Origin of the sequence: Desulfopila inferna (genome assembly GCF_016919005.1) — a bacterium.
Lineage (GTDB): Bacteria > Desulfobacterota > Desulfobulbia > Desulfobulbales > Desulfocapsaceae > Desulfopila_A > Desulfopila_A inferna.
Genome location: NZ_JAFFQE010000007.1, coordinates 115,344 through 173,014, shown reverse-complemented (window position 1 = coordinate 173,014; position 57,671 = coordinate 115,344). Strand labels below are relative to the sequence as shown.

Here is a 57,671-nt window from a genome sequence, read left to right as displayed (position 1 = left end):
AGGAGGATGCTTTTTTGCCACCGCTCTGAAGAGAGATTTCATAACCAGAGCTTTTGTCATTCGCTTGCCAAGAGCATATCCTACGACTTCACCGTGAAAGATATCCTTGTGGGCTGCAAGATACAACCAGCCTTCGCCTGTGCGGATATATGTGATGTCCGTAAGCCAGATCTGGTTGGGAGCTGTCGCTGTAAAATTTTGATCAACAAGATTTGGGGCCACGGGCAATGAGTTATTGGAGTTGGTTGTTGCCTTAAATTTTTTCTTCCGGCGGCATCGAATGCCGAGTTCTTTTCGAAGACGTTTAATACGATGAACGCTGACCTGCACACCTTCGTTTTCAATGATGTCACGCTGTAAGCGTTCAGGACCACATGTCTCTCTCGTTCTTTTATGGGCCGCCTTGACGATAACTTTAAGTTTTGTATCATCTTGTTGATGGCGTGATCGCGGCCTTGAGCGCCAGGCATAATATCCGCTTTCTGACAGGTCCATCTGATTACAGAGAGCCAACTTCCCTGCCTTTTTTGCTTTCCCCCAATTACTGATAGTGGATTTAGGGATATCGAGACGTCGGGATGCCCCTGGAATGCTCAGCTCTTGGTCAATGACAAGTTTTACAGCTTCTTCACGAAATTCTTTCGAGTAACTTCCCTGTGGAATTCTCTTCATTATGACACCTCCGCTTTCTGTTTATAAAAATAGCGTTTTGGTGTTCACTTTTTTCAACCTACATCAGCTGGTTGCTGTGGGGTGTTGATGGATTTTACTTTCAGCTGCATGTTAAAACTCCTAAACGTCCTACACTAATTTTGCAATGGTTAGGTGTCTCGTCTATATTGACACAGAGGGACCGATAATTTTGTGCACTTACATCCCCCTTACGCATCCCACAGAACAGGTTTTTGCACTGACTTTCCCCTTATAGGGCTTCTCGTTTGTGCCTGAACAATCAATGTATTTGTTTTTTGATAATAATTTTGTTAGTATCTTATTCCTGAAAGTCTGTTATAAAATCTGGAAAAAGGGATTTATAGCATCCATGAGCCAGATGTCTACTGCATTGGAAAAGGCAAAGCTCACAAGAAGTATGAATTTGGCGCCAAAGCGTCAATCGCAATATCCATGACAGCAAGACACTTGTCGAGGTAATCAGCCAATCATCAGAGCTGCGTGGCCAGTGTCCCAAAGTCGCTATTTGTGATAGAGGGTATCGTGGGAAAAGTAAGGTAGGAGAGACTGAAATCCTCATTCCAAAACCATCTAAAAAAAGGCTACTCCCTACCAACGCCAAAAGGCTCGGAAAAGGTTTCACAAAAGAGCAGGTATTGAGCCAATTGTTGGACATTTAAAATCAGATTACCGGCTTATTCGCAATTTCCTTAAAGGAACTGTTGGCGATAGTATCAATTTGATGCTTGCAGCAGCAGCTTTCAACTTCAAGAAATGGATGAGAGAAGTCCAGATCTTTTTTGCAACAGTTTTTAATATCATTTTTACGGAAAATAACTGCCTGGCGTAAAAGGTTTAAACTGAAATTAGCCTTTTCTCAGGCCCGACTATTTATTAAGGCGGTGTGTATGGATTATTATTCACCGTTTTATCGTCTAATTTATGTTTCGTTAGAATGCCCAAACGCCTGTAGATACCTATGAATAATAACAGATCCAATTCTGAGCTATTAGAGGAAATAGCCGAGAAAAACCGGCTGTTCCTGGATATTTCCCAGCGGCTCGACAACCTGCACCACCTGCTGAACGATATGAGTGAGGGATTCGGGGTGATCGAAATCATCCCCGGCTCAGACGGCAAGATTCTGGATTTTCGCCTCCTTGAAATCAACGAAACCCTCGGCCGCCTGCTCAAAGTTTCCCCAAAAGACATTCATGGCATACCCCTTCTGCAACTTCTGCCGGATGTAGATTCAAGCTGGCTGGAAGTGTTTGGCGATGTTGTTGCACATCAGAGACCTGCCCAATTCGAGAAGTACAGTTTTTATTTTGAAAAATGGTTCAAGGTGCAGGCTTCCTGCGCCGGTCCGGGCCTGTTGAATTTCCTCCTCGTAGATATCACTGCAAGCAAGCAGGCAGAACAGGAACTTGCTCAAAATCGCCTGCTTCTCGGCCAGGCAGACCTGCTCTCCCTCTCTGGTGCATGGGAATGGAGAATTGTAACTGATCAATTTTCTTTCACTCCAGGGTGGCTGTCTATCCACGGCTGCAAGAAGGCTCCGCGAACACTCGATGAAATTATGGCATCGACTCATCCGGATGATCGCACAGCTCTAATGGATGAGTTGGAGAATGCACGAAAAAGTTTTGATCATTATTCCATAGAGTACCGCATCATTCGCCAGGATAACGGCAAGGTACGTTACGTTCACGGATATGGAAAGCTGGTCAGAGATCCTTCCGGGGAGATAGCCGGGGTTTTGGGGATCACGAGAGACATCACTGAACAAAAGCTGTCAGAAAAAGCAACTCAACGGCAAAATATACTGAAGAGCGGAATCAATAGTATTTTCGCTGCGGTCGTCAAAAGTGCCGATGACAAGGAATTCGCCACAACCTGTCTCTCGGTTGTCGAGAAGGTGACCGAGAGCCCTCTCTCCTTGCTCGCTGAGATCGGCTCGGATGGATTACTACGGGATATAGCCGCTTCTAATCCCACATGGGAAAAATGCTCTTTGGTTAACCCGCAGGATTCCAAAAAGGCAACTCGGCTGCCGCATACCCATGGTCTTTATGCCAGTGTTTACACCCAAGACTCCGGCTTTCTGACCAATGATCCGGTATCACATCCAGACAGCAAGGGAGTGTCCCCCGGACATCCGGAGTTGCAGTGTTTTATGACCGCGCCATTGCAAGTCCATGGAATCACGACCGGAATGATATCGGTAGCCAACCGTTACGGAGGCTATACTGAAGAAGACCTGGCCGTTCTGAAAACACTTGCCCGTGTAATCAGCGATTCCTTATCCCGCTGGCGGGCCGAGAGGGCGCTGGTAGACGGTGAGAACCGCTACCGCAACCTTTTCATGAACTCTCCAGACGCGATCTTCGTGAACCAGGAGGACAAGATTACCTTGGTTAACAACGCCTGCATACGATTGTTCGGAGCACAGCAAGCTGATGACCTGCTCGGCAGGTCCCCTTACGAACTCTACCATCCCGACTATCATGAGAAACTGCGGGAGAGAATATACAAATTACGAAAACTCCATGAATCATTGCCTCCATATGAGACAAAAATAGTTCGGCTTGATGGGGTATCGGTAGACGTGGAAATTACCTCTGACGGTTATCTTTTTGGTAATTCCAGGAATATCCATGTGATTCTTCGCAATATATCGGAAAACAAGCGGGCCGCAGAGGAATTGAAGCGCTCGAACAAAGAACTGGAAGAATTTGCCTACGCGATTTCCCATGACCTTCAGGAACCAATACGCTCGATCATTGGCTTTCTCCAGCTTTTTGATGCAAAATTTCATGACAGGGTTGATGAGCAGGGTCTGATGTATATCGATCGAACGATAGCTGCCAGCCACCGCATGAAAAAACTGATCGAGAATTTGCTGTCCCTCTCTCGAGTTTCGACCAAAGGCGGCGATTTCCTGCCGACTGAACTTAACCATGTAGTCGGTATCGTCATAGAAAATCTCCATTCGACCATCAACGAGAAGAATGCTAAAATAATATATCAGGACCTGCCGGTCCTAACCGTCGATGCAAGTCAGATCCAGCGTCTTTTTCAGAACCTTATAGCGAATGCCGTCAAATATAACACCAACCATACGCCCATGGTTGAAATCGGCTGCCGCCCTGCCGAAAACGGGTATGAGTTTTTTGTAAAAGATAACGGCATAGGCATTCAGCAAAATTATCAGGAGCGTATTTTTCTGGCATTTCAGCGATTGCACACAGATCGTGAGTACGAGGGCATAGGTATGGGACTGACTCTGTGCAAGAAAATTGTAAAACGCCACTATGGGAGGATCTGGGTGGAATCACAACCTGGAGAAGGTTCTACATTTTATTTCACACTAGCTGCGAGCCTGGGGGGGTGACGGCTTATAAAGCACCTGAAATCGAAGTGGGTTTTTTAATGGTGATGATCTCTTACTACCAAGCTCCCCTGGTGGCTGGATCAATGTCCACTTCCAATTTACATGAGAGGAGAAAAATTCAATGAAAACATCGATAGGTCCCGACACATTGGCATATCCCAATCCAATCTGGTGTGTTGGCAGTTACGATAAGGAAGACAAACCTAATGTTATGACTATAGCCTGGGGAGGTATTTGTTGCTCAAAACCGGCGGCAGTAACCATCTCGCTTCGCAAGGCCACTTATACCTATGGCTCAATAATGGAGCGCAAGGCCTATACAATCAGTGTTCCTTCAGAAAAATATGTGGCGGAAGCCGACTATTTCGGAATTGCCTCCGGGAAAAATACCGACAAATTTAAAGACACAGGCCTGACTCCAACGCGCTCGGAAGTGGTTGATGCTCCGTACGTCGATGAATTCCCGCTCATTCTCGAATGTAAAGTCATCCACACCCTTGAAATCGGCTTGCACACGCAGTTCATAGGGGAAATCATGGATATCAAGGTTGATCAGGAAGCCTTGAACTCAAAAAATCAGCCAATGATGGAAAAAGTCGCTCCTTTTGTGTTTGGTTATGGTATCCGAGAATACTGGTCTCTTGATAAAGTTATTGGTCAAAGCTTTAATATCGGCAAGAAATTCAGCAAATAACCCTTTTTTCCGCCTGACAATATCGTAAAACTCATCTAAGTGACTTAGATGGACTCTGCGGTAAGCACTGTATGGGCCTGAATTCCGACTTCCAGAAAGCTCGATATGTTAGTCACAGTATCGAGCTTTTTACCACTCTTATTCATAACGCAGGGCCTCGATAGGATTGAGCGAGGCGGCCTTTTTGGCCGGGAAATAGCCGAAAACCACACCTATTACCGCGGAAATCAGGAATGCCGCAGCTATAATTCCCGGATTGAAGACGAAGGGAACGCCGATCATCAGGCAGATGCCCGCTGCGCCGCCCAACCCAAGTGCGATGCCGATCAATCCGCCAAAGGAGGTCAGCACCGCCGACTCCACCAGGAACTGGAGCAGCACATCCCGCTCCAGAGCGCCTATGGCGAGCCGGGTTCCTATTTCCCTGGTGCGCTCTGTTACCGAGACCATCATGATATTCATAATGCCGATGCCACCAACCAACAGACTGACCCCGGCAACTGCGCTCAAAAGCGCGGTGAGGACAGTGGTTGTTCCGGTGAGAGTGTCTATTATCTCCTTCATGTCACGGACCATGAAATCGTTGGGCTGTCCGTTCTTCAAGCTGCGGCGCTGGCGGAGGAGCTGCTCGATGCTCTCCTGCACCCGCTTCGTGGAGATCTGGTCACGAACGGAAACCATGATCGAATCCACATCGGTGTTACCGGCCAGCCGGCGCTGCAGGGTGCGCAGAGGTATGATAACCACATCGTCCTGATCCCTGCCAAAACTCGACTGCCCCTTTTTTTCTAAGGTTCCTATCACTTTGAAGGAAATCTTGCCGAGCCGCAGGGACTGCCCCACAGGCGATTGATTGCCGAATAATTCCTCTCGTACCGTGGCTCCCAGTATTCCCACAGCCGCACCTGCGTTAATTTCACCATCGCTGAACATTCGCCCTTCTTCGATACCCCAGTTTCTGACCGGGAAGTAGCCGTTGGTAGTGCCGGTGATGGATGTTGACCAGTTGGCGCCACCGGCAATCGCCTGCCGGCTTACCTGTGAGGTGGGAGCCACGGCATTCAGCCCGGCCACATTATTTTCTATGGCTACGGCATCTTCGACGGTAAAAGGATCGGAGCTTGAACGTGCCCCGCCGGGCCCCCGCATTCCCTGTCCTGGACGGATATTGAGCATATTGCTGCCAAGCTGTGATATATCGTTTGTGACCTTTTGGGTGGCGCCGCTGCCTACCGTCACCATACTGATCACCGCAGCTACGCCAATGACGATGCCGAGAATGGTCAGAGAGGAGCGCAGGGCGTTGCGCCGAATAGCCCGCAGGGCCAGAAAGAATGTTTCCCAAAGCATCAGACAATCACCTCGTTGACGGTATCGGCAACAATACGGCCATCCTGAAAATGGATTTGTCTGTCCGCATAGGCTGCCATCTCCGGTTCATGAGTCACCATTACGATGGTTATTCCCTCCCGATTGAATTTTTGGAGCATTCTCATAATTTCCATACTGCGCTGCGAGTCCAGATTGCCGGTAGGCTCATCGGCCAGCAAGATGCGGGGATGACCGACAATGGCTCGGGCGATAGCAACACGCTGCTGCTGGCCGCCGGACAACTCACCTGGAGTATGATGCGACCATTTCTCCAGCCCCACTGCGGCCAACGCTTCCATGGCCATGGCATGCCGCTGTTTGAGGGGAACGCGCCGATAGATCAGGGGCAGTTCGACGTTCTCCAGTGCCGAGGTGCGGTTGAGCAAGTTGAATCCCTGAAAAATAAAGCCGATAAAGGAGCGGCGCAGCATGGCCCGCTGATCCCGTGACAACTCCTCTACCGCCACATCCTCAAAGACATAGCTTCCCATGGTCGGGGTATCGATGCAGCCGAGGATATTGAGACAGGTTGATTTTCCCGAACCACTCGGACCCATCATCGCCACAAACTCACCTTGCTGCACAGTCAATTCAATAGAGTCAAGAGCTGTCATAGCCGTCTGCCCTTGCCCGTAGATTTTTACAACATTACGGAATTCGATCAGTTTTACAGCATTCTTTTGTTTCATTATCTCATTTTCCAGTCATAATTTCATTTGTTATGACTTTAGATCCCTCATCGAGTTTGACAGATTTCACAGCCGTCAGCACACCATCGGTGGTAATTTTCTCCACCTGAACAGCCAACGGTTGCCGCTGCTCATCCAGGGTCCAGACCGTGGCCTTTCCCGGCGAAAGATCAACACCGGCTGAGGTCGGGCCGGACCTCCCCGACCGTCGCCGCGGTCCCGGCATCAATGAGCTTAAGAGCTCTTGCTTTTCCTTTTTCACCTTCTTCCCCTGTGTCGGACGGTAAAGCAGTGCGCTGTTGGGAAGCAGCAGGGTATCTTCTATATTTCTCACCACAATGTCGGCTGTAGCCGTCATCCCCGGCCGCAGCAGAAGATCCGGATTCGCCACCTTGAGTACGGTCTTGTAGGTGACCACGCCATCCGTTGTCTCGGAGCCGTAACGTACCTGGGTAATTTGAGCCTGAAAGATTTTTTCGGGATAGGCATCCACCGAAAAAGTGGCCTGCTGTCCTTCCTTGACCCGGCCGACATCGGCTTCATCGACATCCACCTGCAGTTCCATATTCTTCAGGTCTTCCGCCAGGGTAAAAAGCACCGGTGCCTGCAGAGAGGCCGCCACGGTCTGGCCTTCTTCGACATTGCGGCTCAGCACTATGCCGTTGATGGGAGAATAGATAACAGCCTTTTCCAGATCCGTTTCATTCAGTGTCAGAGAGGCTTCGGCAATTTCTATCGCAGCTGCGGCTGCTTCCTGAGAGGCTGCGGCGCGCTCCACGTTGGCTTCGGCCTGCTCGAGGTCCTCCAGGGAAGGCAGTTTCCCCTTGGTGATTTCTCGGGTTTTCTGAAGGCGCTTCAGTGTCTTCTCGGAGGCCTGCCGGGAAGCACGGGCCTCCCGATATTTGGCCTTGGCCGAGGTCACCTCTGCCCTCGATTTTAAAACCGCAGCCTTAAACTTAGTGTCATCCAAATAGGCCAGAGGCTGGTCCGGCTTTACCTCGGTATTATAGTCGGCGGTCACCATGGTGATAATTCCGGAAAGCTCGCTGCCCACCTCCACCTGATTGGTGGCTTCCAGATTTCCCGTGGCGGTCACGGTGATCTGCAGATTACCCTTTGCCATAGTGTGAGTTTCATAATTGGTATCATTGCCGGTGGAGCGCAGGGTAACGGCCACTGCTGCCCCCGCTGCTATCAGCAACAGGCAGGCGGCAATAATCCAATACTTGAGACGCCGTCGACTCCCCGATGCCTTGACCTTCTCCATTGTCTCCTTAACAGACATGTGTCTCTTTTCTGTCATTACATTCAACCTATTACAAGATTATCAATTCATTGAAACGGCCGGGCGCAGCTTTTGCCAGCCTCCGCCCATACTTTTATAAATCCTGACCAGATCTGCCAGCACAGCTCCTCTGCTCTCGGCCATCTGGTCCTCGAAGGAGAGCAGGGACCGTTGGGCATCAAGCACATTGTTAAAACCAGTCATGCCGCTTAGATACTGATTTTCTGCCAGATCAGCAGCCTGCTCCGCTGCGGCGGCACCATTTCTTAGGTTCTCAAGCCTTTGCTGTTCCTTTACGTAGGAGATCAGAGCATTTTCAACCTCCTCCAGGGCCGTGAGGACCGTATGTTCATAGCGAAGATAGGCCTGTTGCTGCAGCTCTCCCTGAATTTTGATATTGCTGCGTATAGCCCCCGCATCAAAGATCGGCCAGCTGATGGAAGGTCCGAGAGACCATAGCCTGGCCGGTGAGGTCACTAATTTTTCAAGCGAAATGGACTCAAGGCCGATGGAGCCCCTCAAGAAAAAACGTGGGTAGAGGTCTGCTTCGGCAACACCTATTCGTGCAGTCTGGGCCGCCAGTTCCCGTTCGGAGCGGCGGATATCCGGCCGCTGTCTGAGGATCTCGGCGGGTACTCCGACAGCTATCTGCAAAGAGGGTTCCGGAAGTGCACCGGGGACGTTTAAGAGGTAATGGAGATCCCCGGCGGGCTTGCCCGTCAACACCGCCAGCCTATTCATTGAGGCTTCTAAGCCAATTTCCAGGCCGGGCAACCTCGCCTTTGAATTTTCCAGATTGTAGCGAGCCTGCGCCAGAGCGAGGGCGTCCCCGTTGCCGACAGTAAACAATGCATCGAGCAGTTCCCAGGTTTCCTGCTGCAGCGCCACACTGGACTCCGCCAGCACCAGGCGTCGCTGATAGGTGCGCAGATCGATGTAATTGATCGCCACTTCTGCCAGCAGGCTTACCACGACATCGTGAAGATCTTCGACTTGCGCCTCCAATTCCCGTTGGGAGGCTTGAACGGAGCGTCGGACACCTCCGAAAATATCGACTTCCCAACCTGCATCAAATCCAGCGTTGTAGCTTTCCGAATCCGATGATGCACCTTCGCCACCCCGCCGTTCACTCCACCCGGCAGAAGCGTTGCCATCCACTGAAGGATACAGGGACGATTCTCTACCGGCCTTTTGCAGGCGCGCGGTTCTCACTCTTGAGAGAGCTTCCCTCACGTCAAGATTATCGGCAGCGGCCTCTTCGATCAACGAGCTGAGCAGAGGATCGTCGAAGACCTGCCACCATCCCGCCAGCCGCTGTTCATCCTGCGTATTTTTCCTGATGCTGTTGTTCCACTGCCCCGGAAGTTCCAGGGAGGGACGTACATAGTCCGGACCCACCCTGCTGCAGCCGGACAGAAACACAACCATTATCAGGGTAATACCCGCGCCCCCCTGCCTGAGCAGGCTGGCTGCCGATTTTTTGTTGTTGGTATATTTCATCATCTTTTTTTAGTTTTCATGCCTTATGGGGCATCAGATGCCCCTGCTGATTCAGGACCTAGAATTGAAAATCAGATGGAGACCAGGACCCAATTTCCCGATGGATTGCTTTGTGAGATAGTTTAATGCACAATTGTGGAGAAATTATGGAGGAAAGATGTGCTTTGTCGGGAGACTCAAGAAGAATATTGCTTTTTGCCTAAAAGTACTATCTTAGATAGATATGCAGTTACAAATGAAGGTAAAAAGGCCAACCAGCATTTACGAGAGACCTTTTTTCCTCTCCGAAAAAATTAGCTAAGCCTGGTTGCCAACCGATTAAATGAAAACCTGATTATCCCATCCTCAGCTCAAGGCCAGAAGATGCTGAGATTCAGGGGAAATCATAAATTAAACAACGAAACCATGATCAAGCTTAGAATTTCCCACAAACTATTTGCCTCCTTTTTCCTCATCCTGGTCACGGTCGTCGCTGCCCTTTACCTCTCAAGGTATATTTTTTCCCAGAATTTCCAGAGCTATATTCATCAGGTTGAAATTGAAAGAATTGAGAAACTGGTACCCGTTCTACAGGAAGAGTATCAGAAGAATAAAAGCTGGGTGGAAGTAAGAAACAATACACCCTACTGGGCGGAACTGCTCGACGAGCGCTCCGATATCCGCAAGAACCGACCGCCTTCACGGGAGGGTGCAAGACAAGAACGAACACTTTCACGCATATTGCTCGTTGATTCGGAACTGCGGCCGCTTGTCGGAACGGTAGAGGCGGAAGACCAACCTCGGCTGGTCCCCGTACGTGTGGATGGCAGTACCGTGGGTTGGCTGGGTCTGAAAAAACGCTCCAGGTACGGTCCGCCGGCCGCATTCCTCGAACGTCAGGCCAAGCACCTAACGCTGTTGGGAATTGTGGTAATCGCGCTCACGGCGCTGATCGCCTTCCTCTTTTCACACCACCTGCTCCAGCCGATCCAGCGCCTTGCCCAGGGCACGCGGGAACTTGCCAATCGTAATTTTACCGTGCGCATTAAACCATCAAGGAAGGACGAGCTCGGACAATTAGCCGAAAATTTCAATGCAATGGCCCAGACCCTGGAGACATATGAAAAGCTGCGGCAGCAATGGCTTAGCGATATTTCCCATGAACTTAGAACTCCTTTGGCTATACTACGCGGTGAGCTGGAAGCCATTCAGGACGGTATCCGGGAACCGTCCCCAAAAAATCTTGCTTCACTGCATATGGAAATTCTCCGGCTCAGCAAACTGGTTGAGGATCTGCATCTGCTCTCGTTAACCGAATCCGACAGCCTCACCCTCAACTTTCAGCAGATTTCGGCAGCCGCCGTTTTGCGAACCAGTCTGGAAAGCTTCCAAAACAGGTTTGATCAGTGCGGTATTGAAACGGCACTCGACCTGGATGATATTGAAGAGATAAAAATCAAGGGAGATGCCATCCGTCTTGGCCAGGTGTTCATGAATATTTTTGAGAATGGTTGCAGATACGTTGAATCTCCGGCAATCTTGAAAGTCCGCTGCCATCTCGACAATACCATGCTGTATATCTCCTTTGAAGATTCAGGACCAGGAGTTCCCGATGAGGTCCTGCCTCGACTCTTTGATCGGTTGTATCGGGTCGATAATTCCAGAAACCGCGACAGCGGAGGCAGCGGTCTGGGATTATCGATCTGCCGACATATCATCGAATATCATAACGGCACTATCCACTCCGAAAAAAGCGCGCTGGGTGGTCTGAAAATTGTTATTATACTCCCTGTCGCGGAAAAAGGAGATTGACAATGGAGATCGAACTTTCTTGAAGTCGGAGTTTATGTCCGCACGGATGCTTATCTCAACGCCGTCAAAAATGATCAATAGCAGAAAAAATAATAATGGCTAATGAACATATACTGATTGTCGAAGATGAATTGAAAATTGCCGATCTCCTCAGGGATTATCTTGAAAAGGAGGGATTCAGAACAACCTGTCTGCACCGGGGGGATACGGCAGTTGCGGCAATACGAGCGGACCGGCCCGCCCTGATTCTGCTCGATTTGATGCTGCCGGGCATGGATGGCATCACCATCTGCCGTGAAGTGAGAAAATTTTCCGATGTACCTGTTATTATGATCACCGCCAAGATCGAGGAGGTTGATCGCCTGATCGGACTGGAAATAGGCGCCGACGATTATATCTGCAAGCCGTTCAGTCCACGGGAGGTTGTGGCCCGAGTCAGAGCCGTGCTGCGCAGAGCGCGCAGCATCGAGGCGCCGCAGCGATTGGTCGCTGGATACCTTGTACTTGATGAGCAGACACATCAGGTCACCGCCGCGGGGAAAACCCTTAACCTCACCCCCAGTGAATTTGGACTTCTAAATGTATTGATCTCCTCACCTGGACGGGTTTTCTCGCGCAGTGAACTACTGGACAAGGTACAGGGCTACCAGTTCGACGGCTATGACAGAACTATCGACAGCCATGTCAAAAACCTGCGCAGAAAAATTGCCGAAGTTCTACCCGATCAAGACATTATCACCACCATCTACGGAATCGGCTACACCTTGAACACCTGATTCCTGCGGGTAACATGAGTATCTCATTCCTGAAAAACCGCCGCTTAGTTCATTGAGAGTTACAAAAAAACAAGAATACCCTCTTTAGCCAATGCTCTGATCCAGCTCAGTTGGCTGGTTTTGATTACCGGCGCCATACAAGCAAGTGAAAAATTCTTGCTGCCCTCAATGTCAGATGGTCAGATAAAAGGTTCGACATGTGATTTTCGCAGGCCCTTCTGCCTGCAAAAAACCTGGAACGCGGAAGATCAAGCTTTTTTAGACGCCATTATTGAAATTTTTTAGATAAACTGGTACTACAGCGGGCGTTGATTATACGCTTGGGCGGGTACTTCCCATTCCGAAAGAATCTATTATAAATTTTTTAATTTAAATCATGACATTTACACATCGTATCGTCAAACCCGGCTACAGAAAAGGGACCGTATTATCGGAGGACGGAGAAGTCCTTACTCCACCGGCCGACTGGTCTTTCCTTGGCGCTGGCGATGCCGCCGTTACCAGAAAAGTGAAGGCTAAAGGAGAAACCTGGGTTGTTCAGGTGAAGAGGGGAAAGCGTATTATTTCAAAAGGTATCTGGGCAAAGACAACTGATATTCTCTCCAGTGTAAAAGAAGTTGAAGAGACCCGTTCAACACCTGCATATGCCAGAAAAAGAGAACAGGAACAGGCCAGGAAGGAAGTCAATCATAAAAAGTATGTCGACGAATTCCACAATGCCGTACTCTCCTTTCTCGCTTTTGACCACAAATATCGGAAGGAAGCCGAGCTTATTGCAGTATATGTTTGCGCTCATGCAACACCTGTCGGCAGCGGCACGGTGGCCAGAACACAGCGGATAACTATTGCTGAGCGTGCCGCGGCAGCAGTAATTGCCTGGATGCGTCATCACACCACCGCATATGATTCGATGCGCATCGTCCGAATACAGGGGAAGAGACGCGAGATCCGCCGGCTGCTGGCGGCACGATCCGTTGAAGTTCTGGAATCCTACCGCTCGGGCAGGGAAATTTCAGCCGACTGTCCTCTACGGAGTGCTCTGGCCGCATTCATGAAAAATTGACCTCGCTGAGGATAGTGTACCTTGACTTTTTGAATGAAAAATCTGATAGTTGAAACTGACGTTTGATGGCGCCGTAAAGATCCGATTTCCGGCTTTGTATCTCTATTTAATTTATCCAGCCACTGGGAGCTGCTCTCGACTTTTCAGGTGACTATATAACCGGCTGCTCCTTCTTTATCGATAAAGGTCAACTCAAGGAGTACGGGCATGAGGAAAAAAGATAATCTCTATATTCTCTGGACCAGCGACAGCAAGATAACCGCTGAAAAAATGGTGTTTATGTATAGCATCAATGCCATGCGCCAAGGATGGTGGAAAAAGGTCACCATCATTATCTGGGGCGCTCCCGCCCTGCTTGTCAGTGAAGATGTGAAGCTCTTCGAAAAAGTGGCAGAGGCACAGCAGGAAGGCGTACATATTTCCGCGTGCAAGGCCTGCGCTGACCAGCTGGGAGTCACAGAGAAGCTGGAAAAGCTTGGGGTGGAGGTCATTTATTGGGGCGAGCCGCTCACCGAAATACTGCAAAATGATGAGAAACTCATAACAATATAGTTCGCTCCGTAGTTCACTCCGCTAAAGCCATGCGCACCGCGCTGGCCGCATGAATAGGGGTTGTATCGAAAAGTTGGATGTCGACATCCTTCTGATCCACCAGTATCCCTATTTCCGTGCAGCCGAAAAGAATAGCCTCGGCTCTCCTCTCCGTCAGCGCCTTCATGATGCGTATATATTCTCTTCGGGAATCAGCGTTGACTTTGCCGCGGCAGAGTTCCGTAAAAATGACATTATTGACGATCTTCCGGTCTTCGACCTCCGGAATCACGACATCTACATCGTATTCCAGCAATCTTTCTCTGTAGAAATCCTGTTCCATGGTAAAGGCCGTGCCTAATAGCCCGACCCTGGTGATACCATGTGTCTGCAGGACTTCAGCAGTGGCATCGGCAATATGCAAAAGCGGTATATCGACCCTGCTTTCGATGTCGGCGGCAAGCTTGTGCATGGTGTTGGTGCAGATAAGAAAGAAATCCGCCCCCGCCTTCTCCAGTCCTTCGGCAGCATTACCTAAAACTCGTGCAATTGCATCCCATTCACCCCTCTGCATCATGGCCTCGATCGGGTCGAAATCAACACTATGCATCACTATCCGTGCCGAATGGAGACCGCCCAGAGCCTCCTGCACTCCTTTGTTCAAGGCTCTGTAATATTCCAGGGTCGATTCCCAGCTCATCCCGCCAAGCAGGCCGATATTTTTCATGCTATTTCTCTTTTTTGGTTTGTTACTGAAGATGGCGAATCCATCATTCAGGTTTTTTTCAACACAGCCACCCGTGACTCATGGAAAGTTCCACCACCTCCCATATCCGTTAACTTCTGGGAAGTGAGATCATTCACTCCTGATGGGTGATTGTCGTATTGCCAGAATATGCCCTCGGCGACCAGCAGTCCTTTGCGGGTGGTGTCGCTGATTTTCGCCTTTCTTCTGTTCCAGCCTCTATTATTGTAGAGAGTGATCAGCTCCTTATCCTGCACTCCGCATTCTTCGGCGTCCTGCGGATGAATGATTACCTCCCCGGGATGCCCTTCATACCGCTCACCAAATGTGGAATTGAGCAGATCCATATGCGGCGGCGTGATCAGCTTGAACGGAAACCTCGCAGGATAATCGGCGTTGTCGAATTCGTCTCCCTCAAGAAGGCAGGCGGTACGCGGCAGGCTGGGGTCCTGGTCCTGGATAAAGGTGTATCTCCCCTTCTCCGGACTGAAAAGAGGCTCTCCCCCTGACCACCTGGTCGAACGGATAGCCTCGCCGTTTTTCATATCTTTGATATTAATACAGTCCGGCAGCCCCGCAAGCGTTTCGAGATAGGCGGTCATTCGTTGATCGAGAGTCTGTCTGAAGGGCGGGTCATCATAGCCGAATTTTTCCGCAAGTTCCTGATAGAAGACAAAGTTGGATTTCGCTTCGCCCAGCGGTTCTATGACAGGATCGACAACGGAGAGATAAAAATGGCCGTATCCGGTATAGAGATCACGGTTTTCCAGAAAGGTGGTGGCAGGCAGGAGAAGGTCCGCGTATTTTGCGGTCGGAGTCATTACCTGCTCATGGACGACGGTGAAGAGCTCCTCGTTCGCCAGGGCCTGCCTCACCAGGCCGCTGTCCGGGGTGACTGATAATGGATTGGCATTATAGACCATAAGCATCTTAACGGGAGGATTTGCACTGGTGAGGCAGTTGCCCAGCTGCACCATGTTGAACCGCCGGGTCTTTTTTTCTGCCAGAGAGGGCCAGGTCAGAATTTCCTGGTTGCCGACATAGGCGGCAGAGGAGAGCAGTACGCCCCGCCCTTCCCCGCCGTCGAAAAGACCTAGAGCGGCGGCAAGCGAAGTAATACCGCGAATGCCCAGACCGGCCCTGCTGTGCCGGGTCATGCCGATACCGATGCGGATAAAGATTTTTGCCGTGCTCTGCAGGCTCTCTGCCAGTGCACTGATCCGAGCTTGCTCTATTCCGCTCTGACGCACACAATCAACCGTCGATATGGAGTCTAAATATCTTTTTAGTTCCTCGAAGCCGCTCGTCGAGTTCTCGATAAAGGAGTAATCGACAGCTTCTTTCCCCACCAGGATTTTCAAAAGTGCCAGGGCCAGGGCGGTATCTCCTCCCGGTTCGACCTTCAGGTGGAGATCCGCTGATGCCGCCGTATCATTACGATACGGATCTATTACCACCAGCTTTGCCCCTTTTTTGCGGGCGGCGGCGACATAGGGCCAAAAGTGCAGATTGGTGACCTTGGTATTGCTCCCCCAGATTATTACCAATTCAGCATCTTCAGCTTTCTCTGGAGGAGAGCCCGGGATATCGCCGCATTGACTTTTCCAGCCCGCCTTGGCAGCTGTCGAGCAGATGGTTTCCTCCAGCCTCGATGTTCCCAGTTTGTGAAAGAGCGGATATCCGGCAAAGCGGTTCATGGCTCCCATATTGCCGGCATAGACAAAGGGCAGGATAGTTTCCCCGCCAAATTCTTCCTTTATGGCTGCAGTCCTCTCAACAATCATGGAATAGGCATCATCCCAGCTGATTCGAGTAAAGCGACTGTCCCCCTTTTTCCCCGTTCTCTTCATGGGAAAAAGTATGCGGTCTTTTGAGTAGAGCCGCTGGTGATAGCTTTTCATTTTCCGGCAAATGATCCCCCGGGTATAAGGGTGTTCATAATCTCCGGAAAGGCCGGTCACCTTGCCATTTTCAACCGTGGCAACAAGACCGCAGCTGTCCGGGCAGTCCAGCGGACAGGCTGTTTTGGCATATATTTTGTGCTGTTCAGACATGTAATGCTCCAGGTTTATTCATTCACTGCGCGGCTCGTTGAAAATGGTAAATTACCAGAATTGACGGCGTCATAAAAACCTTATTTTCACTCAACGGAAGAAAAGGTTTTACAGGGCGTTTCAGCTACGCCTGGTAAGCTTTTCGAAGTCGGAGTTTTATGCCCGTACGGGTGCTTATCGTAGAGTCCATCCAGGCACTTTCAATGACTTTTTGCGAAAGTATCAAACCTGATTCCCCCTATTCCTCAGCTCAAGGCAGGAACTCTCTTTTCAAGGATCTGCAGCCAGACGGCTGCAGAGAAGCCCTCATGGACGGGTTTGTGACGTCCCGATGAAAGAGCAGTTTCGGCCTGGACCGAAAATGCTGAGTTCCAGGGTTATCAGGTATCTAAATGTTAGTTGCCGAAGATGTCCTGAAAAGCTCCCTCCAGTTGCGTATATTGAAAAACAAACCCATGCTCCAGAAGCTTTCGCGGTGCAACCTTCTGCCCCTGCAGCAGCATTTGGCCAAACTCTCCGCCAAGTGTTTTCAGGACAAAGGAAGGGACAGGTATGAAGGTAGGTCTGTGGAGAGCCCTGCCCAGTTCTTTTGCAAAGTCCTTCTGGCGAACGCTCCCGGGCGAGGTTACGTTAAAGGGCCCATCCAGTCCACTGCCATCCATCAGAAACAACAGCGCTGCGGCAAGGTCATCAATATGAATCCAGGAGAACCATTGCCAGCCGCTGCCGATTGTTCCTCCCAGTCCCGCCTTGAATGGGGTCTCCATCGTCTCAAGGGCACCTCCGCCTTTTCCCAGAACCACACCGAACCGGGTAGTAGCCACTCGAACCCCCTTCTTCCGGGCTTCAAAGGCTTCATTTTCCCAATCCTTTCCCACTTTGGCGAGGAAGTCGGAACCGGGACCGGCGTTTTCATCGACCTCGTCATCACCGCGGTCACCATAATATCCAACTGCAGAGGCACTCAGCAAAATACTATCGGAGTTCTCCGGGAGAGCCTGCACGACATTGCGGGTAGTGAGAATTCTGCTCGAATATATCTGCTCTTTATATGATTCGGACCAGAATTTGAAAATCGATCGTCCGGTAAGGTTGATGATGACATCGTATTCACCGAGCCCTTTCTGCCACTCCCCCTCTTTGGTGGTGTCCCCCTTAACTATATGCAGAGCAGGATGGTCTTCGAGATGTTTTTTTCCGGTGAAGCTGACTACGGTTACATCATCGCCGCGTTCGAGCAGCTTTCCGGTCAGATGTGTTCCGACAAATCCGGTGCCTCCAGTGATAAATATTCTCATTCCCGCCTCCATTATAGATTGACTGGACTGATTTCAGCTTTCCACCAAAAAAGTAAACATTTAGAAGGAATTATCAAAATATTTATTCACTTATTCAGGGCTTGAGCATATACTCTTCCTATGAGGACGGTATTCCTTCTCCTGTATAACTTGTTGCTGAAGTAGGGATTTCCGACTGTGCTGCGTCAAAAGTTGATGTCAGTTTTCCTATTGCCCAGGCGTTGAATGTGATACCTTTTTTTATCCTCTATGATGCAGAGTATTGACAGCACCGGACCAGCGAAGAGCAAACCACGCCCACCATCCACTCTGGAGAAAAATCTTACCGTTCTTTTGCTCTTGCTCCTTTTTCTTGCGATACCCACCACTACCTTATTGCCGCAGGCGAGTGCCGAAGAGAACAAACAAAATATCCTTATCCTGAACTCGTACCATATCGGCTACAAATGGTCTGATGAAATTTTACGAGGGATTATGGACGTTTTGCAGCCTACTCCCCCGTCGATGGCTATCTATCTGGAATATATGGATATGAAACGGCATTATTCAGAAGAGAGATTTGCTTTGCTCTTCCACAGCCTCGCCGAAAAATACCAGGATATCGAAATCGATTATGTCCTGGCAAGCGATGATTCGGCCTTTCTCTTCCTGAGGGAGTATGTCAAAGATCTTTTTCCTGCCGCCACTGTCGTTTTCTGCGGGACCAATTATCTGCAGGAGGAAGACCTTTCTGGTCTTGTCGATTTCTACGGCATAAACGAAGAAGCCGATATCGGTGCAACCTTCGACCTGATGTTGTCAATCCATCCGGATACTCAACGCATCTTTATCATCAACGACCAGACCACAACCGGAAAAAAGATGGCCCCGAGCATAGTGGAAGCCGCGCGAAGATATCAACCGCAGATAACCTTTTCATATGCTGACAACATTTCCATGACCAGGCTTTTGCAGACAGTCGCCAACCTGCCGCCGCAATCTCTTATTTTTTATACCTTCTTTTTCAGAGACAGCAACGGCAACATTTTTGATTATGATGAAAGTATCTCGATGATTGCACAGGCCTCCCCTGTACCTATATATGGATCATGGAGCTTCAATCTGGGCCTGGGAATAATCGGAGGCATGCTGACCAGCGGGTATCACCAGGGTGAGGCCGCCGCTAAATTGCTCATGTACTTTCTTCAGGGACATAGCCCACCACCCGCACAGCTGTCCCAAAGCCCGAATACTTTCATGTTCGACTACACTTATTTACAGAAGTTTGCAATTCCCGTCGACAAACTGCCGGATGAAGCCATCATCATCAACAAGCCAGAGTCATTTGTAGAGAGGCATAGGCAGGTTCTTCTCTTTTCGGCAATCTTCATTACGCTCTTGTTTTTTATCATTCTCGCCTTGATCATCAATATACTGATGCGCAAAAAAGCGGAGAAAAAACTACAGCAAAGTGAACGTAACTTCCGGGGCATTTTTGAAAACGCCATCGAAGGTTTATTCCAGGCTTCCCTGCATGGAAATTTTCTCAAAGTAAACCATGCACTGGCAAAAATTCTCAAATGCGATTCACCCGAAGATGTGCTGAGCAGCTATGACAATCTTAAAAACGATCTCTTTGTCAAGCCCGAACTCCACAACCACCTTATCAATCAGGTGCTTGAAAATGGCAGCGCCCAACTGGAAGAAGACCTGCTGTGCAAGGACGGTTCAATAATTACCGCACTGCTCTATTGTAGAAACGTGGTGGATGAGAAGGGCAGGAATCTCTATCTTGAGGGCTCCATAACCGACATGACCGAGTATAAGATGACCCAGGAAATTATTATCCAGACCGAGAAGATGCTCACTTTGGGCGGCCTCTCCGCCGGGATAGCCCATGAGATCAAAAATCCTCTGACTTCCATGATGCAGGCTGCCACCCTGATTTCGAACAGGCTGCTGCATCATTCCCCGCAAAATCAGGAGAGCGCCGAAGAGGCCGGCATTTCCTTTGAAGCTCTTCATCGGTACCTGGAGATCCGCGGTATACCGCACATGCTGGGTAACATGGCAGCATCCGGGAAAAGGGCGAATATCATAGTCGAAGATATGCTCTCTTTCAGCAAGAAGACCATTGGAGAATTCGCCTTTGAATCATTTGAGGACATTGTCCGTGAAGCCGTGGAACTCGCCAAAAAGGATTACAGCCTCGACCGGGATTATAGTTTTAAAAAAATTCGAATCAACTATGACTTCGCCGACGACGTCCCGCTGCTTTACTGCAGCAAGTCGAAAATTCTTCAGGTCCTTTTCAATATTTTGAAAAACAGTGCTGAGGCAATGGCTGACGCAAAAACAATAAATCCCGAAATCACCTGCACTATTCGGTTCGATAATGACTCTATCAAGCTGGAAATAAAAGACAATGGTCCGGGTATGGATCACAAGGTCAAGGAAAAGATTTTTGAACCTTTCTATTCCACCAAAAGCAAAAAGAAAGGAACGGGGCTGGGCCTCTCCATCGCTGATTACATTGTATCAGAGAATCATAAGGGCAAATTATCTGTTGAGTCCGCTCCGGAAGAAGGGGCAAACTTCATCCTGAAGTTTCCGCGACATGGGAAGATGGCGCAACAAAAAGCCGCGCAGATGAAGTAGAAAAACAGTTTGCCTGCCGCCACCGCCATCTGGTATGATCTGCTAGTCATTTGTCACATCGATTTAATTCTCTACTACACCAGGGTTCTCCTGTTATGACAACCACCCCATATCCATACTTATTCAAAAGTCTCGAACTCGGCTTCATCACCATTAAAAACCGTATTCTCATGGGCTCGATGCATACCGGACTTGAAGATGAGAGAGGCGGATTCAGGAAATTGGCTGCATTCTATCGGGAACGGGTCAGAGGCGGTGTCGGCCTCATCGTTACCGGCGGAATAGCCCCCAATTTCAGAGGCAGAATTGCCCCTTTCGGCTGCCAGCTCAGTTTCCCCTGGCAGGTAGGAAAACACCGGATTGTCACGGACAGTGTGCACATGGAGGGCGGCAGGATCTGTCTGCAGATTCTGCATACAGGACGGTATGCATATCATCCCTTCAGCGTCGCACCCTCGTCCATCAAGGCTGTTATCAACCCTTTCAAGCCAACGGAAATGTCACGGCGCCAGATCCATAAGACCATTGGCGACTTCGCCACCACAGCACTGCTCGCTCGCCGGGCCGGCTATGATGGTGTCGAGATCATGGGATCCGAGGGCTATTTGATCAACCAGTTCATCTGCAGAAGGGTCAACAGAAGAAGCGACGAATGGGGCGGTGAATACGCAAACCGCATTCGCTTCCCCCTGGAAATAGTCTCCGCTGTCAGGGAAAAAGTCGGAGAAGATTTTATCATTATCTTTCGTCTCTCCATGCTCGATCTGGTGGAACAGGGCAGCACCTGGGATGAAGTTGTCCTCCTCGCCAAAAAACTTGAGGAAAACGGTGTCACCATGATCAATACCGGCATTGGCTGGCATGAGTCGCGGATCCCGACCATCGCCACCAGCGTACCACGTGCCGCCTTCAGTTGGGTGACCGCACGGATGAAGGAGGAAATCTCACTTCCTCTGATCACCACCAATAGAATCAACACCCCGGAGGTGGCAGAGGAAATCCTTGAACAGGGACGGGCCGATATGGTCTCCATGGCCAGACCCTTGCTCGCCGATCCATATTTTGCCGCCAAGGCTCAGGGCGGCAGACAGGATGAAATAAATACCTGCATCGGCTGCAATCAGGCCTGCCTCGACCATGTTTTTCGTAATAAAAGAGCCTCCTGTCTGGTCAATCCTCAAGCCTGCTATGAAACGGAGTTGAACTTCCCTCCCACCGCATCACCGAAAAAAATAGCCGTTGTCGGCGGAGGTCCCGCCGGCCTTGCCTTTGCCTGCTACAGCGCTCAGCGCGGCCATACGGTCACTTTATTCGATGCCCGGACGGAACTGGGTGGGCAGTTCTCCTTTGCCAAAGACATACCGGGCAAGGAGGAGTTCAGGGAAACGCTGCGCTATTTTAAAAGGCGTCTTGAAGTGCTCGGCATCGATGTTCGAACCGGAAGCTATCAAAGTTCGGCCGACCTCCGGAATGGAGGCTATGATGCGATCGTCCTGGCAACCGGAGTGGTTCCCCGAATCCCCGAAATCGACGGCATCAATCATCCCAAAGTTGCCGTATATCCTGATATCCTCTCCGGAAAGATTGTGGCTGGGGAACGGGTAGCCGTTCTGGGAGCCGGAGGCATCGGCTATGATGTCTGTGAATTCCTCTGCGAAGCCCCCCCTTCACACAGCCTTGATCTCAATCTTTGGCTGAAGGAGTGGGGAATCGATACCACTGTCTCGCATCCCGGAGGCGTTGAAGGTGTCAAGCCCCACAAGCCGAAACCGGCGCGAAAAATTTATCTGCTGCAGCGTAAAGCGGGGAAGTTCGGCAAAACCCTGCAGCCGACCACGGGATGGATCCACAGAATTGCATTGAAAAAGCGAAAGGTAGAGATGATCGGCGGCGTCACCTACGAAAAAATAGATGACAGCGGCCTTCATATCTATAAGGAGGGGCAACCTCAAGTTCTTGAGGTTGATACCATTGTTCTCTGCACCGGCCAGCTGTCCCGCCGTGATTTATGGGAAGAACTCAAAGCAGTCGGCCTGCCTGTACACCTGATCGGCGGAGCTCTGGAAGCCGGTGAGCTGGATGCCAAGAGAGCCATCAGGCAGGCAGCCGAACTTGCTTCTGCTATTTAGTGCCTTACAACTGAAAAAACACCACAACCAACACGTAACCAAAAAATGCATTAAAATTCGTGAATCAACCCCCATCTCCAAGGCACTTATCCAGCTCAGCTGGGTTGGTACTATAATCTCCAAAAGTTGTCATAAAAAAATGGACACAATGGACACCATAGTAAAACCCGTTTATCAACCCCTACATCCAAGCGATTACACCCTTCAAGGCGGTGCTGTAAAGAGTCCAGCTCCGCTAAATTAGTGCCATATAATCCCCAATAGCTGTCACTCAGTTCAGTACCTCATTGAGGGGTGTAAAAAACAAGAAAATGGAAAATGTGTTAAAACCAGCAGATTGAGTCTACAACCAAAGCACTTACCCCCCTCTTAACAGAGTCCCGGCCGGTTTACCGGCTTTCCGGGGCTAGTCTTATTTTCCTGTATAAAATCAATGATCAACCGAATGGCCTGATCGCGCAGAAGATCTCTTTCCATCAACAGCTCATGACGGGCCCCCGTAATAACGCGCAGTTGACAGTTGGGCGCTCTTTCGCAGAACAGCTTCTGAGCGCGAGATGAGACAACCTTGTCACTGCCGCTCTGCAGCAGGAGTATGGGAATATCCAGTTCCCCTGCCCTAGCAAGCGCTGTTTCGGCAGCAACCAGGGCCTCCTTCAGCCACCTGTTGGTGGGAGCGCCAAGAGCAACGAGCGGATCTCTGCGGATAAGCTCCTGGTTGATTTTAAAGCGCACTTTGCTTGAGGTAAAGAGATTCTCATGAAATGGAGCCCCCTCCCTGTAAGGTGAGCCGCCGGGTATATACCTTTCGCCATATCCAAAGACAATAGCACTTCCGGCGATCCATGCGGCCAGGGTCGGTGACAGAGGGAAACAGTTTATGCCGAACATCGGTGCAGAGAGTATTGCTCCGTCAAGATAACCCGGATATTTCAGCTGGAAGGCAGCGGCAACCGCACCGCCCATGGAATGAGCAAGAACAAAAACATACCGGTAGCGGTTTCCGACGATATCCTTGAGGAAAATTTTCAGATCTTCAACATATTCCCCAAAGTCTTCGACATGCCCCTTATGCCCATCCTGCAAGGCACGCTGCGATAAGCCCTGGCCGCGGTGGTCATAGCTGTAGATGGAAGTATCGAGCGGGCGCAGATCGAAGATAAGCTCTGAATACTTTTCGATAAATTCTGTTCTTCCTCCCAGTATGACAAGGGCCGTCTCCGACTCCTTTTTTCTAGGCAGAAGACAACGCAGCTCAGCTCCATCATGACCTGCCGTCATTTTCTGGACAAATTCAGCAACAATATAATTCCGTATTTCCTCAGTATACCGGTGGACAAGATCTTCTTCCCGCAAATCAATCTCCTTCAATGCTCAATCCAGTTTTTTTCTTCTCTCTTTCAATAGCCCTTTATGTTGTCTTTTTGCAAATGTTTTGCGGATCGCCAAAAATCCCGGATAACCCAAGGCAGATCTTCGTTTTCCCTCTAATCTTGCTGCCTGCCTCTCGCTCATTTTCCTGATGTCACACACCATCCGTTTGTGATATACTTTTTAGTAGCCACAAAACTCTCCGATGGCTGGTGGATTTAACATCATCATTGGTTAACATCGCACTGGTCTTTGATATTCCGGACCCGATCCGGAATCAGTCAAACATGATTTTACTGGCATTTCATGCTAAAACATATAGACTAGAGGCAAACATGATAATTTTGTAAAAAGTCATTGAAGGTGTCGGGATAGACTCTGGAAAGAGCTTGACATTCTAGACGTAGTATCGAGCTTTTTACGAGTCCATCAAACATATTGAAGAGGTGTATATAAGCCCTCTCGATATATTGCTTTCACACAGCGACCATTAACGACAATATTGCCAAGGTTCAGGAAGAAAATTCTATGAGCGTCGATACTACCGCCACGGCACAAACAACGAAGAAAGAGACACAGGAAGATGATATCCGCATAAATGAAATTGACAAGCTTGCCAGTCAGCTTCTTCAGATGGAAATCGACCTGAACTGCAATATTCCCACTACTCTCTGGATCAGCGATCTGCATGGCGAAGGGGATCGCTTCAAGTCGATTCTCAGAGGGCGGTTCGGGCTGCTCTATCAGACCTGCCGGGAGGCGCTGCCCAACACCTTCAGCTCCAACAAAATCCAGTATCTGGTCTCCATCATCAGGAAGAAAAGATTTTTCGAGGACGAGGAAATTTATATGGACAGGCAGGACGTCATTTTCTGTCTGCTTCAGGTACTCCGCTACAAGCTTGCCAATGTTCGCTACCGCACCGATGATATTTTTCTACCGGAATTCAACATAATCATTAAACGCTTATTATCCGGTTCTCCTGTCCCCGATCCCATTTTCGAAGAAACGCTGATCTCCGAGAGACTTATTGCGCACCTCTCTCACTCCATCCGCCAGGTTCTCCTTGACCGCATCCAGGTTTTGGGAGACATATTCGACCGCGGCCCTCAACCGGATAAAATTATCCGTATCCTCTCCTCGGGCTACTATAAAAACATGGTTGACTATGTCCTGGGCAACCACGATATCCTCTGGCTGGGAGCGGCAGCAGGCAACAAGTCGCTGATCGCGGAAACCATGCGGATTACCTGCAGATACGATCACTTCGAGTTTATGGAAAGACTCAGTTTTGACAGCTCAAAACTCGCGGAATTTGCCCGCAAGACATATCCCGAAAAAACCGTCACCGGGAATTTCAAGGCCAAAACGGAGATGGGCAGATCAATGGAAAAGGCCCTGGCCATTATCCAGTTTAAACTGGAAGAGCAGACCATACGGGATTTTCCCGATTATGAAATGCACTTCAGGCTCTGGCTGGACAGACTGGCAAAAATGCTTAAAAGCGGCGACACCGATGGTCTTAACGATGTATCATTTCCGACCATTGATCTCGATAATCCTGGAGCGCTTACCAAGGAAGAACAGCAGGTTATCGACGACCTCGAAGATCAGTTCCGGCACAACAGAAAACTGAAAAGACTTTTGAAATACTTTTTTACCAGCGGCAGAACCTATAGTATTCATAATAATATTCTCAATATTCATGCCCTGGTTCCCTCCACTGAAGACGGGGAGTTTGAGGAGTTTCTTGGGCGACGCGGCAAACGCCTGCTCGATTATATCCAGGAAACCATACGCCGGGTCGGCAGAAACTACCTGGACGACAAACCGCAGGATCCCAAAGACCAGGCGCTTTTCTTTTATCTGTGGTGCGGGCCGAAATCCCCCTTTTTCGGCAAGCATGCCATGAAAACATTTGAGAGATACTTTATTAAAGATAAAAAAACCCATAAAGAAAATACCCTTTACTGGCAGCACAACCTTACAACCGATGCTTTTAAGAAGAAGCTGCAGCAGGAATTTGGTGTTCAGCGTGTGGTTTTCGGCCATACCCCGGTCGATTATCTCAAGGGCCGCCATATGGCCAGCGAAGACGGCATTGCCATCAACGTGGATGGAGGATTTGCCGCAGCTTACTATAATCGGGGCCATGCGCTGGTGCATACTCCTCATCAACTCTATGGAATCATACTCCCCACCCCGGATGAAATCCAAAAGGCCGAGAAAAATCTTGAGTCGGCGCCGCTCGACATTCAACTTATCGATGAATTTCGGCAGCCAATGAAGAAAAAAGATACTGTTGAAGGCAAGGTACTCAAGACTGAACGAGACAAGCTCTTAAAGATTATTCGCAATTTTACCTTATGATTATATAGACCCAATACAACCCCAACCTGATATCGATATGAATAAGAATTACGGAATGGAAATAGTCCGGGCGACTGAAATTGCGGCCCTTACCTCCGCCAGAATCCAGGGACTCGGCAATGAGGATGAAATCCTCAACAATGCCAGGGCCGCCATAACCACCACACTGAACAGGCTGCAGATAAACGGGCACCTGATCAATGACAGATTCACCAAGCGGGAAGGGACTATCAAGATTCCGGCGCAGCTCGGCGAAGGCGGACCGGATATGGACCTGATGGCTGTCGCTCTAGAAGGTCACCATTCCGCCGCTGACGGTCTTAACAATGCCACTTCCTATGCGGTTATCGCTCAAAAAGACTCCATTCAATCCGTGCCTAATCTGAGCATGTATAAGATCGTGGTGGGACCGCGGGTAGGCCCCGTCATCGATATCAATCAGCCGCCGACGATCAACGTCAAGCGGGTGGCCAGGGCTCTGCGCAAATACACCGACAACGTCACGGTCTGTATTCTCAATCAGGCCAGACACCAGAAGCTCATTAAAGAAGTTCGCAGCTGCGGCGCGCGTATCAAACTCATAGACGAAGGTGAGATATCAGGCTGCTTCTCAGCAATCATCGGCGAGAAGGCCGATATTTATATGGGATATGGGTATGCTCCCGAAGGTGTAATGGTGGCTGCGGCAATCAGCTGTCTCGGCGGATATTTTGAAGGAAGGATCTTTTATGAAAACGACCGCGACCGTGATGAGGCCACGGAACATGGCATATATGATTTCGAGAAAACCTTCAGGGCTCAGGACCTGATTCGTTCAAAGGAAGTGGCCATTGCTGCAACCGGCATAACCGACGGTGAATTTCTTGAAGGTGTCCGTTTTACCTCGGACGGAGCCATTACCAGCTCTTTTGTCGCCCGCGGTGAAACCTTTACCCACAGAAAAATAGAGACCACCCACTTTTTTGATTATACTCCTGTTTTTTAGTGACTTATTCCTGAAAAACACTCACAACCAACACTTAACCAAAAATATCTTAAAACTCGTGAATTACCCCCTATATCCAAGTCACTTATCCAGCTCCGCTGGGTTAGTGACTGGGCCCTAATGACTTACCACACTAAAATCAACAACCCCAAATAGACTTAAATCTGAATTACCCCCCATATCCAAGTCACTTATCCAGCTCCGCTGGGATAGTGCCTCACACCCTACCACTCACCTCGGTACTCCTTTGAGTATAAACAGGTAAACAAAAAAATAATCCCTATACCCAGCTGAGCGGGATAAGTGCCTACCCCCGCCCTTGACCCATAAATATTTGAGTCGAAATACAACCCTATGCAATCCATCTCCAAGAAACCCATCCGCCGCATGGTTAACGTCGTCCTTTCAGGACTCATCGTGTGTGCGCAATGTTTCCGGTGGTTAAAACCACCGGCTATACGACCCAATCCCTATGGGATTCCTGTTACAGTAAATATTTATAATTTCCTAAAAAATCATCGAAGTTCCGGGATGGACTCTGCGATAAGCACCCGTATGAGCATAAACTCCGACTTCGGGAAAGTTCGATATACAAAGCGAGCATCCTGAGGCGGCGATTACGCCGTTTCAGCTCGACAACCACACAGATCCCGCTTTTTTCCTTCTTTTTTCTTATGCCTTATCCCGAAGTTGCCGATATGAATTCTACGGAAGGGCATGTCCCCTTTTACCGAAAAAAAACATACCATTCGAAATAGAAAAAATTGTGTGACAAATGACCGCAAAGATTCCATTCCACCACCTCAAATCCGACAAACTGCCTCCCGGGCAATTCACCAGTCTGAGAAGATACCAAACGGATTCCGGCCTCAACGAACCCGCCGGAAAACATTTCATCTGCCGGTTGGACGACGCTTCTCTCAGGTCCCTCTCGGAGAAGAGTTCCCACTGGTCGGTTGCCTGGTCCGATCTGATGATGACCATGTTTATCCTTTTTCTCTCCCTGTTTGTCTATCAGGCTGCTCATAAAGATTTTCTTGTCAGCGACAAAGCCGAAGTTCTCGGAGGCGAGACCCAGGCGGCTACCCAGATGGCCGCGCCGGACGAAACCGCTTTTCCCTTTGTGGCAATCAAACCCGCCGCACCTCTGATGACAGCGGGGACCATACGAAAGGTTGAGCCTGTCACCATCAAGGATGTCGATCTGGACAGGTTTTTCTCCAGTCTGGAAGTGGAAAAGACCCTTGCCGAACTGGCCAGAGAGACCCCGGTGATCGCAACCAAGCCGGTAAAAAAACCTGAAGAGCACATTCCGGTAGCTCAGTCTTCAGACACACCTGAAAAGCCGGTTCAGCCGGTTCAGCCGAATCCGCAGACCCCTGAAACCATAAATCCGCAGCCGCAGCACCGTATTGAATTGAGAGAGACAGAGCAACCGCTGCAAATAGCCGCAGAGGAGCCTGCCGAGAGTGTTATTCAGCCACGCCCCCTGAGAATCAATCCGGACGCTGAAAGGTCCGTCAATGAACTCTTTACCCAGAGTAGGGAAACACTTGATAATTACAATCTTGCTGATTTTGCCTCAATCGATCTGGTCCCCGATAAAGCCGTACGCATTGTCCTTACCGGAGATCTTCTTTTTAATGTCGGAGAGGCCTCACTCTCAGAGCGGGCTGTCAATTCGCTCGAAAAAATAGCCGCCGCAATAAGCACCACAGCACATCGTATTCATATCGAGGGGCACACCGACGACCTGCCCATTGCCGCAGGGCGTTATGCCAATAACTGGGAACTCTCCATGGCCAGAGCCAAGGCAGTCGCTGTTTTTCTCATTGAAGATATGGGCATGGATCCGGACCAGTTCGTTATCAGCGGCTATTCTTCGTACCAGCCGATTGTCCCTAACACTACCTCCGAAAACAGAGCGGCTAACAGAAGGGTTGAAATTGTTGTCGCCCAAAATCCGGAACAGCCGAAAATTGCCACCCTTGAACACTCAGCTGCACTCTACCGATAACTATGATTATTAAAAACATACTTGGCCTGCTTTTCTGTACCGCCCTTTTTTGCATGGGTTTTGTCCTCAACGGCAATTTCAGTTTATACTTCAATCTCTCCGGGTTGCTCATCGTGCTCGGCGGAACGCTGGCTGCAACCCTGCTCAGTTTCAGATGGGAGCAGATCTCCATAGCAGCGCGGGTAACCATGTCATCCTATAACCGTCAACAAAAAACGGAGAAAGAGATCATCCAGACACTCATCGATCTCTCCGTCAAGTCCCGCGCAGAAGGCATACTTTCCCTGCAGAAGGAAGAAGAGGATGAAACCTCGATTCTTTTTTTGCGCCGGGCTCTCGGGTGTCTGGTGGACGGCTACAGAGTCGATCAAATCCAGGAAATACTCAGCACGGAGATGTATTTCTTCAGGCTGCGCCGCGATGATTTAGAACGTGTACTCAAAAGCATAGCAGACTATTTTCCAACTTTCGGGATCATAGGTTCAGTGGTAGGACTGATCACCATGCTCAGCGGAATAGGCGATACCGCCGTTATCCTCAAAGCCGTACCCATAGCTCTGACCTCGACTCTGTACGGCCTGATATTTTCGAATTTCTTCTTTCTCCCCTTTGCCGCCAACCTGAGAGAGAGGACCAACCACGAACTGCTTCTCCAGAAAATCATCTCCGAAGGAATAATTGCAATCGACTCGGAAATCAATCCCATCGTTCTAAAGACCAAACTTGACTCCTACCTCACCCCCTCCGAAAGGACTGGAGACCGGCACCCACCTGCATCTATCAGGGAGCGCTTCAATCTTGAAGAAGAAAGCCCGACTGAATCCGGCAGGCTCGAATTTAATCTGGAAAACATTCGCTAGACACACCATATGCCACCGTTATTGTACACTTTATACGATAACGACTACGCCCGGTTTTACTCTCCGGCTTCAGGCTTTTCAGGGTGCAAAAAGGGATTTTCTGTGCTAAGCTGACCTCTGATTAGGCAGGTCGCTTCACTTCCCCTTTACATTCCTGGAGCTTTTTTGTGAATTTTCGGTCTTCGGCCTGTAAAGGTCTTCTCTTTTTCAAAGGATCCAGAGCAAAGATCTCTGTGGACAGTGATCGCAACCCTTTCTCGGTCATTATTGCGTCTCGGCCCGTTTCTCTCTCTTTATTTCATTTCTTTTCTTTAGCCGATCTCTCTACTGGACAAATATCATGAGTGCCGGATTCGTTCATCTTCACGTTCACACACAATATAGCCTACTTGACGGTGCCATCCGTCTTTCCGACCTGCTGAAAAAATGCCGTGAATACGGAATGGACAGCGTCGCCATCACCGATCATGGCGCGATGTACGGCGCCCTGGAATTCTACCAGAAGGCCAAAAAAGAAGGCATAAAGCCGATTGTGGGATGTGAATTCTACATGGCTCCACAAAACAGAAACGACAAAAAACAGATCTCCGGAGTCAGCGCCTACCATATTGTCCTGCTGGCCATGGATGCAACCGGGTATAAGAACCTGATGAAACTGGCCTCCATTGCCCAGTTTGAAGGCTTTTACTATAAGCCGAGAATCGACATGGAAGTGCTGGCGGCGCACAGCGAAGGATTAATAGCCCTCACCGGCTGTCTGCAGGGTCAGATTCCCTGGCTGATTCGAAAAAAAGATATGCCGGGCGCCATGAAGAAGGCGCAGGAGCTTATCGATATCTTCGGTGACAGGCTCTATCTGGAACTGCAGGAAAACGGCATGGATGAGCAGAGAGAAGTCAACAAAGGCCTGCTGCAGCTCGGCAAGGAACTGGGAATTAAACTGGTTGCCACCAATGACTGCCATTATCTTAACCGGGAAGAAGCGCATGCCCACGAAGTACTCCTCTGCATTCAGACCGGCAAAACCATAACCGACCCAAAACATTTCTCTTTTCCTACAGACGAGTTCTATTTCAAGTCGCCGGATTCGATGAAGCAGAGTTTTTCCTATTGCCCTGAATCCATTGCTTCCACCGTCGAAATTGCGGAGCGGTGCAACCTGGAACTGGATTTCAGCGACTACCATTTCCCGAAATTTCCGATTCCCGAAGGGGAAACGCTTGAATCGATGTTCCTCAATGCCTGCAGGAAAGGATTGAAGCAGCGTTTTGCGGCAATGCAGAAGGCCGGTACTTTCTCTGCCGAGGTAGAGAAGATCTACACGGAACGCCTTGAAAATGAAATGGATGTCATTAATACCATGGGCTTTCCCGGATATTTTCTGATAGTCGCCGACTTTATCAACTGGGCACAGGCCCAGGGGATTCCCGTCGGTCCGGGAAGAGGTTCGGGCGCCGGCAGCCTGGCGGCATACTGCATGCGCATCACCAATATCGATCCCATCCCCTACGGCCTCATCTTTGAGCGTTTCCTCAATATCGAAAGAAAGTCGATGCCTGATTTCGATATCGATTTCTGCCAGGACCGCCGCGGCGAGGTTATTGAATACGTGCGCAGGAAATACGGCGGCGCTCAACATGTTGCCCAGATTGTCACCTACGGATCGATGAAGGCACGGGGTGTTATCCGCGATGTCGGCCGGGCCATGGACATTCCCTTCGGCGAGGTTGATAAGATCGCCAAGCTTGTTCCCGATCAGTTAAAGATGACGATCAAAAAGGCAATAAAGGAAGAGCCGAAATTGCAGGATGCCGCCGACAAGGATCCGCGGATTGCCGAATTGTTGCGGGTCTCGAAGACCCTGGAGGGCCTGGCCAGGCACACATCCACCCATGCCGCAGGAGTTGTGGTCTCTCCCAAGCCGATGGTCGAGTACCTGCCTACCTGCAAAGGAAGCAAAGATGAGACGCTGACCCAGTACGACATGAAGCATACCGAGATGACAGGTCTCATCAAGTTTGATTTCCTGGGCTTAAAAACCCTCACCGTTATCGACAAGGCGTTGCAGCACATCCGCATTGATATAGGCAAAGAGCTCGATATTGATGCCATTCCCATGGATGACATCAAGACCTATGATCTCCTCTGTCGTGGCGATGCCCTCGGTGTTTTTCAGCTGGAAAGCTCGGGCATGCGGGAACTCTTGGTCAAGCTTGCTCCGCAGCAGTTTACCGATTTGATCGCCCTGGTGGCACTCTACCGACCCGGTCCTCTTGATTCCGGCATGGTCGATGACTTTGTCGAAACAAAACACGGCAGAGCAGCAGCCAATTATCCCCTGCCCCAGATAAAGTCGGTTCTGGAAGAAACCTACGGCGTTATCGTCTACCAGGAACAGGTTATGAAAATAGCCAACATCCTGGCGAACTACTCTCTGGGCGATGCGGACATCCTCAGACGCGCCATGGGCAAGAAGATCGCTGCAGTAATGGATGAAGAACGGGTCAAATTCATGGAGGGAGCCGCGGAAAACGGTATTCCGCAAGACAAAGCTAAACATATTTTTGATCTTATGGCAAAATTCGCCGGATATGGTTTCAATAAATCCCACTCCGCCGCCTACGCCCTGATCTCTTACCAGACCGCCTACCTCAAAGCCCATTACCCGGCACAGTTTATGACGGCACTGCTGTCATGCGATATGAACAATACCGATAAGGTGGTGCGCTATATCAGTGAGTGCAAGGATCAAAAAATTGAAGTTCTGCCTCCGGATATTAATGAAAGCGTCAAGGATTTCAGCGTCATCGACGACCGCATCAGATTTGGACTGGCTGCAGTCAAAAATGTCGGCGGCTCAGCCCTTGATTCGATCATCGAAGAACGTGAAGAAGGGGGCAAATACACCTCACTCAGTGATTTCTGCAGCCGGATCGACTCCCGCAGAGTCAACTCCAGGGTCATTGAAAGTCTTATCAAATCAGGTTCCTTTGACTCGCTCGGTTTCAGAAGGTCGCAGCTCATGGCCAGTGTCGACAGAGCTATGGAACAGGCCAAGGCCATCCAGCGCGACAAACAGAGCGGTCAGATGTCGCTCTTTGCCGTCGCCCCGGCGGCCGAACCGACCGATACTGCAGCGATTACCATGCCCGACCTCGAGGAGTGGGATGAGCGGCAGAGACTGGCCTTTGAAAAAGAGACGGTGGGATTCTATATCACCGGCCATCCCCTGGATGATACCATCAGTGAAATCAAAACGATAGTTGACAGTGATATTCACAATCTCAGTGAGTTCGGAGACGAACAGGCGGTACGCATTGGCGGATTGATAAAAAGCTGCAAACAGCTGAAGAGCAAAAAGGGCGACCTCATGGCCTTCCTTTCGGTCGAGGATACTCTGGAGGCCGTAGAGGTCGTTGTTTTTCCGGACACCTTCTCCCGATGTCATGAAATCCTGACATCCACGGAACCCGTTATCGTCCAGGGCACCGTTCAGAAGGATGAACGGGGGGCAAAGATCATCGCCGATTCCATATTCTCACTTGCCGAAGCCAGAGAAAAATTCACGGAGCTCATTAAAGTGCGGCTGGATTCCGACAAAATTACACGGCAGCGTCTTGATGCTCTGAAAAAAATTCTTTATCAATTTCACGGCAGCTGTCCGCTTTTGTTGACTCTGCATTTTAGCGGCAAGGGCGAGGTTGATATCGATGTAGTAAAAGACCTGACCATCCGTCCCTGCCGTGAACTCTCTGATAGGGTCGAGGAACTTCTGGGCTATCAAGCACTCCACTACCGCAAACGGCCAGTCGAATTAAACGGCAGAAAGAGATGGAACGGCAAAAACGGCAGGAACGGAAACGGCAAAGGAGCACACTGATCTCTGCTACAAGGACGTATCACGGAAGGCGGATTTAGAGAAACTGAAGACCGCAGTCGGGGCAGTTCGGTCCATCAGGAGTAAATTCGTGGCCGCAGGCCGGACAGATGGCATGAGCTTCTTCCGGATTGAAAACGGCTTCCGCATGAACCACGGCAGTGTCTGCTCCCGAAGTGGTTCTGATATGTTCCTCCTCCAGGATAACCGCCGCCTTCTGCAGATCCTGCTGTCGTATCTGCAGCAGAACTTCAGGACCGCAGCAGCCACGACCGCAACTGTCATCTTTGGTGATCAACGCCGGAATGAAGGAGTTGCCCAGCAGCCTCTTCACATTCTTCATGTCGTAAAGACCGCCTTTCCTTACCGTCAGCAGAGTATCACCTTCACTGATTTCGCTGATCTCACTCTCCGACTGCCGATTCTCCGCTGCCTGCGCCAGCAAATCCGCACCGCTGATAAGTTCTTTGTTGCAGGCTGCACAAAGAGTTATTTCCGCTCTATACTCATCTCCGCATAACGGACAATATTTCAGGAGGCTGTCGATAGTATTCATATTAATCATTTCGTTTCCTGATTCCCCCTAATCCTCAGCTCAAGGTCGGGACTGGACCGGAAAATGCTAAGTTTCAGGGGTAATCAGATTTGATGGACACGTAAAAAGTTGCCACGAAGCTCTGAGATGGCTAGATAAAAAGCTCGATATACAAGGCGCTGTGTTTTTGGCAGGTCTTCGACCATACAGGCAGTATGTCGAAGGTCTGCCAAAAACCTGCAACGCCGGAGATCGGGCTTTTTACGACGCCATCAGAGAATGAACCTGCTGAGATCCTGATCCTGGACGATATCATTAAGCTGTTTCTGCACATATTCAGCTGTGACCACAAATATTTCATCCTTTCTTTCCGTGGCGTCAAAAGAGAGCTCGTCAAGTACTCTCTCCATCACGGTGTGCAGGCGACGGGCCCCTATTTCTTCGGTTTTTTCGTTGACGGCTACGGCGATCTCGGCAATCTCCTGGATGGCACCGTCTTCAAATTGCAGTTCGATACCTTCGGTCTTCATCAGGGCAATATACTGTTTGATCAGAGCATTCTCCGGCTCTGTGAGAATGCGAACAAATTCCTCCTTGCCAAGAGAATGGAGTTCAACCCGGATCGGAAAACGTCCCTGCAGCTCAGGGATCAGGTCGGATGGCTTGCTCACATGAAAGGCGCCGCTGGCAATGAAAAGAATATGATCCGTTTTTACCATGCCGTACTTTGTGGAAACCGTAGAACCCTCGACGATCGGCAGAAGATCACGCTGCACACCTTCCCTGGAAACTTCCGGCCCCTGTGAACCGCCGCCGCCCCGGGAAACTATCTTGTCTATTTCATCCAGGAAGACGATACCGGACTCTTCCGTTCTCTTGAGCGCTTCCTTGCGCACCTTGTCCATATCGACCAACCGCTCCATCTCCTCTTTGGTCAGAGCTTCAAAGGCCTCAGGAATTTTTAACTTCCTTTTTTTGCTCTTTTTCGGGAAGAGCTTGGAGAAGGCATCCTGCAGGTTGGACTGCATATCTTCCATACCGCTGGTGGTCATAATTTCAACCATCGGCATATTGCCGGATTCGGTAATGGAGAGTTCTATTTCGCGCTCGTCAAGCTTGCCATCCCGCAGCATTTTCCTGAATTTTTCCCTGGTGGTTTCCTTGCCGGACTGATCAGTCTGGCGTGGCAAAGTATCCACGGTCTGCAGGGTAAAGGAGGCATTACCGCCCGGACCCTCTGCATATCCTCTACCCTCCGGTTTAGGAGGCAGAAGAATGTCGAGAATCTTGTCCTCCGCATTTACTTCGGCCAGTCCTTCAAGCCGTTTCTTCTCTTCATCCTTTACCATGGTAACGGCAATTTCAACCAGGTCCCGGATTATCGACTCCACATCCCGCCCCACATAACCAACTTCGGTGAATTTGGAGGCTTCCACTTTCATAAACGGAGACTGAGCCAAAGAGGCGAGACGACGGGCGATTTCCGTTTTGCCGACTCCGGTTGGCCCGATCATGATGATATTTTTGGGAACTATCTCATCCCGCAGAGGCGGCGGCACCTGCCGCCTGCGCCATCTGTTTCTGAGGGCAATCGCCACCGACCGTTTGGCATCTGCCTGGCCGACGATATATTTATCGAGTTCATGTAAAGTTTCCTGCGGTGTCAGCGAGTGAATGTTATTCATATTTTCTCTATGACTATTTGATTGTTAGTATAAACGCATATTGTAGCGGCAATTTCCATGGATATTTTACAAATTTCCTCAGCATTGAGATCGCTGTTGCCGGTCAGGGCCAGAGCTGCGGCCTGAGCATATGGCCCGCCTGATCCGATGGCGAGAACTCCGCTGTCCGGCTCGACAACATCGCCTGTCCCGGTAAGCAGCAGGGAATGCTCCTGATCCACTGCAATCAGCATAGCCTCGAGCCGCCTCAGCATTTTGTCCATGCGCCAGTCCTTGGCCAGTTCCACAGCCGATCTCATCAGGTTGCCATTATATTGTTCAAGCTTCTGCTCCAGCTTATCAAAGAGAGTAAAGGCATCGGCAGTCGCCCCGGCAAAGCCGGTGATAACCTTGCCGTGATAGAGCCTTCGCACCTTTTTGGCCTGATGCTTCATCACGGTATTCCCAAGGGACACCTGGCCGTCCCCGGCAATGGCAACCTCTCCTTTATGTCGTACTGTAATTATCGTTGTTGCGCGTATTTTCATAATAGTCGGTAATTTGTAGTTGTTTTCAATTGGCGAATATAGCGATTTGCAAGACGCAGTGAAACATGGAGCACAAACATTGCGCCTTACCTTTTTCAACACCTGTTATCAATTTGAGTCTTTACCTGCCAGAGGATGCGCTTTGTCATAAACTTCAGTGAGATGGTCCAGGTTTAAATGTGTATACCTCTGGGTGCTTGACAGGCTTGAGTGACCAAGCAATTCTTGAACAGAACGAAGATCCGCTCCCATTTCAATGAGATGAGTAGCAAAAGAATGCCGTAGTGCATGCGGTGTGACGGTCTGATGTATTCCCGCCCTCTCACCGTATGATTTAACCAGCCGCTCAACACTCCTCACGGTCAGACGACTGCCCCGTCCGTTAAGAAACAGCGCATTTTTTTCAACATTCCGTCCTCGCTTCGCCCTTTCCTGCATCAGGCTGTCACGTTGCGGCAGCCATGAGGAAACAGCTTCCATGGCCGGACGTCCAACAGGCACCAGGCGCTCCTTGTTTCCTTTGCCCCTCACGCTAAGCACTTCAGATGCAAAATCAAGGTCGGCAATATCCCGGGAAACCAGTTCGGCAACCCTGATACCTGTGGAATACAGCAGTTCCAGAATAGCTCGGTCGCGCAGCATAAAACGATCATGAACCTTAGGTTCATCAATGAGCTGGAAAACCTCATCGACTGTCAGAAAAATTGGGATGGCCTGACCGATTTTCGGTCCAGAGATACCGGTAACCGGATCGCAGGCTATCACATTCTCCCGTTTGAGGAATCTGAAAAAGGTGCGCAGTGCGGAGAGCTTTCTGGCCACTGAGGAGCTGGAGTTTTTACCGTGAAGACTGACCACGAATGAGCGGATATGCGTGGAAGCGATCTCCTGGACCGCAGTGATGTCCGGTAAATGATCGGCAAACTCTTCAAGATCGCGAATATATCCATCCACGGTATTTAAGGAATAGCCTTTTTCAACTTCCAGCCAGCGGGAAAAGTCGGCAATATGTTTCTTCATTTCATTCCGGACTCTGTTTAATTTTTCCTAATTATCCCTAATCCTCAGCTCAAGGTCGGGACTATTCTTTTCACTTGTCTCTGCAGCCCGGACGGCTACAGCGAAGCCCCATGGACGGGTTTATGGCGCCCCGATGAAAAGAGCCTGCCGCCCTGGGCCAGAGAATGCGGGGTTTCAGGGGTAAGCAGATGATGTTTTAAATTTACATGCTGCATTTATGACCCTGGAATTATTGGTGAGATTATCTTAATAATTCGTAACTATTCAGCAAGAAATTAAAAACCAGCAGTTTCCCCTGAGCTGTAACTGTTCAGGGCTCCGGGTAAGCACCCTGACGGACCGCAGGTAAGCGCAGACTCCAAGCAGCCCGAAAACTATAGTGTACCTGTGTTTTTCGGGCTGAGCGTGTGCAGATGGGGTGCTGCTGAATAGTTACAATGAGTCTTAATGCATAATATATACAATGAACACTTGCAAGGTTGTTGCATAGTGTAATATATTCTGAGGTTCTGTAGTATATCCATAACATAAATCTGAAACAGCCAAGTACGGCACATCATTTCAGTCAATCATATGACAATGGCAAAGAAAACATTTGAAACCGCCCTGTCCCGCCTGGAAGAAATCACCAGGGAACTTGAAGAAGGTGAGTTAAGCCTGGAAAACAGTCTGAAAAAATTTGATGAAGGTATTAAACTGGCTGACTACTGTAATGCGAGATTAACAGAAGCCAAAGCCAAGGTCGAGATACTGTTGAAAAAAGATGGGGAACTCAAAGCGGAACCCTTTGATGAGGCAGGGAGTGGAGATCAAGAACTATCTGAGTAGTCAGAGGGAAAAAGTGGAAGATGCGCTGAGGCGTTACATTCCGGAGCCGGCACCACCATTTGCAGAGCATCTGGCCTCCATGAAGTACAGCGTCTTTGCCGGAGGAAAAAGAATACGGCCCATCCTCTGCCTTGCCGCCGCCGAAGCAGTTCTGCCCGACAGCGATATACAGGAAAGCCTCCTTCCCATAGCCTGTGCGCTGGAGTGTATTCATACATATTCACTGATACATGATGACCTGCCGGCCATGGACAATGATGAATTGCGGCGGGGCAAACCCACCAATCACGTACTCTATGGTGAAGCCGCAGCCATTCTGGCCGGCGATGGTCTGCTCACCCTTGCCTTCGAATTAATGACCGGTAATAAGGCTACCTCGCTCAGCCCTAAGCAACAGCTTGAAATAACATATATTGTTGCCAGAGCCTCGGGGTCATTCGGCATGGTTGGCGGTCAGGCGCTCGATATTGCCCACGAGCATCAGGACTATCCCTTTGAAATGCTCCGCACCATTCACCGCAGCAAGACCGGAGCGCTGATTACGGCATCAGTCGAGGCCGGCGCCATAGGAGCTGGCGCGGACAGCAGAGCCCGGGATGCCCTGCTTACCTACGGCAACTGTATCGGTCTGGCCTTTCAGATTGTCGATGACCTCCTCAATGCCACTTCGACTACGGAAAAACTGGGTAAAACTGCAGGCAGCGATGAGGCGAAGGGAAAGGCCACATATCCTGCCTTTTTCGGCATCGAAGGGACCCGCCTTAAAGCACGGCAGGCAACCTCAGACGCCCTGGAAGCACTGGCAGACTTCAGCAGTTCGGCCGATCCGCTTCGCGCACTCGCGGAATATATTTATACCCGCTCATATTAGCGGACGGTGTAATTTCATGATATACTACCAAATCAGGCTCTTTAATTTTTCCAATCCGTACTAAAGTCTGTGAAGTGGGTAGTGATCAATCACGTTAAGAAATGATAAGGTAATTTTTCATAATGCTTTCCCCAGAAACAACAGGGCAAACAAAAGTACTGCTTAAGGATATCCAGTCACCGGCGGATCTCCGCGAACTCTCCATGGAACAGCTCAGCAGCTTGGCTGAGGAAATACGCCGACGTATCATAACCACCGTCTCCAAAAACGGCGGCCATCTTGCCCCAAGTCTCGGCGTGGTCGAGCTTACCCTGGCACTGCATCATGTCTTCAATACTCCCGACGACAAACTCATCTGGGATGTCGGGCACCAGTCTTATGCCCATAAATTACTCACCGGAAGGCAGAATGATTTTCACACCCTGCGCCAGTATAAAGGATTGAGCGGATTCCCCAAAAAAGAGGAAAGCGAGTACGACGCCTTTGAGACCGGTCACGCCGCCACCTCTATCTCGGCGGCCCTGGGAATGACCATGGCCAAGGATCTGAAACATAGCACCGATCGAGCCATTGCCGTTATCGGCGATGGTTCGATGACCTCGGGCATGGCCTTTGAAGCCCTCAATCATGCCGGCGATCTCAATAAAAACCTGATAGTCATTCTCAACGACAATGAGATGTCCATCTCGCCTAATGTCGGAGCCATTTCCAGCTTTCTCAGCCGCAAACTGAGCGGTCGTACCATGCGGCGCGTCAAAAATCACCTGGAAGAGAGGCTGCAGTCCCTTTCCAACGTCGGTGAAAACATACTCAACGTGCTGAAAAAAAGTGAAGAAAGTTTCAAAAGCTTCTTTACTCCCGGTATGTTGTTCGAGGCATTCAAGTTCGACTACATCGGACCTATTCCAGGGCATCAACTCAACGATCTCATCGAGGCCTTTGAGATGGTGAGGGACAACATTTCCGGCCCTGTGCTGATCCATGTCCTGACCACCAAGGGTAAGGGATATCCTCCCGCTGAAAATGATCCTGGAATCTACCATGGGCTGGGACCCTTCGATATTGAAAGCGGAAAGCCACTCAAGAGCTCTTCCACTATCAGTTATACCGAAGTCTTTGGAAAAACCATGGTAAAAATGGCCGCCGACGACAACCGGCTGGCGGCAATTTCCGCAGCCATGGTTACCGGCACCGGGCTTACCGAATTTGCCCGGCTTTACCCAGAACGCTTTTTCGATGTCGGTATCGCCGAGCAACACGCCGTCACCTTTGCTGCCGGCCTGGCCGCTGAAGGACTTCACCCGGTTGTGGCCATCTATTCCTCATTTTTTCAGAGAGCAATTGATCAGATTATCCACGATGTCTGCATTCCCAATCTTCCGGTAACCCTGGCGATTGACCGCTCTGGTGTTGTCGGTGATGACGGTTCGACGCATCATGGTGTCTTTGATATTTCCTATCTTCGCTTTATTCCCAATATGGTGCTGATGGCACCGAAAGATGAAAGGGAATTGCAGAATATGCTGTATACCGCGGTCCAGCATGGCGGGCCCACGGCAGTGCGTTATCCCCGAGGTTCAGGCTTCGGAGTCGAACTGGTCGAAAGTCTGGAAAGGCTGGAGATAGGCAAGGGAGAACTCCTCCACGAAGGCGATGATATCCTGCTGCTGCCTGTGGGAAATCGTGTCTACACGGCACTGGAGGCGGTTAAAGGATTGCAGAAGGTCGGCATACAAGCCGCGGTGATAAATCCCAGATTCATCAAACCCCTGGACGGTGACCTTATCTGCGACTGGGCCGCAAAAACAAAAAAGGTGCTGACTATTGAAGATAATTGCAGACAAGGGGGCTTCGGCAGCAGTGTTCTTGAATTGTTCAGCAGGCGCGGTCTTTATGATATAAAAACCTGTTTACTGGCCCACCCTGATCTTTTTATCGAACATGGACCCCAGGAAATACTTCTTAAAAACAACAGCCTTGACACAACGGCCATCATCCGGGCCGCCATCAAGCTGATGAAATAGTCACTCCCCGTCCGCCTCTCCCCCTATACTACTCCGTTGGAATACTTCACCGCCTCCAGATAAATCCCGGGAATGCAGGCGGTGTCTACATGCAACTCCTCCATGCACTGCAGAAATGCTTTATCCTGGTTTCGCTCATAAGCGATAACCGCATCCAGAAATGGAGCCAGCATACCACTGCGCCCGATCAAGGCGTCCTTGACGGCATCCGTCACCGGAAGCTTATCCATCACATCTTCCATTTCCGCATCCAGCATGGTGTCCATAAAGGAAAACATGCCAACCATGAATACTTCGAGATCATATTCCGCCAATAAGCTCCTTTTAGCCAGGAGTTCGCAGAACTTTGCCCGTACCAGAGAGAGTCTGACCAGTTCCGTCGGCTTCTCTGTCGCCAGTTCGGAGACGATAACCAGTATAATAAACCTTCTCAGTTCCTTTTCACCAAGGTAGGCAATGGCATGCTTGACGCTTTTCACCTTTTCGAGTCTATAAAAATAAGCAGAGTTGAGGAAGCGCAGCAGCTTATAGCTGATTGCCAGATCCTGAGAGATGATGCGATGCAGATGCTCCAGGGTGGTCGCTTTTTTACTTACCTCGGCCAGCAGGCTGAAAAGAGTGATTTTCACGGAGGCAAGCTCCTTGACCAGGATCTTCTGAGGCTTGCTGAAAAAGTATCCCTGGTAATAATGAAAGCCGAGTTTGTTGGCCTTCTCGAATTCCTCGAGCGTTTCAACCTTCTCCGCCAGAAGTTTTACCTTATAGTCCGAGAGAAATCGGAGAGTTTTTACAATAGTATCCAGAGGAGTCAGGCGTACATCTATCTTGATGATATCGGCCAGGGCAACAAACGGCTCCATCTTTTTTTGAAAAACAAAATCATCGAGAGCAATGGTGTAGCCGCCGGCCTTGAGATTGGCAATCGCCTCAATCACCGCTCCGCTAGGGTTCACATCTTCGACTACTTCGATGATTATCTGGCTTTTGGGAAAGGAATAAGCAGTTTTATTAAGCAGCAGTTCCTCGGTAAAATTGATAAAGCATGGTTTTTTCCCGGAGATGACACCAATACCCTCAGTCAGAAAAACCGAGCTGAGCAGACTGGTCGTGGCCCTGTCGCCGCTCACTTCCGCCAAAGTATTATTGGCATAACCTCTATAGAGCAGTTCATAGGCATGCAGCTTTTTATGAACATTGAAGATGGGTTGTCGCGCTATATAAAAATCCATACCTGATTGAAAATTCCAAACACGTTGTCAATATACACTTCTTAAATATTCAGCTATTAAGGCGAGAATATAAACGTTTTTGGACAACAAACCAAACAAATAGTTAGTGTAGCTGTCGATTATGATTTTTTGGGGGAATAGTGATGCGATGAAGGCCTGGAAGGAAGGTACCGCAAATCTTAAAAAAGAGATTACCACGAACCATCAGATGGCTCAAATAGCCATCAAGGGCTTTGACTAAACCGGGTATCAGGCGGAGCGCTGTTTTGCTGCAAAATATTTCACAATCCGTTGTCTGTTGTCATCGCTGAGATGAGTGAACTGGACACCAATATTTCCACCGTCATCCCTGACAACCCTGGCACCGATTTCTATTATATCATCAGCATCTTCCAAATCCATGGTGATGAGGATCTTCTCTCGCCGGGCAAGAGGCAGACTGGCTGCAGCAATTGCACATCCACTGCCCGAAATATCTGCAACGACACCATGGCCATTCTCAAATTCGGTTTTAAAGCGAACAGGATGAGCGTTTCCGGCAAATCTCAGGGCCTGTCTTTTGCTGCCTGCCTTGGGCTCATTCATGCTAAGGGCGGAATCTGATTATGGTGAATACTCTATCCATGCATCGAGACCATTCATTGTGACGCAGTCTTTGTTTTTTGTAACTATTCAGCAAAAAGCTAAAAACCGGCAGTTTGCCCTGAACTTTAACTGTTCAGAGATAAGCACCCTGACGGGCATAACCTCTCCCGATTCCGGCTGTACGCCGTTAAGCTCAGACTCCGAGCAGCCGGGAAAATTATATTTTAAAATAATCCCTATACCATCGTACAAATCTCTCGATACCGGTATCAATTGAGGTATCCGGCTTATAATCAAAATCCCTGACAAGGCCTTCGACATCAGCATAGGTAGCCGGAACGTCACCAGGTTGTAGCGGCAGAAAATTCTTATCCGCCTTTTTGCCGAGACATTCTTCAAGGACCTGAATATAGCGAAGCAATTGCTCTTTTTTATTGTTGCCGATATTGTACAATCTATAAGGGCAATAGGAAGAAGCCGGATCAGGGGCATCACCGTGCCAGTCAAAGTCTCCCTCAGGTACTTTGTTAATCACCCGCACAACACCTTCGACAATATCGTCGATATAGGTAAAATCCCGCTCCATATTGCCGTTATTGAAGACATTTATCGGCTGTCCCTCGATAATTGCCTTGGTAAAGAGAAAGAGCGCCATATCCGGTCTTCCCCATGGGCCGTAAACGGTGAAGAACCTGAGCCCGGTTGTCGGTAAACCGAAAAGGTGGCTGTAGGTATGGGCCATCAATTCATTGGCCTTTTTCGACGCAGCGTATAAAGATACCGGATGATCGACATTATCATGCACCGAAAACGGCATCTTGGTATTGGCCCCGTATACCGAACTGGAGGAGGCATAGACCAGGTGTTTCACCCGTGAATGTCTGCAGCCTTCGAGAATATTAACAAATCCTACCAGATTGGTATCCACGTAAGAGTGGGGATTGATAAGCGAATATCGGACTCCTGCCTGTGCAGCAAGATTGACGACAGCATCAAATTGATACTGCTGAAAGAGTTTTTCCATACCCTGCCGGTCGCTAAGATCAAGATCGATATGGGTAAAACCGTCGCCTTCGGCAAGTGTCGCCATGCGGTCTCTCTTAAGTTGCGGATCGTAATAATCGTTGAGGTTATCAAGACCCACCACTTCAGATCCATTGGCAATAAGCCTTTGGGCCAGATGTGCTCCAATGAAACCGGCAGCACCTGTTATAAGTATTGTGTTCATCAAAAAAATAACCGGTAGTAAATATTTTGCAGGTCCACTCCATGCTGTCCTGCTTATACTCGCTTCTTCAGATCGAGCTTTTCACGAGTCCATCCATCTTGATGGACTCGTGAAAAGTTAGCATCTGTGATTGCCAAGTAAAAAGCTTCATATTCAAGGAGCGCAAATTTTCTATCATTTCGGTGTACTAAAGTACGTCGTAATGATAGAAAATTTGTAGCAACGAAGAAGATGAAGAGTTTTTACGACGTCATCAATCTTCAAAGTCACCTTCGGGACCGACATTGATATCCAACAATTTCGCTTTTGCTATAATCTTCTCTTCAGTCCACTCGGCGGGTTCTTCGATTCGCTCAGCCTTGGCGCCAAGATCATGCGTGCCCGCCTGTGCAATGATATCTTTGGCAATATCCGCGGTATCAGTGGCATTGAAAACATTGACAAGCATGTTGTAGACAAAATCCTCGACTCTCTTTGCCATGCGCTCTCGAACATCCCGCGACTGTCCCAGCAGGACATTTTCAAACGGCAGATTGAGTTTTTTGAAGTTTCCGCCTTTCCAGCCCTTTTCTTCAGCATAGGCAACCATTTTTTCCCAGTTTTCCTCAGAAACCCCTTCTCCACTGACCTTTTTAAAGTTTCCACTGGCATCCAGGATAGCGTTGCCGTAATCGTTGACCTCCACCCCCCACGATACCATCTGCAGGGCAGTAGCCACATTTGCCTTAGTCGTGTTTGTCTTGTTGGCTATCTCGCGAAGACGTTCGGAACTGTTGCCCGATGTACCGTGCTGGGCGCCGGAAACACCATAAGGTTCAAGACTGCGATGAATATCGGCAGTGAGTTCCACCTGAATGCCCTGGCCGCTTGCTTCGATACCGTGGACTGAACCATTGTTGAGGGCAATCCAATCAGCGAAGATATTATGGGCATTAAGTCCTTTTATAAGAAAGGAGGCGTCATCGACGGTGGAGAGGCCCTCCGCACCCTTGATTTCTCCGACCTCTGTCTCCAGGGAGGCCCATCCGGGAACAAACTCATAGAGTTCGAGATTGGCCAGAAGGTTCTTGTCATCGGGCATATGCGAGGCATCTATGGCAATCGATGTTATGCCGGCATCAAACATTGAAGGGATCTCGACTTTGGCAGAGGCTATATCGTCAGCGCTTTTTATACCATAATGATCGGCATGTATCGCCACCGGAACGGTAATGCCGAGCTCATTGCAAATGGCATCGGTTTGTCTGGCAATATTCCAGAAATTGACATAGCAGTATTTTGATTCCGATTTGGCAATTTCCACGATAATGGCGGAATTGGCACGCTGCGCAGCCTGCAGCGCTCCCCGCAGTACCATGTGGGAGCGGCCGTTGGCGGCAATTGCTATCGCCTTCCCTTTCTTCAGCATTGCTCTATCGATAACCTTACCGCTAACGAGCAGAGCCCTGGAATGAGGGAAAAGCTTTTTCACATTCGGCGGACGACCTATTTCCAGTAGTTTCATAAAAGAGTTATCAGTCATATAAACCTCCAGTCTTCAGATTACGGCTTATTGAATTGGAATTTCAAGATACTAGAAGCATATATCTTTTTTCCCATGAAACCAAGAAAATGAATGATTTTTTTTAATTTCGCAGAGTTTCACGTTTTCTTACGATTTCTTAGAAAAAGCTTTATGATTGAGTTCAATCTTGACGATAATAAGCATAAGACAACCAAAAGGAGAAATCCTGGGTACTGTAACTCCTTTACGGGTTCATCATTCGACAGGTTGAGAAGCGTCACCAAAATCTTTAAATTGCTTTCTGCCGAAAACCCAGACGGCAACGACACTGATTTCGTAAAGAACAATCAGCGGTCCTGCCATCATTAACTGGTTAACAACATCAGGCGTAGGCGTGAGTATTGCCGCAATAACGAAATTGATCAGGAAAGCATACTTGCGGTTGCGATTGAGAAAAGCAACATCAATGACACCGATTTTGGCAAGAAACACCATCAGAATGGGTATTTCAAAAATGACACCGAAGGCAATCAGCAAACGCAGGGAAAGAGAGAAATACTCACCCACGGCAGGAAGGGAGGTAAGGTATTCATTGTTGTATCCGACAAGAAATTTAAAGGCCGGTGGAAAAACCACGAAATAGCCGAAGGCCGAACCACCCAGGAAACAGAGGGTTGATAAGATTGTAAAAGGGATTAAAACCTTTTTTTCATGCTTGAACAGTCCCGGTGCTATAAATCGCCATATCTGCCAGAAAATAACCGGGGATGCCATCAATATACCACAGACAACGGCTAATTTTAGGTAAAAAAAAACCCTTCCTGGTATGAGGTGAAAATCAAAGACGTCCCCTCCGGCAATACTTCTACCAGAGGACGGAAAAACCAGCTGCCGATCGGCCGTATGAAGCCGTAGGAAATACCGAAGCCTATGAAAATAGCGATAAAAGCGATGATAAGGCAGGACCGCAGCTCCCGCAGATGCTCGGTGAGGGCCTGATTTTCAAACTGATTACTTGAATTTAGATCTTCCATTTTTTCTAATTTATTTTACTATTGCCGGAGTGTCAGGATTAAAGAGACATCTTTTACCAGTTGCCGTCGCAATTTGCAATACCTTGCCGGAATATGGACATCCTAACCATCCCTGCGGATTTTGGACCTTTCAGATTGTTTTCCGGCTCTATTTTCTTTTTGCAGGAAGATCTGCCTCAAGGCTCCAGCCAGTTCAGCTGGTTAGGACGATAAATGATAAGCACGCGGCGCCGGAAACACACCGGATTTCCTCTCCGGCTCTCTTTCCAGACTGCTATTTGAAGAAGAACATGAAAACCACCACCGCCCATTGGTATGTCTATATGGTTTCCTGCGCGGACAACTCCATTTATACAGGTATAACGACGAATCTTCAACGACGGATTCTGGAGCACAACAGCCCACGAGGAGGAGCCAGATACACACGAAGCAGACAACCTGTAGTTCTTGTCTATTACGAAGAATATCCCGATAGATCACTGGCAAGCAAGCGCGAATTTCACCTGAAGAAGCTTTCTCCCGGGAGAAAACGTGCCCTGGTTACCTCAACACCTGTTGAATAAAGTGTTTTTTTACCATATATACTGTTTTACAATATTCCGGCTTGTTTTTTTCTTTTTCACCAGGTTTACGTTCGCAGGAGAGACGATTCTTTGAAAAATAAACTGATCCATATAATAGCACCCCGTTTGTCTGACGACATCATCCCCAGGATACTCAACACCCCATCCAGGAACTGATATGACCAGAATATTAGTCGTTGATGATGAACAGAGCATGCGTGATTTTCTCCAAATCCTGCTGCACAAAGAAGGTTACGCTGTCGATACGGCAAATAATACCGATGCTGCCCTGAAGAAGCTGAAAAATTCCGGTTTCGACCTGGTTATAAGCGACATCCGCATGCCGGGAACCAGCGGTCTGGAGATGCTCGGGATGGTAAAGGAACTGTATGCCGATCTTCCCGTTATCATGATTACCGCCTTCGCTTCCCCCGATGATGCAGTTTCCGCCATGAAAAACGGCGCCTTCGACTACATCTCCAAGCCCTTTAATGTCGACGAAATTAAATCTGTTATCGAGTCCGCCACTTCGCAGAAAAGTGAACCGCAATCCCGTGAGCAGCTCGCTGATTCCTTTCCCGGCATCATCGGCAAGAGCAGGGAGATGCTGAAAATCTTCGATCTCATCAGCAGAATCGCTCCCACTCCCGCCAATGTTCTGATCTATGGGGAATCGGGTACAGGCAAAGAGCTTGTGGCCAAGGCAATCCATCTCAACAGCAAGGTCGACGCCGACCATTTTGTTCCAATCACCTGCAGCGCTATTCCCGAAGAACTCATGGAAAGCGAACTGTTTGGCCACGTGAAGGGATCATTTACAGGCGCCATCGGCGATAAGGCCGGACTTTTTATGGAGGCTGACAGCGGCACTGCTTTTCTAGATGAAATCGGCGAGCTGACTCCGATAATCCAGACAAAATTGTTGCGTGTCCTCCAGGAACGAGAAATCAAACCGGTGGGCTCCACAATAATTAAACCGATAAACGTTCGCATTATTGCGGCTACCAACCGAATTCTTGAGGATGAAATTGTAGCCGGACGCTTTCGGGAAGACCTTTTCTATCGCCTTGCCGTTGTTCCCATACGGGTTCCTCCTCTGCGTGAAAGAAAGGGTGACGTGCCCCTGCTGGTTGATTATTTTCTGCAAAAATATTCACGGCTGCTCGGCAAGGAAGTACAGAAAATTTCTTCCTATGCCTTGCAGGTTCTGATGAACTACGACTATCCCGGAAATGTCAGAGAGCTGGAGAACATCATAGAGCGAGGAGTCGCCCTGGCAAGCACCAATATCATTCTGCCGGAGAGCCTTTCTCTTGCCGGCGGTCTGCGGGAAAATAAGCAAAGGATAAGTGGTGAACCGTTATTCCATGCGGTGGAGAATGAACAGGAGTTATTTGATACCGGGCTCGATAAGGTCATGGCCCGTCTGGAAAAGCGTATTATCAGACATGCGCTTGAAAAGACAAACAATTCTAAGATGAAAGCGGCAGATTTGCTGCAGGTTAGTTTCCGATCGCTCCGCTATAAAATCACCAAGTACGGTATCAACTAAGAGATGTTTTCTTTGCGAAGACTCTTGGGACTCTCATTTTCCGTGACCAGAGGTGTAATTCAGATCCTGCGGCAGCAGCTGCTATGGATGTTGCTTCTTCGCATCGTTCTCTACACCTTGCTTCTGGGCGTCACCTATATTTTAAGCGATCTCCATTTCAGCGTTATCATACTGCCCAATTCAGTACTCATCCTCCTGCTGCTTTCGGTTTATACTATTTCGATCGTCTCCGCCCTTATTCTTATCAGGCTGGAAAGGAATCTGCAGAAATTTGGTTTTCTCCAATGTATTCTCGACACCATCTTCGCCAGCCTGCTGGTCTATTCAACCGGCATCTCCAACTCGATTTTCACCTCTGTATACTTCTTTTCGATTATTACCGGCGGGCTGCTTCTGCCACGCCGTGGCGGATTGATCGCTGCGGCAGCGGCCACTATTTCATATGGCTTTATTCTTTTTCTCGAATTCCAGGGAATCGTTCCCGATTATTTCCTGGTCTTCGATTTCAATCCGATGCAGAAGCTTCAGGAACTTGTCAATCTCTTCGCCGTAAAAGGATTAACCTTTTTCCTGGCCGCATTGTTAAGCGCCATGTTCGGCATACGCCTGCATTCAACGGAAGAAGTGTTATCGGATACCATCTACAGTTTCGACAAGCTCTCTCATCTGTATAAGACAATATTTGATAATATCTCCACCGGAATAATTACCACAAATGATCAGCACATCATCACTTCTGCCAATACCGCGGCGCGAAACATCATCGACTATTCCCTGGACGAACTCATTGGCCACGATCTGACCAGGATTTTACCGCACCTGAATCTGAGCAGCAGGGCAACCCGGCAAGCTATCGATTTTTACAAAAAGGACGGCACCAAGATACGTATCGGCTACTCCCTGACTTCACTGCATATGCCCTCAAAAGATCTCTCCGGCAAAAAAATCTCTTCCATCTACGAGGAAGACAGTAAACTTGTAACACTTCAGGATATCAGTGAGATAGAAAAGTTGGAAAGCAAAATACGGCAGGGGGAGAAATTAGCAGCCATAGGAATGATGAGTGCGGGGATAGCCCATGATTTCCGGAATCCTCTAACCGCCATCTCCGGTTCTGCCCAAATCCTGGCCGGCGAATTTTCTTCTGCCGGCTCAGCTGGAAACAAAGAAAACATGATGTTGACTAACATCATCCTGCGCGAATCGAACCGGCTCATTTCAACAATTGCCGACTTTCTCAAGTTCGCCCGTCCCGATCTCGTTGAACGATACTGGTTCTCACTGCTCAACTGCATTGAAGAAGTGCTTCAGGTCTGCCGGGCTGATCCGGAATGGCCGGAGACCAGTACCATCAAAATCGATATTGATCCCAGAACAGATGTATGGGCCGATGAAAAACAATTTTTCACCATAATGAATCACCTGATCCAAAACAGCATAGCCTTTTGTGCTGAAGGGCAGGAAATCATTCGGATACGGGCAAGGGAGCAGACCCTCTCTGACGATAAGGGAAATCTTGTCATTTCCGTAGAGGATAATGGCCCTGGAATCGACAAGGAAATGTATGAAAAAATCTTTGAGCCATTTTATACCAACCGCGCAGATGGTACAGGGCTGGGGCTGACTATAGTCCAGCAGATAGTGGAAGGACACAAAGGTTCGATCAGTATCTCTCGCTCATCGCTGGGTGGCGCGAAATTTACCGTCACTCTTCCTCTCTATTAAGTAACCAAAGAGAGATATCTCAGGTCCGCTGACTATTCCTGCTCCTTCCAGACCCTTGCCCCCAGATTGCTCAGCTTGTCGACCAGTTTTTCATAGCCGCGTTCAAGATGATAGATCCTGGAGATTTCCGTCCTGCCTGAAGCGGCGAGCCCGGCAATCACCAATGAAGAGCTGGCGCGTAGATCCGTAGCCATTACAGGTGCACCTAAAAGACCTTTAGTACCGACACCCTTGACCACGGCCGTATGGCCATCGGTCTGGATATCCGCCCCTAGTCTGCGTAATTCGGCAACATGCATGAATCTGTTTTCAAAAATTGTCTCCTTGATTACCGATACCGAATTACTCAAGGACATCAAGGCCATGAATTGGGCCTGCAGATCAGTGGGGTATCCTGGATAGGGCATGGTTTTTATGTCGGCGCTGCCGATTGAAAACTCCCCGCCACCATTACCCCTGGCTGCGATATGGATACTGCTGCCGTCCTCTTCAATCAGGCACCCTGCTGTTCTCAGTTTATCCAGCAGTGAAGGAAGATGGGAAGGATTACAGCCGCTGATGGTCGCTTCTCCTCCCGTTGCACAGACCGCGATAAGATATGTTCCTGCCTCAATACGATCAGGAATGATTTCACATTCCGCCGGCCTTAGTTTTTCAACTCCCTGAATTGTGAGTCTGTCGGTATCCTTTCCTTCTATCACGGCACCCATGCCGACCAGCATATCGACTAGATTACCTATTTCAGGTTCCTTTGCCGCATTTTTTATGACGGTTGTTCCCTGGGCGAGTGTCGCTGCCATAAGTATATTTTCTGTGCCTGTGACGGATGGTATATCAAAATTAATGCTGCCGCCCTGCAGCCTGCCGTCAATCTCGGCATCGACATAGCCCTGCTCAAGCCGAATATTGACCTTCATCTTCTCAAAACCGCGTATATGAAAATCTATGGGCCTCTCACCTATGGCGCAGCCTCCGGGCAGCGACACCCGGGCCCTGCCAAGACGCGCAAGTAGAGGGCCAAGAACGAGCACGGATGCCCGCATGGTTTTGACAAGCTCGTATGATGCTTCAGAGAATCCGAGCCTGGTGCTGTCGATGTTCAACGAGTAACCGTCATAATGCCAGGTGACGCCAAGGCTTTCCATGAGCTTGAGAAATGTTCTGGTATCACGCAGATCAGGAACGTTGCGCAGTATGTGCCGCCCCGGAGTGAGCAGAGTAGCGGCAATAAGGGGCAGTGCGGCATTCTTGGCACCGCTGATTTTCAGATGGCCTCTCAGAGGAATGCCGCCTTCGATGATGAGCTTTTCCATCGTTCACTCTTGGTATTGATTGGTCTTGGCGTACAGTACGCGATCCCTGCCGCTGTAATCCTTATACGTCTCAATTACTGTAAAATATCTGCCGTTGACAGAAGCGGAGGCAAATTCTTTTTTGACCTCATCTGCCTGGTCGGCCCCGAACTCCATGAAAAACATTCCGGACGGGGTGAGGTAGTTCAGTACTTCCAAAGCGATGCGGCGGATAGATGAAAGCCCGTCCAGACCGCCGTCCAGGGCTATACGGGGTTCAAAATCGGCCACTTCCGGTTCGAGCTCCTGCTCGATCTCATCCCGCCGCACATAAGGAGGGTTTGAGACTATCAGTGGAAATGTTGCCTGCTCCAACCCTGAGAACATATCGGAGAGAAGCGGGGTGATACGCTCTGCAACATTATGTTTTTTACTGTTTTGGATGGTCACGGCGAGAGCTTTCTCGGAGCAATCAAGGGCCCAGACCCTGCAATTCAACTCAATTGCCAAAACTATGGCAATCACCCCGCTGCCGCAGCATAGATCGACACAGCGATCAATTACTGCTTTTGCCTCCTTGACTTTACGAAAAACCGTTTCCAGCAGAAATTCCGTTTCCGGCCTTGGCACGAGAACATCCCTGTTCACCTGGAAAGAGAGCGACCAGAATTCTCTTTCCTCAAGGATGTAGGCGACAGGCTCGCGAGCGGCACGCCTTTCAATAAGAGAAAAGAAGCGCTGAGAGGCATCGCCATCTACCTGATCCATACCATGCAGAAAGAGTTCGGTCCTGCTCATGCTCAGGCAATAGCCGAGCAGCAGTTCTGCATCTCTGACGGCATCTGGTACTCCACATTCACTGAGCTTTTCCTCACCATACCGTAAGAGCCGGGCTATCTTCATATTCCCAAAATGCATCCAACTTCCTACTGCACCTTCTTGAGCTTTTCGGCCTGATCATGATCGATTAAAGGATAAATCACTTCATCGAGTTTTCCGTTCATGATGTTTTCCAGCTTATACAGGGTCAGATTGATACGGTGATCCGTCAATCTTCCCTGGGGAAAGTTATAGGTTCGGATTCTCTCGCTTCTATCACCGCTGCCGACCTGAGACTTGCGATCCTGGCTGATCTTATCATGATGTTCCTGCTCCATCTTATCAAGTAATCTGGCCCGCAACACAGTCAGTGCCTTTGCTTTATTTTTATGTTGGGACTTCTCATCCTGACAGATTACCACCAGACCGGTGGGCAGATGGGTTACGCGCACCGCGGAGTCAGTGGTGTTGACACTCTGTCCTCCGGGCCCGGAGGAGCGAAAGACATCGAATTTGAGCTCATTCATATCAATTTTGAGATCAACTTCTTCAGCTTCCGGCAAAATGGCAACGGTCACCGCAGAAGTATGTATTCTTCCCTGTGTCTCCGTCTCGGGTACACGCTGGACCCGGTGGACGCCGCTCTCATATTTCAGCTTGGAATAGACGCTGTCGCCGCTGATAAGTGCGATGATTTCTTTGAAGCCGCCGATGCCGAGAGGACTTGAACTCATCGTCTCAACACGCCAACCTTCATTCTCGGCAAATCTGCAATACATCCTGAAAAGATCTGCGACAAACAGGGCGGCTTCATCACCACCGGTCCCGGCACGTATCTCGAGAAAGATATTCTTATCATCGTTTGGATCTTTGGGCAGAAGGAAGATACGAATTTCCTGTTCAAGCTTCTTCTTTCTTTCCTGCAGAATTTCATTTTCCTCCCGGGCCATCTCCCGAAGGTCGCTGTCCTCTTTAAGGTCATGAATAATAGTGTTATTGCCCTCAATCTCCTGCTCAACTTTTTTATACTTGCCGTAGAGTTCATTGAGCCGGTTCAGCTGGGTATGCTCCCGCACCACATTCTGGTATTCTTTCTGGTTATCCATTAGAGATGGATCAGAAAGACGTCCTTCCAGGTGAGAGATTTTCTCTTCGAGGTCTTCGAATTTATTATACATTATGATGCCGTAAAAAATAGAATTTGAAATGGCTGAAGACTTTGTTCATCCCGCTCAAGGATAAGAGCGGACACCAGGTATAGCGACTTGGAACCCCGGAATGAAATGAAGTGGCTGAAGATTACGATACCATCTAAGTGCTTCGTGGCAACTTCTACGAGATTATCAAAAATGAAAAAAGTCCACAACGGATGAAAATGTTGTGGACTCTTAATTCTGTATCAGCACGGGGAACCCCATACTTGATGATACTATGCTTCTTTCTTGTTCTCGAAGTGTTTGGCGTATCGCTTCTTGAATTTTTCGATCCTGCCTGCTGTATCAATAAGTTTTTGCTTACCGGTAAAAAACGGATGACAAGCCGAGCATATTTCCACATTTATCTCTTTGTTCACAGAACCAAGCTCAACCTCGTTTCCACAGGCGCAGACAGCCTTAATTTTGTTATATTCCGGATGTATATCTGGTTTCATCTTTCCTGACTCCTTCGAAATTTACATATATCGTTCAATGCTCAAGTTTTCTCATCTTGACTCAAAACGCAAACTTGACAGTATATCCTATCAAAGAATAATTTCAAGCATAAACAGCATCTTTAAAAACCGCAAATGAAGAGTTGTATATTATTCAATCACCTCATAAACAACCGTGGCCAATGTGGCTTGGGCTCAATCCCATAGAATAAGCTCTTACTATAAGTTAATCAACTGAAGATCTCAGATTTCTGTTTGTGTGGCACTACGAATGGCTATGCCATCAACTGTTCATTGAATCCAGAAACTCGGCATTTGTCTTAGAATGTTTCAGCTTATCTATAAGAAATTCCATCCCGTCTGCGGGGTTCATCGAAGCAAGCAGCTTTCGCAGAATCCAGATTCTCTGGATCAGGCTCGAATCAAGAAGCAGATCCTCCTTCCGGGTTCCGGAACGTTTAATATCCATTGCCGGGAAAATGCGTTTATCCGACATTTTTCTATCAAGAATCAACTCCATGTTGCCGGTGCCTTTAAACTCCTCAAAGATTACCTCGTCCATTTTGCTTCCCGTCTCCACCAGTGCGGTAGCTAAAATGGTAAGGCTGCCTCCTTCCTCTATATTCCGGGCTGCTCCGAAAAAACGTTTCGGTCGGTGCAGGGCATTCGCTTCAACGCCACCTGAGAGAATTTTTCCACTGGACGGAGTGACGGTATTGTAGGCACGGGCCAGACGAGTGATGCTGTCGAGCAGGATGACCACGTCTTTGCCGTGTTCAACGAGTCTTTTGGCCTTTTCAATAACCATCTCAGCAACCTGAATATGCCGTTGAGGGGGTTCATCAAAGGTAGAGCTGACAACTTCTGCAGCCTTGACCGAACGTGCCATCTCCGTCACTTCTTCAGGCCGCTCATCTATAAGGAGGACGATGAGATATACTTCCTTGTGATTGCGGACAATAGAGTTGGCTATTTTCTGCATCAATACGGTCTTGCCGGTTCGGGGAGGGGCTACAAGCAGTCCTCGCTGACCCTTTCCGATCGGTGAAAACATATCCATTAGGCGCATGGAGTAGTTGTCGGGCTGCCACTCTAAATTGAACTTTTCGTTAGGGTGCAGCGGGGTCAGGTTGGTATAAATGGTTTTCTGCTTAACTGCATCCGGTGGATCGTAGTTGACGCTTTCCACTTTGAGCAGTGCGAAATAGCGCTCTCCTTCTTTGGGAGCGCGTACCAGTCCTTCAATGACGTCACCGGTGCGCAGATTAAGCCGCCGTATCTGTGAAGGTGAAACATATATATCATCGGGACCGGGAAGATAATTGTAGTCGGGAGCTCGTAAAAAGCCGAAACCGTCTGGAAGAATCTCCAGAACTCCATTGCCGCGCATCTGACCTTCTTTGTCTGACTGCGCCTGCAGGAGTGCAAAGATAAGTTCCTGCTTGCGCATGGAACTATAGCCCTCGATCTTAAAACTACGTGCAAGTTTTACCAAGTCACCGATTTTTTTGACTTTTAGTTCCGCCAAATTCATTTATTGCTTTCTCCTTTCAAAACACAGCGGTATTTTAACAGTGGTAATAAGTTTATCCTTCACAGGTAATCATGACAAAGTTTGCCAAATTCTCCGGCACGGGGCCCACCAGGCAAGCTTTCCCGGTTTAATCAATGATTTGGTTGGATTATTGTATAGATTGGTGAAGAATGAATTATATTATGAAACAGGTCTTTTCTTTAACCCGGTATATGGGCAGGATTTTCTAATTGGTACCTTGGCAAAGAATTTCTTAGTTTTAAAATAGGATTTCGTGAAGGTACTTTCCCGCTTGTGGGTTAGCTTTTTGTTGCTAAGAGTGTTTTTGATCCATCAAGGGCAGGATACTCTTTCCGGTTGATGCTTCTCTTATACGGTTTCCCTTCTCAGCTGTCAAGTGTTTTTGCAGGAAAAATATCCGCTTTCCAATCATTATAAATAACAACTCATCAGGGCTCCAGATGTGTACAAGCAGCCCGGAAGACTTGAGGATGCCTGGATATTATTGGCTGCTCGTGTGCAAAATGGGTGCCCGGAGTCTGCGCTTACTCTGAACCGTTTTATTTTCTCAGCAAATCCAAGGAGAGTGCTTCAACTTGAAGATGGGTTTTTTCCTCGGAACCGGAGTTATCAATGACATAATCGGAGCGCCCGATCTTTTCATCCATATCCATTTGCGCATCCAGAGCCTTGATTGCCTGATCCCTGGAAACCTTATCCCTCGTCACGACTCTGTCGACACATTGACTCCTGGTGGCCGACACCGTCACAACAGCGTCAAATTCATCCTGCCAGCCTGTTTCAAACAGAAGCGGTATTTCGGCAACAAGGGCTTTGCCGTTTTTTTTACACCTGCCTATCAGATCATGAAGATGCTCATGCACCAGCGGGTGCAGGATATTCTCCAATTCCAGTCTAATTGAAGGCTCATTAAAGATAGCTTCCCTCAGTTTCACCCGGTCGAGTGAACCGTCATCAGCCTGAAAGCGCAGCCCCCAGGTAGCGATTACCCGCTGCCATCCCTCTCCTCCTTTATCCATCATCTCCCTGCAGCTGTGATCGACGTCGCAATGTTCAGCCTGCATGAGCATGGCAAGTCTGCGGGCAACCTTGCTTTTCCCTGATCCAATAGAGCCGGTAACAGCGATTATCACCGCATATCTCCATGTTCAAGTAAATCGATTACATTCACCATATCGGGCCAGAGCGGTGCCGTTCCAACAATCTTACGACCAGTTACAGGATGATCAAAACGCAATTCTGAGGAATGAAGCATCTGTCTGGGAAACCGAGGATCATGCCGTCCATGTCCGTAAAGAGTATCACCGGCCACCGGGTGACCTATTGATGCCAAAT

Annotated in this window: 42 protein-coding genes and 4 pseudogenes (2 of these 46 cut by a window edge); 20 read left to right on the top strand and 26 right to left on the bottom strand. The window is 49.1% G+C overall.

What is annotated here, in order from left to right; genetic code table 11:
* Both JWG88_RS16760 and JWG88_RS22310 read right to left on the bottom strand, forming a co-directional pair.
* Positions 1-513 (bottom strand): annotated as a pseudogene (locus tag JWG88_RS16760) (IS3 family transposase) (its annotated part extends 129 nt beyond the left edge of the window); the annotation flags it as partial.
* A gap of 12 nt (positions 514-525) precedes the next feature.
* Positions 526-672 (bottom strand): annotated as a pseudogene (locus JWG88_RS22310) (transposase); the annotation flags it as partial.
* A 652-nt stretch (positions 673-1,324) separates the two neighbouring features.
* On the opposite strand from JWG88_RS22310, the pseudogene JWG88_RS22330 reads away from it, so the two are divergent.
* The 3 genes and pseudogenes from JWG88_RS22330 to JWG88_RS16750 all read left to right on the top strand — a co-directional run.
* Positions 1,325-1,421: pseudogene (locus JWG88_RS22330) on the top strand (hypothetical protein); the annotation flags it as partial.
* Positions 1,422-1,651: 230 nt separating this feature from the next.
* A complete protein-coding gene (locus tag JWG88_RS16755) occupies positions 1,652-4,066 on the top strand; it encodes a PAS domain S-box protein (protein WP_205234951.1) in 2,415 nt (804 codons plus the stop codon).
* Between the two features lie 121 nt (positions 4,067-4,187).
* Complete coding sequence (locus JWG88_RS16750; RefSeq protein ID WP_205234950.1) at positions 4,188-4,760, top strand: flavin reductase family protein; 573 nt, start codon at positions 4,188-4,190, stop codon at positions 4,758-4,760.
* 138 nt (positions 4,761-4,898) lie between these two features.
* Here the strand turns inward: JWG88_RS16750 and JWG88_RS16745 are convergent, their stop codons facing one another.
* Genes JWG88_RS16745 through JWG88_RS16730 form a run of 4 tightly spaced genes read right to left on the bottom strand, consistent with a single transcriptional unit; the run spans position 4,899 to position 9,608 of the window.
* A complete protein-coding gene (locus JWG88_RS16745; protein ID WP_205234949.1) occupies positions 4,899-6,110 on the bottom strand; it encodes an ABC transporter permease in 1,212 nt (403 codons plus the stop codon).
* The gene (locus JWG88_RS16740) at positions 6,110-6,820 is read right to left on the bottom strand and encodes an ABC transporter ATP-binding protein (protein ID WP_240194535.1); all 711 of its coding nucleotides are present in this window, start codon (positions 6,818-6,820) and stop codon (positions 6,110-6,112) included. Before JWG88_RS16740 ends, JWG88_RS16745 begins: the two co-directional genes overlap by 1 nt.
* Positions 6,821-6,824: 4 nt before the next feature.
* On the bottom strand, positions 6,825-8,123 hold the full coding sequence (locus JWG88_RS16735) for an efflux RND transporter periplasmic adaptor subunit (RefSeq protein ID WP_205234948.1): 1,299 nt from the start codon (positions 8,121-8,123) through the stop codon (positions 6,825-6,827).
* Positions 8,124-8,147: 24 nt separating this feature from the next.
* Positions 8,148-9,608 (bottom strand): efflux transporter outer membrane subunit, encoded by a 1,461-nt coding sequence (locus JWG88_RS16730; RefSeq protein WP_205234947.1) that lies wholly within the window; start codon positions 9,606-9,608, stop codon positions 8,148-8,150.
* Between the two features lie 402 nt (positions 9,609-10,010).
* Here JWG88_RS16730 and JWG88_RS16725 point away from each other — a divergent pair, with 402 nt between their 5' ends.
* The 4 genes from JWG88_RS16725 to JWG88_RS16710 all read left to right on the top strand — a co-directional run bounded on the left by JWG88_RS16725 (position 10,011) and on the right by JWG88_RS16710 (position 13,787).
* Positions 10,011-11,396 carry an ATP-binding protein gene (locus tag JWG88_RS16725; protein WP_205234946.1) on the top strand — a complete coding sequence of 462 codons (1,386 nt, stop codon included), beginning with the start codon at positions 10,011-10,013 and terminating at the stop codon, positions 11,394-11,396.
* A gap of 95 nt (positions 11,397-11,491) precedes the next feature.
* The gene (locus tag JWG88_RS16720) at positions 11,492-12,172 is read left to right on the top strand and encodes a response regulator (RefSeq protein ID WP_205234945.1); all 681 of its coding nucleotides are present in this window, start codon (positions 11,492-11,494) and stop codon (positions 12,170-12,172) included.
* A gap of 376 nt (positions 12,173-12,548) precedes the next feature.
* A complete protein-coding gene (locus JWG88_RS16715) occupies positions 12,549-13,235 on the top strand; it encodes a DUF2293 domain-containing protein (RefSeq protein ID WP_205234944.1) in 687 nt (228 codons plus the stop codon).
* A 207-nt stretch (positions 13,236-13,442) separates the two neighbouring features.
* Positions 13,443-13,787: a DsrE family protein gene (locus JWG88_RS16710; RefSeq protein ID WP_205234943.1), complete on the top strand. Its 345-nt coding sequence runs from the start codon at positions 13,443-13,445 to the stop codon at positions 13,785-13,787.
* Between the two features lie 13 nt (positions 13,788-13,800).
* Here the strand turns inward: JWG88_RS16710 and JWG88_RS16705 are convergent, their stop codons facing one another.
* From JWG88_RS16705 to JWG88_RS16695, 3 genes are all read right to left on the bottom strand, one after another.
* Entirely contained in the window at positions 13,801-14,493 is a 693-nt protein-coding gene (locus JWG88_RS16705) for an aspartate/glutamate racemase family protein (protein WP_205234942.1), read from the bottom strand.
* A 47-nt stretch (positions 14,494-14,540) separates the two neighbouring features.
* Complete coding sequence (locus JWG88_RS16700; RefSeq protein WP_205234941.1) at positions 14,541-16,565, bottom strand: molybdopterin-dependent oxidoreductase; 2,025 nt, start codon at positions 16,563-16,565, stop codon at positions 14,541-14,543.
* Positions 16,566-16,960: 395 nt separating this feature from the next.
* Positions 16,961-17,863, bottom strand: a complete 903-nt coding sequence (locus JWG88_RS16695; protein ID WP_205234940.1) for a TIGR01777 family oxidoreductase — start codon at positions 17,861-17,863, stop codon at positions 16,961-16,963.
* Between the two features lie 249 nt (positions 17,864-18,112).
* Between JWG88_RS16695 and JWG88_RS16690 the strand changes: the two genes are divergently transcribed.
* Together JWG88_RS16690 and JWG88_RS16685 are read left to right on the top strand one after the other, a co-directional pair.
* Complete coding sequence (locus JWG88_RS16690; protein ID WP_205234939.1) at positions 18,113-20,500, top strand: PAS domain-containing sensor histidine kinase; 2,388 nt, start codon at positions 18,113-18,115, stop codon at positions 20,498-20,500.
* A 95-nt stretch (positions 20,501-20,595) separates the two neighbouring features.
* The gene (locus tag JWG88_RS16685; RefSeq protein ID WP_205234938.1) at positions 20,596-22,629 is read left to right on the top strand and encodes an NADPH-dependent 2,4-dienoyl-CoA reductase; all 2,034 of its coding nucleotides are present in this window, start codon (positions 20,596-20,598) and stop codon (positions 22,627-22,629) included.
* A gap of 369 nt (positions 22,630-22,998) precedes the next feature.
* Here JWG88_RS16685 and JWG88_RS16680 read toward each other — a convergent pair whose 3' ends face one another.
* Complete coding sequence (locus tag JWG88_RS16680; RefSeq protein WP_205234937.1) at positions 22,999-23,985, bottom strand: alpha/beta fold hydrolase; 987 nt, start codon at positions 23,983-23,985, stop codon at positions 22,999-23,001.
* Positions 23,986-24,528: 543 nt separating this feature from the next.
* Here JWG88_RS16680 and JWG88_RS16675 point away from each other — a divergent pair.
* The 5 genes from JWG88_RS16675 to dnaE all read left to right on the top strand — a co-directional run bounded on the left by JWG88_RS16675 (position 24,529) and on the right by dnaE (position 34,112).
* Positions 24,529-26,370 (top strand): fructose-bisphosphatase class III, encoded by a 1,842-nt coding sequence (locus JWG88_RS16675; protein ID WP_205234936.1) that lies wholly within the window; start codon positions 24,529-24,531, stop codon positions 26,368-26,370.
* Between the two features lie 37 nt (positions 26,371-26,407).
* Positions 26,408-27,355 (top strand): fructose-bisphosphatase class II family protein, encoded by a 948-nt coding sequence (locus JWG88_RS16670; RefSeq protein ID WP_205234935.1) that lies wholly within the window; start codon positions 26,408-26,410, stop codon positions 27,353-27,355.
* Between the two features lie 775 nt (positions 27,356-28,130).
* On the top strand, positions 28,131-29,372 hold the full coding sequence (locus tag JWG88_RS16665) for an OmpA/MotB family protein (protein ID WP_205234934.1): 1,242 nt from the start codon (positions 28,131-28,133) through the stop codon (positions 29,370-29,372).
* A 2-nt stretch (positions 29,373-29,374) separates the two neighbouring features.
* Entirely contained in the window at positions 29,375-30,232 is an 858-nt protein-coding gene (locus JWG88_RS16660; RefSeq protein ID WP_205234933.1) for a motility protein A, read from the top strand.
* A 340-nt stretch (positions 30,233-30,572) separates the two neighbouring features.
* Entirely contained in the window at positions 30,573-34,112 is a 3,540-nt protein-coding gene (gene dnaE / locus JWG88_RS16655) for a DNA polymerase III subunit alpha (protein ID WP_205234932.1), read from the top strand.
* A gap of 34 nt (positions 34,113-34,146) precedes the next feature.
* Here dnaE and JWG88_RS16650 read toward each other — a convergent pair whose 3' ends face one another.
* The 4 genes from JWG88_RS16650 to xerA form a co-directional block, all read right to left on the bottom strand.
* Entirely contained in the window at positions 34,147-34,674 is a 528-nt protein-coding gene (locus JWG88_RS16650) for a zinc ribbon-containing (seleno)protein DG (RefSeq protein WP_205234931.1), read from the bottom strand.
* A gap of 242 nt (positions 34,675-34,916) precedes the next feature.
* The gene (hslU, locus tag JWG88_RS16645; RefSeq protein WP_205234930.1) at positions 34,917-36,329 is read right to left on the bottom strand and encodes an ATP-dependent protease ATPase subunit HslU; all 1,413 of its coding nucleotides are present in this window, start codon (positions 36,327-36,329) and stop codon (positions 34,917-34,919) included.
* Complete coding sequence (gene hslV / locus JWG88_RS16640) at positions 36,326-36,856, bottom strand: ATP-dependent protease subunit HslV (protein ID WP_205234929.1); 531 nt, start codon at positions 36,854-36,856, stop codon at positions 36,326-36,328. The genes hslU and hslV overlap by 4 nt, the downstream gene beginning before the upstream one ends.
* 108 nt (positions 36,857-36,964) lie before the next feature.
* Positions 36,965-37,876, bottom strand: coding sequence for a site-specific tyrosine recombinase/integron integrase (xerA, locus tag JWG88_RS16635; protein ID WP_205234928.1), 912 nt, complete (start codon positions 37,874-37,876; stop codon positions 36,965-36,967).
* Positions 37,877-38,455: 579 nt separating this feature from the next.
* Between xerA and JWG88_RS16630 the strand changes: the two genes are divergently transcribed.
* The 3 genes from JWG88_RS16630 (at position 38,456) to dxs (ending at position 41,599) form a co-directional block, all read left to right on the top strand.
* Entirely contained in the window at positions 38,456-38,704 is a 249-nt protein-coding gene (locus JWG88_RS16630; protein ID WP_205234927.1) for an exodeoxyribonuclease VII small subunit, read from the top strand.
* Positions 38,679-39,575 (top strand): farnesyl diphosphate synthase, encoded by an 897-nt coding sequence (locus tag JWG88_RS16625; RefSeq protein WP_205234926.1) that lies wholly within the window; start codon positions 38,679-38,681, stop codon positions 39,573-39,575. Before JWG88_RS16630 ends, JWG88_RS16625 begins: the two co-directional genes overlap by 26 nt.
* A 122-nt stretch (positions 39,576-39,697) precedes the next feature.
* Positions 39,698-41,599, top strand: a complete 1,902-nt coding sequence (dxs, locus tag JWG88_RS16620) for a 1-deoxy-D-xylulose-5-phosphate synthase (protein ID WP_205234925.1) — start codon at positions 39,698-39,700, stop codon at positions 41,597-41,599.
* A gap of 23 nt (positions 41,600-41,622) precedes the next feature.
* On the opposite strand, the gene JWG88_RS16615 is transcribed toward dxs, so the two are convergent.
* From JWG88_RS16615 to tatC, 5 genes and pseudogenes are all read right to left on the bottom strand, one after another.
* On the bottom strand, positions 41,623-42,828 hold the full coding sequence (locus tag JWG88_RS16615) for an EAL and HDOD domain-containing protein (protein WP_205234924.1): 1,206 nt from the start codon (positions 42,826-42,828) through the stop codon (positions 41,623-41,625).
* A gap of 249 nt (positions 42,829-43,077) precedes the next feature.
* Positions 43,078-43,413, bottom strand: a complete 336-nt coding sequence (locus JWG88_RS16610; protein ID WP_205234923.1) for a PilZ domain-containing protein — start codon at positions 43,411-43,413, stop codon at positions 43,078-43,080.
* A 217-nt stretch (positions 43,414-43,630) separates the two neighbouring features.
* Positions 43,631-44,641: an NAD-dependent epimerase gene (locus JWG88_RS16605; protein ID WP_205234922.1), complete on the bottom strand. Its 1,011-nt coding sequence runs from the start codon at positions 44,639-44,641 to the stop codon at positions 43,631-43,633.
* 253 nt (positions 44,642-44,894) lie between these two features.
* A complete protein-coding gene (locus JWG88_RS16600; RefSeq protein ID WP_205234921.1) occupies positions 44,895-46,163 on the bottom strand; it encodes a class II fructose-bisphosphate aldolase in 1,269 nt (422 codons plus the stop codon).
* 237 nt (positions 46,164-46,400) lie between these two features.
* Positions 46,401-47,179, bottom strand: a pseudogene (gene tatC / locus JWG88_RS16595) (twin-arginine translocase subunit TatC).
* A 290-nt stretch (positions 47,180-47,469) separates the two neighbouring features.
* Between tatC and JWG88_RS16585 the strand changes: the two are divergent.
* From JWG88_RS16585 to JWG88_RS16575, 3 genes are all read left to right on the top strand, one after another.
* On the top strand, positions 47,470-47,742 hold the full coding sequence (locus JWG88_RS16585) for a GIY-YIG nuclease family protein (protein ID WP_205234918.1): 273 nt from the start codon (positions 47,470-47,472) through the stop codon (positions 47,740-47,742).
* 178 nt (positions 47,743-47,920) lie between these two features.
* Positions 47,921-49,294 (top strand): sigma-54-dependent transcriptional regulator, encoded by a 1,374-nt coding sequence (locus JWG88_RS16580; protein ID WP_205234917.1) that lies wholly within the window; start codon positions 47,921-47,923, stop codon positions 49,292-49,294.
* A gap of 12 nt (positions 49,295-49,306) precedes the next feature.
* Positions 49,307-51,019, top strand: coding sequence for a two-component system sensor histidine kinase NtrB (locus JWG88_RS16575; protein ID WP_205234916.1), 1,713 nt, complete (start codon positions 49,307-49,309; stop codon positions 51,017-51,019).
* A 32-nt stretch (positions 51,020-51,051) separates the two neighbouring features.
* Here JWG88_RS16575 and murA read toward each other — a convergent pair whose 3' ends face one another.
* The 7 genes from murA to JWG88_RS16540 form a co-directional block, all read right to left on the bottom strand.
* Positions 51,052-52,332, bottom strand: coding sequence for a UDP-N-acetylglucosamine 1-carboxyvinyltransferase (gene murA / locus JWG88_RS16570; protein ID WP_205234915.1), 1,281 nt, complete (start codon positions 52,330-52,332; stop codon positions 51,052-51,054).
* Positions 52,333-52,335: 3 nt separating this feature from the next.
* Complete coding sequence (prmC, locus tag JWG88_RS16565) at positions 52,336-53,229, bottom strand: peptide chain release factor N(5)-glutamine methyltransferase (protein WP_205234914.1); 894 nt, start codon at positions 53,227-53,229, stop codon at positions 52,336-52,338.
* Between the two features lie 8 nt (positions 53,230-53,237).
* Positions 53,238-54,308, bottom strand: coding sequence for a peptide chain release factor 1 (gene prfA, locus JWG88_RS16560; protein ID WP_205234913.1), 1,071 nt, complete (start codon positions 54,306-54,308; stop codon positions 53,238-53,240).
* Between the two features lie 251 nt (positions 54,309-54,559).
* Positions 54,560-54,781 carry a 50S ribosomal protein L31 gene (gene rpmE, locus JWG88_RS16555; protein WP_205234912.1) on the bottom strand — a complete coding sequence of 74 codons (222 nt, stop codon included), beginning with the start codon at positions 54,779-54,781 and terminating at the stop codon, positions 54,560-54,562.
* A 283-nt stretch (positions 54,782-55,064) separates the two neighbouring features.
* Positions 55,065-56,315 carry a transcription termination factor Rho gene (rho, locus tag JWG88_RS16550; protein WP_205234911.1) on the bottom strand — a complete coding sequence of 417 codons (1,251 nt, stop codon included), beginning with the start codon at positions 56,313-56,315 and terminating at the stop codon, positions 55,065-55,067.
* Positions 56,316-56,875: 560 nt separating this feature from the next.
* Entirely contained in the window at positions 56,876-57,469 is a 594-nt protein-coding gene (gene coaE, locus JWG88_RS16545; protein ID WP_205234910.1) for a dephospho-CoA kinase, read from the bottom strand.
* Positions 57,466-57,671: the final stretch of an RluA family pseudouridine synthase gene (locus tag JWG88_RS16540; RefSeq protein WP_205234909.1), read on the bottom strand. The gene runs 763 nt beyond the window's last position; only the last 206 of its 969 coding nucleotides appear in the window; the start codon falls outside the window, past its right edge; it ends in the stop codon at positions 57,466-57,468. Before JWG88_RS16540 ends, coaE begins: the two co-directional genes overlap by 4 nt.

Excerpts from the sequence above, each read along its gene's own strand:
- JWG88_RS16755 (WP_205234951.1), top strand. The coding sequence starts at position 1,652 with ATGAATAATAACAGATCCAATTCTGAGCTATTAGAGGAAATAGCCGAG.
- JWG88_RS16750 (WP_205234950.1), top strand. The coding sequence starts at position 4,188 with ATGAAAACATCGATAGGTCCCGACACATTGGCATATCCCAATCCAATC.
- JWG88_RS16745 (WP_205234949.1), bottom strand. The coding sequence starts at position 6,110 with ATGCTTTGGGAAACATTCTTTCTGGCCCTGCGGGCTATTCGGCGCAAC.
- JWG88_RS16740 (WP_240194535.1), bottom strand. The coding sequence starts at position 6,820 with ATGAAACAAAAGAATGCTGTAAAACTGATCGAATTCCGTAATGTTGTA.
- JWG88_RS16735 (WP_205234948.1), bottom strand. The coding sequence starts at position 8,123 with ATGACAGAAAAGAGACACATGTCTGTTAAGGAGACAATGGAGAAGGTC.
- JWG88_RS16730 (WP_205234947.1), bottom strand. The coding sequence starts at position 9,608 with ATGATGAAATATACCAACAACAAAAAATCGGCAGCCAGCCTGCTCAGG.
- JWG88_RS16725 (WP_205234946.1), top strand. The coding sequence starts at position 10,011 with ATGATCAAGCTTAGAATTTCCCACAAACTATTTGCCTCCTTTTTCCTC.
- JWG88_RS16720 (WP_205234945.1), top strand. The coding sequence starts at position 11,492 with ATGGCTAATGAACATATACTGATTGTCGAAGATGAATTGAAAATTGCC.
- JWG88_RS16715 (WP_205234944.1), top strand. The coding sequence starts at position 12,549 with ATGACATTTACACATCGTATCGTCAAACCCGGCTACAGAAAAGGGACC.
- JWG88_RS16710 (WP_205234943.1), top strand. The coding sequence starts at position 13,443 with ATGAGGAAAAAAGATAATCTCTATATTCTCTGGACCAGCGACAGCAAG.
- JWG88_RS16705 (WP_205234942.1), bottom strand. The coding sequence starts at position 14,493 with ATGAAAAATATCGGCCTGCTTGGCGGGATGAGCTGGGAATCGACCCTG.
- JWG88_RS16700 (WP_205234941.1), bottom strand. The coding sequence starts at position 16,565 with ATGTCTGAACAGCACAAAATATATGCCAAAACAGCCTGTCCGCTGGAC.
- JWG88_RS16695 (WP_205234940.1), bottom strand. The coding sequence starts at position 17,863 with ATGAGAATATTTATCACTGGAGGCACCGGATTTGTCGGAACACATCTG.
- JWG88_RS16690 (WP_205234939.1), top strand. The coding sequence starts at position 18,113 with ATGATGCAGAGTATTGACAGCACCGGACCAGCGAAGAGCAAACCACGC.
- JWG88_RS16685 (WP_205234938.1), top strand. The coding sequence starts at position 20,596 with ATGACAACCACCCCATATCCATACTTATTCAAAAGTCTCGAACTCGGC.
- JWG88_RS16675 (WP_205234936.1), top strand. The coding sequence starts at position 24,529 with ATGAGCGTCGATACTACCGCCACGGCACAAACAACGAAGAAAGAGACA.
- JWG88_RS16670 (WP_205234935.1), top strand. The coding sequence starts at position 26,408 with ATGAATAAGAATTACGGAATGGAAATAGTCCGGGCGACTGAAATTGCG.
- JWG88_RS16665 (WP_205234934.1), top strand. The coding sequence starts at position 28,131 with ATGACCGCAAAGATTCCATTCCACCACCTCAAATCCGACAAACTGCCT.
- JWG88_RS16660 (WP_205234933.1), top strand. The coding sequence starts at position 29,375 with ATGATTATTAAAAACATACTTGGCCTGCTTTTCTGTACCGCCCTTTTT.
- dnaE (WP_205234932.1), top strand. The coding sequence starts at position 30,573 with ATGAGTGCCGGATTCGTTCATCTTCACGTTCACACACAATATAGCCTA.
- JWG88_RS16650 (WP_205234931.1), bottom strand. The coding sequence starts at position 34,674 with ATGATTAATATGAATACTATCGACAGCCTCCTGAAATATTGTCCGTTA.
- hslU (WP_205234930.1), bottom strand. The coding sequence starts at position 36,329 with ATGAATAACATTCACTCGCTGACACCGCAGGAAACTTTACATGAACTC.
- hslV (WP_205234929.1), bottom strand. The coding sequence starts at position 36,856 with ATGAAAATACGCGCAACAACGATAATTACAGTACGACATAAAGGAGAG.
- xerA (WP_205234928.1), bottom strand. The coding sequence starts at position 37,876 with ATGAAGAAACATATTGCCGACTTTTCCCGCTGGCTGGAAGTTGAAAAA.
- JWG88_RS16630 (WP_205234927.1), top strand. The coding sequence starts at position 38,456 with ATGGCAAAGAAAACATTTGAAACCGCCCTGTCCCGCCTGGAAGAAATC.
- dxs (WP_205234925.1), top strand. The coding sequence starts at position 39,698 with ATGCTTTCCCCAGAAACAACAGGGCAAACAAAAGTACTGCTTAAGGAT.
- JWG88_RS16615 (WP_205234924.1), bottom strand. The coding sequence starts at position 42,828 with ATGGATTTTTATATAGCGCGACAACCCATCTTCAATGTTCATAAAAAG.
- JWG88_RS16610 (WP_205234923.1), bottom strand. The coding sequence starts at position 43,413 with ATGAATGAGCCCAAGGCAGGCAGCAAAAGACAGGCCCTGAGATTTGCC.
- JWG88_RS16605 (WP_205234922.1), bottom strand. The coding sequence starts at position 44,641 with ATGAACACAATACTTATAACAGGTGCTGCCGGTTTCATTGGAGCACAT.
- JWG88_RS16600 (WP_205234921.1), bottom strand. The coding sequence starts at position 46,163 with ATGACTGATAACTCTTTTATGAAACTACTGGAAATAGGTCGTCCGCCG.
- JWG88_RS16585 (WP_205234918.1), top strand. The coding sequence starts at position 47,470 with ATGAAAACCACCACCGCCCATTGGTATGTCTATATGGTTTCCTGCGCG.
- JWG88_RS16580 (WP_205234917.1), top strand. The coding sequence starts at position 47,921 with ATGACCAGAATATTAGTCGTTGATGATGAACAGAGCATGCGTGATTTT.
- murA (WP_205234915.1), bottom strand. The coding sequence starts at position 52,332 with ATGGAAAAGCTCATCATCGAAGGCGGCATTCCTCTGAGAGGCCATCTG.
- prmC (WP_205234914.1), bottom strand. The coding sequence starts at position 53,229 with ATGCATTTTGGGAATATGAAGATAGCCCGGCTCTTACGGTATGGTGAG.
- prfA (WP_205234913.1), bottom strand. The coding sequence starts at position 54,308 with ATGTATAATAAATTCGAAGACCTCGAAGAGAAAATCTCTCACCTGGAA.
- rpmE (WP_205234912.1), bottom strand. The coding sequence starts at position 54,781 with ATGAAACCAGATATACATCCGGAATATAACAAAATTAAGGCTGTCTGC.
- rho (WP_205234911.1), bottom strand. The coding sequence starts at position 56,315 with ATGAATTTGGCGGAACTAAAAGTCAAAAAAATCGGTGACTTGGTAAAA.